This is a genomic window from Sphingobium sp. GW821-FHT02B05, assembly GCF_059421905.1.
Window position 1 is genome coordinate 1 of record NZ_JBWKVW010000009.1, and the last position, 55,624, is coordinate 55,624.

Annotated in this window: 58 protein-coding genes, 1 tRNA gene and 1 riboswitch (1 of these 60 cut by a window edge); of the genes, 27 read left to right on the forward strand and 32 right to left on the reverse strand. The window is 62.4% G+C overall.

What is annotated here, in order from left to right:
- The 5 genes from AC07UX_RS18100 to AC07UX_RS18120 all read left to right on the forward strand — a co-directional run.
- The coding region (locus AC07UX_RS18100) for a hypothetical protein (RefSeq protein ID WP_495193371.1) at window positions 1-486 on the forward strand (486 nt) is incomplete at its 5' end.
- On the forward strand, window positions 483-740 hold the full coding sequence (locus tag AC07UX_RS18105) for a hypothetical protein (RefSeq protein WP_495193372.1): 258 nt from the start codon (window positions 483-485) through the stop codon (window positions 738-740). The genes AC07UX_RS18100 and AC07UX_RS18105, both read left to right, overlap by 4 nt.
- 57 nt (window positions 741-797) lie before the next feature.
- Window positions 798-1,136: a hypothetical protein gene (locus tag AC07UX_RS18110; protein WP_495193373.1), complete on the forward strand. Its 339-nt coding sequence runs from the start codon at window positions 798-800 to the stop codon at window positions 1,134-1,136.
- Window positions 1,133-1,348, forward strand: a complete 216-nt coding sequence (locus tag AC07UX_RS18115; protein WP_495193374.1) for a hypothetical protein — start codon at window positions 1,133-1,135, stop codon at window positions 1,346-1,348. The genes AC07UX_RS18110 and AC07UX_RS18115 overlap by 4 nt, the downstream gene beginning before the upstream one ends.
- The gene (locus AC07UX_RS18120) at window positions 1,348-1,536 is read left to right on the forward strand and encodes a hypothetical protein (protein ID WP_495193375.1); all 189 of its coding nucleotides are present in this window, start codon (window positions 1,348-1,350) and stop codon (window positions 1,534-1,536) included. The genes AC07UX_RS18115 and AC07UX_RS18120 overlap by 1 nt, the downstream gene beginning before the upstream one ends.
- Before the next feature lie 9 nt (window positions 1,537-1,545).
- Here the strand turns inward: AC07UX_RS18120 and AC07UX_RS18125 are convergent, their stop codons facing one another.
- The 5 genes from AC07UX_RS18125 to proP form a co-directional block, all read right to left on the reverse strand.
- Complete coding sequence (locus AC07UX_RS18125) at window positions 1,546-2,385, reverse strand: hypothetical protein (RefSeq protein ID WP_495193376.1); 840 nt, start codon at window positions 2,383-2,385, stop codon at window positions 1,546-1,548.
- A 101-nt stretch (window positions 2,386-2,486) separates the two neighbouring features.
- The gene (locus tag AC07UX_RS18130; protein ID WP_495193377.1) at window positions 2,487-2,897 is read right to left on the reverse strand and encodes a hypothetical protein; all 411 of its coding nucleotides are present in this window, start codon (window positions 2,895-2,897) and stop codon (window positions 2,487-2,489) included.
- An 84-nt stretch (window positions 2,898-2,981) separates the two neighbouring features.
- The gene (locus AC07UX_RS18135; protein ID WP_495193378.1) at window positions 2,982-3,335 is read right to left on the reverse strand and encodes a hypothetical protein; all 354 of its coding nucleotides are present in this window, start codon (window positions 3,333-3,335) and stop codon (window positions 2,982-2,984) included.
- 707 nt (window positions 3,336-4,042) lie between these two features.
- Window positions 4,043-4,119: transfer RNA gene (locus tag AC07UX_RS18140), tRNA-Arg, on the reverse strand.
- Between the two features lie 68 nt (window positions 4,120-4,187).
- Complete coding sequence (proP, locus tag AC07UX_RS18145) at window positions 4,188-5,690, reverse strand: glycine betaine/L-proline transporter ProP (protein ID WP_495193379.1); 1,503 nt, start codon at window positions 5,688-5,690, stop codon at window positions 4,188-4,190.
- Between the two features lie 308 nt (window positions 5,691-5,998).
- Here proP and AC07UX_RS18150 point away from each other — a divergent pair, with 308 nt between their 5' ends.
- Window positions 5,999-6,718: a queuosine precursor transporter gene (locus tag AC07UX_RS18150; protein ID WP_495193461.1), complete on the forward strand. Its 720-nt coding sequence runs from the start codon at window positions 5,999-6,001 to the stop codon at window positions 6,716-6,718.
- A 63-nt stretch (window positions 6,719-6,781) separates the two neighbouring features.
- The gene (locus AC07UX_RS18155) at window positions 6,782-7,750 is read left to right on the forward strand and encodes a GGDEF domain-containing protein (protein WP_495193380.1); all 969 of its coding nucleotides are present in this window, start codon (window positions 6,782-6,784) and stop codon (window positions 7,748-7,750) included.
- Here the strand turns inward: AC07UX_RS18155 and truA are convergent.
- Both truA and fmt read right to left on the reverse strand, forming a co-directional pair.
- Complete coding sequence (gene truA, locus AC07UX_RS18160; protein ID WP_495193381.1) at window positions 7,743-8,498, reverse strand: tRNA pseudouridine(38-40) synthase TruA; 756 nt, start codon at window positions 8,496-8,498, stop codon at window positions 7,743-7,745. The two genes, AC07UX_RS18155 and truA, sit on opposite strands and share 8 nt — an antisense overlap.
- A 111-nt stretch (window positions 8,499-8,609) precedes the next feature.
- Entirely contained in the window at window positions 8,610-9,518 is a 909-nt protein-coding gene (gene fmt, locus AC07UX_RS18165) for a methionyl-tRNA formyltransferase (protein ID WP_495193382.1), read from the reverse strand.
- 53 nt (window positions 9,519-9,571) lie between these two features.
- Here fmt and recR point away from each other — a divergent pair, with 53 nt between their 5' ends.
- Together recR and def are read left to right on the forward strand one after the other, a co-directional pair.
- Entirely contained in the window at window positions 9,572-10,168 is a 597-nt protein-coding gene (recR, locus tag AC07UX_RS18170; protein ID WP_495193383.1) for a recombination mediator RecR, read from the forward strand.
- A 323-nt stretch (window positions 10,169-10,491) separates the two neighbouring features.
- The gene (gene def, locus AC07UX_RS18175) at window positions 10,492-11,022 is read left to right on the forward strand and encodes a peptide deformylase (RefSeq protein ID WP_495193384.1); all 531 of its coding nucleotides are present in this window, start codon (window positions 10,492-10,494) and stop codon (window positions 11,020-11,022) included.
- Window positions 11,023-11,106: 84 nt separating this feature from the next.
- On the opposite strand, the gene arr is transcribed toward def, so the two are convergent.
- The 8 genes from arr to AC07UX_RS18215 all read right to left on the reverse strand — a co-directional run bounded on the left by arr (window position 11,107) and on the right by AC07UX_RS18215 (window position 18,921).
- Window positions 11,107-11,523: an NAD(+)--rifampin ADP-ribosyltransferase gene (gene arr / locus AC07UX_RS18180; RefSeq protein ID WP_495193385.1), complete on the reverse strand. Its 417-nt coding sequence runs from the start codon at window positions 11,521-11,523 to the stop codon at window positions 11,107-11,109.
- 96 nt (window positions 11,524-11,619) lie between these two features.
- Complete coding sequence (gene phoB, locus AC07UX_RS18185) at window positions 11,620-12,321, reverse strand: phosphate regulon transcriptional regulator PhoB (protein WP_120249375.1); 702 nt, start codon at window positions 12,319-12,321, stop codon at window positions 11,620-11,622.
- A 3-nt stretch (window positions 12,322-12,324) separates the two neighbouring features.
- Window positions 12,325-13,020 carry a phosphate signaling complex protein PhoU gene (gene phoU / locus AC07UX_RS18190; protein WP_495193386.1) on the reverse strand — a complete coding sequence of 232 codons (696 nt, stop codon included), beginning with the start codon at window positions 13,018-13,020 and terminating at the stop codon, window positions 12,325-12,327.
- Between the two features lie 17 nt (window positions 13,021-13,037).
- Complete coding sequence (gene pstB / locus AC07UX_RS18195; protein WP_150424737.1) at window positions 13,038-13,826, reverse strand: phosphate ABC transporter ATP-binding protein PstB; 789 nt, start codon at window positions 13,824-13,826, stop codon at window positions 13,038-13,040.
- Between the two features lie 8 nt (window positions 13,827-13,834).
- On the reverse strand, window positions 13,835-15,076 hold the full coding sequence (pstA, locus tag AC07UX_RS18200) for a phosphate ABC transporter permease PstA (RefSeq protein ID WP_495193387.1): 1,242 nt from the start codon (window positions 15,074-15,076) through the stop codon (window positions 13,835-13,837).
- A complete protein-coding gene (pstC, locus tag AC07UX_RS18205) occupies window positions 15,076-16,470 on the reverse strand; it encodes a phosphate ABC transporter permease subunit PstC (RefSeq protein ID WP_495193388.1) in 1,395 nt (464 codons plus the stop codon). Before pstC ends, pstA begins: the two co-directional genes overlap by 1 nt.
- A gap of 7 nt (window positions 16,471-16,477) precedes the next feature.
- The gene (locus tag AC07UX_RS18210) at window positions 16,478-17,545 is read right to left on the reverse strand and encodes a substrate-binding domain-containing protein (protein ID WP_495193389.1); all 1,068 of its coding nucleotides are present in this window, start codon (window positions 17,543-17,545) and stop codon (window positions 16,478-16,480) included.
- Window positions 17,546-17,634: 89 nt separating this feature from the next.
- Window positions 17,635-18,921, reverse strand: a complete 1,287-nt coding sequence (locus AC07UX_RS18215; RefSeq protein WP_495193390.1) for an ATP-binding protein — start codon at window positions 18,919-18,921, stop codon at window positions 17,635-17,637.
- Window positions 18,922-19,020: 99 nt separating this feature from the next.
- Here AC07UX_RS18215 and AC07UX_RS18220 point away from each other — a divergent pair, with 99 nt between their 5' ends.
- From AC07UX_RS18220 to AC07UX_RS18255, 8 genes are all read left to right on the forward strand, one after another.
- Entirely contained in the window at window positions 19,021-19,473 is a 453-nt protein-coding gene (locus tag AC07UX_RS18220; protein ID WP_495193391.1) for a hypothetical protein, read from the forward strand.
- Between the two features lie 139 nt (window positions 19,474-19,612).
- Window positions 19,613-20,734: a glycosyltransferase gene (locus AC07UX_RS18225; RefSeq protein WP_495193392.1), complete on the forward strand. Its 1,122-nt coding sequence runs from the start codon at window positions 19,613-19,615 to the stop codon at window positions 20,732-20,734.
- A gap of 88 nt (window positions 20,735-20,822) precedes the next feature.
- Window positions 20,823-21,104: an HPr-rel-A system PqqD family peptide chaperone gene (locus tag AC07UX_RS18230; protein WP_495193393.1), complete on the forward strand. Its 282-nt coding sequence runs from the start codon at window positions 20,823-20,825 to the stop codon at window positions 21,102-21,104.
- Complete coding sequence (locus AC07UX_RS18235) at window positions 21,101-21,964, forward strand: HprK-related kinase A (protein ID WP_495193394.1); 864 nt, start codon at window positions 21,101-21,103, stop codon at window positions 21,962-21,964. Before AC07UX_RS18230 ends, AC07UX_RS18235 begins: the two co-directional genes overlap by 4 nt.
- Window positions 21,961-22,950, forward strand: coding sequence for a nucleotidyltransferase domain-containing protein (locus AC07UX_RS18240; RefSeq protein ID WP_495193395.1), 990 nt, complete (start codon window positions 21,961-21,963; stop codon window positions 22,948-22,950). Before AC07UX_RS18235 ends, AC07UX_RS18240 begins: the two co-directional genes overlap by 4 nt.
- A gap of 118 nt (window positions 22,951-23,068) precedes the next feature.
- Window positions 23,069-24,163 (forward strand): endonuclease/exonuclease/phosphatase family protein, encoded by a 1,095-nt coding sequence (locus tag AC07UX_RS18245; protein ID WP_495193396.1) that lies wholly within the window; start codon window positions 23,069-23,071, stop codon window positions 24,161-24,163.
- Window positions 24,163-25,299 carry a TonB-dependent receptor domain-containing protein gene (locus AC07UX_RS18250; RefSeq protein ID WP_495193397.1) on the forward strand — a complete coding sequence of 379 codons (1,137 nt, stop codon included), beginning with the start codon at window positions 24,163-24,165 and terminating at the stop codon, window positions 25,297-25,299. The genes AC07UX_RS18245 and AC07UX_RS18250 overlap by 1 nt, the downstream gene beginning before the upstream one ends.
- Before the next feature lie 78 nt (window positions 25,300-25,377).
- Window positions 25,378-26,181, forward strand: a complete 804-nt coding sequence (locus AC07UX_RS18255) for a YncE family protein (protein WP_495193398.1) — start codon at window positions 25,378-25,380, stop codon at window positions 26,179-26,181.
- On the opposite strand, the gene AC07UX_RS18260 is transcribed toward AC07UX_RS18255, so the two are convergent.
- Window positions 26,178-26,765: a TetR/AcrR family transcriptional regulator gene (locus AC07UX_RS18260; RefSeq protein WP_495193399.1), complete on the reverse strand. Its 588-nt coding sequence runs from the start codon at window positions 26,763-26,765 to the stop codon at window positions 26,178-26,180. The genes AC07UX_RS18255 and AC07UX_RS18260 overlap by 4 nt on opposite strands.
- A gap of 72 nt (window positions 26,766-26,837) precedes the next feature.
- Between AC07UX_RS18260 and bdcA the strand changes: the two genes are divergently transcribed.
- Complete coding sequence (gene bdcA, locus AC07UX_RS18265; RefSeq protein WP_495193400.1) at window positions 26,838-27,551, forward strand: SDR family oxidoreductase; 714 nt, start codon at window positions 26,838-26,840, stop codon at window positions 27,549-27,551.
- A 10-nt stretch (window positions 27,552-27,561) separates the two neighbouring features.
- On the opposite strand, the gene AC07UX_RS18270 is transcribed toward bdcA, so the two are convergent.
- From AC07UX_RS18270 to AC07UX_RS18285, 4 genes are all read right to left on the reverse strand, one after another.
- Window positions 27,562-27,951 (reverse strand): hypothetical protein, encoded by a 390-nt coding sequence (locus AC07UX_RS18270; protein WP_495193401.1) that lies wholly within the window; start codon window positions 27,949-27,951, stop codon window positions 27,562-27,564.
- A 170-nt stretch (window positions 27,952-28,121) separates the two neighbouring features.
- Complete coding sequence (locus tag AC07UX_RS18275) at window positions 28,122-29,483, reverse strand: amidohydrolase (RefSeq protein ID WP_495193402.1); 1,362 nt, start codon at window positions 29,481-29,483, stop codon at window positions 28,122-28,124.
- A 197-nt stretch (window positions 29,484-29,680) separates the two neighbouring features.
- Window positions 29,681-29,839, reverse strand: a complete 159-nt coding sequence (locus AC07UX_RS18280) for a type II toxin-antitoxin system RelE/ParE family toxin (RefSeq protein WP_495193403.1) — start codon at window positions 29,837-29,839, stop codon at window positions 29,681-29,683.
- 43 nt (window positions 29,840-29,882) lie between these two features.
- Window positions 29,883-31,388, reverse strand: coding sequence for a S10 family peptidase (locus AC07UX_RS18285; protein WP_495193404.1), 1,506 nt, complete (start codon window positions 31,386-31,388; stop codon window positions 29,883-29,885).
- Between the two features lie 186 nt (window positions 31,389-31,574).
- On the opposite strand from AC07UX_RS18285, the gene AC07UX_RS18290 reads away from it, so the two are divergent.
- Complete coding sequence (locus AC07UX_RS18290) at window positions 31,575-32,957, forward strand: amidohydrolase family protein (RefSeq protein WP_495193405.1); 1,383 nt, start codon at window positions 31,575-31,577, stop codon at window positions 32,955-32,957.
- A 116-nt stretch (window positions 32,958-33,073) separates the two neighbouring features.
- Entirely contained in the window at window positions 33,074-33,208 is a 135-nt protein-coding gene (locus tag AC07UX_RS18295) for a LacI family DNA-binding transcriptional regulator (RefSeq protein ID WP_495193406.1), read from the forward strand.
- 55 nt (window positions 33,209-33,263) lie between these two features.
- Here the strand turns inward: AC07UX_RS18295 and AC07UX_RS18300 are convergent, their stop codons facing one another.
- The 4 genes from AC07UX_RS18300 to AC07UX_RS18315 all read right to left on the reverse strand — a co-directional run bounded on the left by AC07UX_RS18300 (window position 33,264) and on the right by AC07UX_RS18315 (window position 38,024).
- Entirely contained in the window at window positions 33,264-33,479 is a 216-nt protein-coding gene (locus AC07UX_RS18300) for a hypothetical protein (protein WP_495193407.1), read from the reverse strand.
- 169 nt (window positions 33,480-33,648) lie between these two features.
- A complete protein-coding gene (locus tag AC07UX_RS18305; RefSeq protein WP_495193408.1) occupies window positions 33,649-34,869 on the reverse strand; it encodes an MFS transporter in 1,221 nt (406 codons plus the stop codon).
- 315 nt (window positions 34,870-35,184) lie between these two features.
- The gene (locus AC07UX_RS18310; RefSeq protein ID WP_495193409.1) at window positions 35,185-36,219 is read right to left on the reverse strand and encodes a LacI family DNA-binding transcriptional regulator; all 1,035 of its coding nucleotides are present in this window, start codon (window positions 36,217-36,219) and stop codon (window positions 35,185-35,187) included.
- Window positions 36,220-36,500: 281 nt separating this feature from the next.
- Window positions 36,501-38,024 (reverse strand): alkaline phosphatase D family protein, encoded by a 1,524-nt coding sequence (locus AC07UX_RS18315; RefSeq protein WP_495193410.1) that lies wholly within the window; start codon window positions 38,022-38,024, stop codon window positions 36,501-36,503.
- A 123-nt stretch (window positions 38,025-38,147) separates the two neighbouring features.
- On the opposite strand from AC07UX_RS18315, the gene AC07UX_RS18320 reads away from it, so the two are divergent.
- From AC07UX_RS18320 to AC07UX_RS18330, 3 genes are all read left to right on the forward strand, one after another.
- On the forward strand, window positions 38,148-38,723 hold the full coding sequence (locus AC07UX_RS18320) for an RNA polymerase sigma factor (protein WP_495193411.1): 576 nt from the start codon (window positions 38,148-38,150) through the stop codon (window positions 38,721-38,723).
- The gene (locus AC07UX_RS18325) at window positions 38,693-39,622 is read left to right on the forward strand and encodes a FecR family protein (protein WP_495193412.1); all 930 of its coding nucleotides are present in this window, start codon (window positions 38,693-38,695) and stop codon (window positions 39,620-39,622) included. The genes AC07UX_RS18320 and AC07UX_RS18325 overlap by 31 nt, the downstream gene beginning before the upstream one ends.
- Before the next feature lie 83 nt (window positions 39,623-39,705).
- Window positions 39,706-42,180: a TonB-dependent receptor gene (locus AC07UX_RS18330; protein ID WP_495193413.1), complete on the forward strand. Its 2,475-nt coding sequence runs from the start codon at window positions 39,706-39,708 to the stop codon at window positions 42,178-42,180.
- 225 nt (window positions 42,181-42,405) lie between these two features.
- Here the strand turns inward: AC07UX_RS18330 and AC07UX_RS18335 are convergent, their stop codons facing one another.
- The 7 genes from AC07UX_RS18335 to AC07UX_RS18365 all read right to left on the reverse strand — a co-directional run bounded on the left by AC07UX_RS18335 (window position 42,406) and on the right by AC07UX_RS18365 (window position 49,209).
- Window positions 42,406-43,035: an NrsF family protein gene (locus AC07UX_RS18335; RefSeq protein ID WP_495193414.1), complete on the reverse strand. Its 630-nt coding sequence runs from the start codon at window positions 43,033-43,035 to the stop codon at window positions 42,406-42,408.
- Complete coding sequence (locus AC07UX_RS18340) at window positions 43,028-43,594, reverse strand: sigma-70 family RNA polymerase sigma factor (RefSeq protein ID WP_495193415.1); 567 nt, start codon at window positions 43,592-43,594, stop codon at window positions 43,028-43,030. Before AC07UX_RS18340 ends, AC07UX_RS18335 begins: the two co-directional genes overlap by 8 nt.
- Before the next feature lie 45 nt (window positions 43,595-43,639).
- Window positions 43,640-44,896, reverse strand: a complete 1,257-nt coding sequence (locus tag AC07UX_RS18345; RefSeq protein ID WP_495193416.1) for a protein-disulfide reductase DsbD family protein — start codon at window positions 44,894-44,896, stop codon at window positions 43,640-43,642.
- Window positions 44,897-44,938: 42 nt separating this feature from the next.
- Window positions 44,939-45,496 carry a peroxiredoxin gene (locus tag AC07UX_RS18350; RefSeq protein ID WP_495193417.1) on the reverse strand — a complete coding sequence of 186 codons (558 nt, stop codon included), beginning with the start codon at window positions 45,494-45,496 and terminating at the stop codon, window positions 44,939-44,941.
- 170 nt (window positions 45,497-45,666) lie between these two features.
- Window positions 45,667-46,002 carry a hypothetical protein gene (locus tag AC07UX_RS18355; RefSeq protein WP_495193418.1) on the reverse strand — a complete coding sequence of 112 codons (336 nt, stop codon included), beginning with the start codon at window positions 46,000-46,002 and terminating at the stop codon, window positions 45,667-45,669.
- 170 nt (window positions 46,003-46,172) lie between these two features.
- A complete protein-coding gene (locus AC07UX_RS18360) occupies window positions 46,173-47,624 on the reverse strand; it encodes an NAD(P)(+) transhydrogenase (Re/Si-specific) subunit beta (protein ID WP_495193419.1) in 1,452 nt (483 codons plus the stop codon).
- A gap of 10 nt (window positions 47,625-47,634) precedes the next feature.
- Window positions 47,635-49,209 carry a Re/Si-specific NAD(P)(+) transhydrogenase subunit alpha gene (locus AC07UX_RS18365; RefSeq protein ID WP_495193420.1) on the reverse strand — a complete coding sequence of 525 codons (1,575 nt, stop codon included), beginning with the start codon at window positions 49,207-49,209 and terminating at the stop codon, window positions 47,635-47,637.
- Window positions 49,210-49,438: 229 nt separating this feature from the next.
- A riboswitch (TPP riboswitch) is annotated at window positions 49,439-49,549 on the forward strand.
- Window positions 49,550-49,582: 33 nt separating this feature from the next.
- Here AC07UX_RS18365 and AC07UX_RS18370 point away from each other — a divergent pair.
- From AC07UX_RS18370 to pyrC, 4 genes are all read left to right on the forward strand, one after another.
- Complete coding sequence (locus AC07UX_RS18370) at window positions 49,583-51,874, forward strand: TonB-dependent receptor (RefSeq protein ID WP_495193421.1); 2,292 nt, start codon at window positions 49,583-49,585, stop codon at window positions 51,872-51,874.
- Between the two features lie 2 nt (window positions 51,875-51,876).
- Window positions 51,877-52,992 (forward strand): phosphotransferase enzyme family protein, encoded by a 1,116-nt coding sequence (locus AC07UX_RS18375; RefSeq protein ID WP_495193422.1) that lies wholly within the window; start codon window positions 51,877-51,879, stop codon window positions 52,990-52,992.
- The gene (gene pnuC, locus AC07UX_RS18380; protein WP_495193423.1) at window positions 52,992-53,561 is read left to right on the forward strand and encodes a nicotinamide riboside transporter PnuC; all 570 of its coding nucleotides are present in this window, start codon (window positions 52,992-52,994) and stop codon (window positions 53,559-53,561) included. The genes AC07UX_RS18375 and pnuC overlap by 1 nt, the downstream gene beginning before the upstream one ends.
- Window positions 53,562-53,727: 166 nt before the next feature.
- Window positions 53,728-54,765 carry a dihydroorotase gene (pyrC, locus tag AC07UX_RS18385; protein ID WP_495193424.1) on the forward strand — a complete coding sequence of 346 codons (1,038 nt, stop codon included), beginning with the start codon at window positions 53,728-53,730 and terminating at the stop codon, window positions 54,763-54,765.
- A 69-nt stretch (window positions 54,766-54,834) separates the two neighbouring features.
- On the opposite strand, the gene AC07UX_RS18390 is transcribed toward pyrC, so the two are convergent.
- Window positions 54,835-55,624, reverse strand: the end of a protein-coding gene (locus AC07UX_RS18390) for a PepSY domain-containing protein (protein WP_495193425.1). 1,751 nt of this gene lie beyond the right edge of the window; 790 of the gene's 2,541 nt are visible here — the last part of the coding sequence; the start codon falls outside the window, past its right edge; the stop codon is at window positions 54,835-54,837.

The window sequence follows — 55,624 nt, forward strand, 5'->3', positions numbered from 1 at the left end:
CTACTCAATACAAGCATGAAGATCATTTTACACCAACATGACTCGAAGGCGCTGGTCATCAACCGCGATGCCATCCGTCTCGTCGAATCCCTGACCGATGCCGACAAAGAGCGCGACGAAACCGGCCAAATTCTGCCCGGCCCGTCCAAGAAAAAGACCGCTGTTTGGTTTAGATTGGGCGACAGCGAATTGGCCGTCGTCGCGATCGTGGCGGAAAGTTCGACCTACGTCCGGGCCAAGATGGAGGGCGATATCGTCGATTTGGTAGGCGCTCATGGCAAGCGTTTCGCACTGGATCGCGCGGCCATCGTTGACTGCATCGAAGTCGATGGCGGCACCGTGGTCAACACGTCGATCCGCAACGCCAACGGCCCGATCCGCCTAACCGTCAACGACTGCGCGCAGACCATCTATGATTTGGTCGAACCCGATCGCGAACCAGATTTTGAACAAGAAATTGAAGAAGAGGATGAACCCGCAGAATGAACCAGTACACAAACCCCGACCTGACCCAGCGCAAAATCGTGGAAGCCAGCCTTTTGCAGATCGACACGCTGATCGAAGCTATCGACGCACTGGCCGCTGACACAAAGGCTGACCGCGACGCAGATGCGATCGACAACAAGACCAGCCAGATTATCGATATGCAGCTTACCAATTTCGATGGCTGTCGGATCAACCTTACCGGCGAACGCGACCGGCTGGCCGTTATCATCGCGACGTGGGACGCTGCGGCCTGATCGACTTGCATCCTCCTTGCGCGATTGTTTCAATGACGGTCGGCAAGGAGGACAGCTATGGATTTTCGGCAGATGGTCGTTGATGCGGGTGTCAAGGAACTGCGGCACCAGCTTGGTGACGATGAGGTAGACCAGAACGGCACCTACGTTCAGGTGGAAAGCGGCTTCAAAATGGCCCGTGTCGCTGAGCATATTTTACGCACCGCCCTTGGCTCAGGCGATGAATATATCGTCCAACAAATTGCGAAGCTGCTTGCCGGGACAGGACAGGATTGGGAGCCGCACCGGGGCATGGCGGTAGATGTCCTGACGACCGTCTGGGGTGCGGTGACTGAACTTTGGACCCGCTTCCCTAGCGCCCGACCGATCGACCGGGCCAGCATAAATATGGGATGACGATCAAACCGAAAAATTGGGCCAAATCTGCCCTTAAAGCTATCGGGCGGGCCGCTGGGTTTGTCCTGCCGCTCATGAACCGGCGCAACATTTCGATCGGCCTTGGGATCGCCACGCTGTTCGGTGTGGTCGCGCCGCAGACCGCGACGGATGTGCGTAACGTGATCTTTGCGCCGGTCGGCGTTGAGCAGAGTGCGGGCGACCTGCTCTGATGTTTGATCATCCGAAATCATTGGTAGATGCCGGGGCAGGAGCCGGGACGGTTCTCACCACGCTGGCCTATTATGCGGACCATCTCGCGCCGATCCTAGCTTGCATATCGACCTTCATGGCTATTGGCTGGTTTGCGATCCGCTACTATCATTTCGTGCGATATGGGCGAGATATCCCGCGCGAATAAATATCGCTATCATCGGTATGAGCTAAATGCGTTTTGATCGTCCGCCCATTCAATTAACCGAGGCGTCACAACTATTGGACGCTGTTCTACAATAGGTACGAGCACTTTAAGGCGATCTATAAGGTCATCAGGGAAATGCACCTCGGTAGAGAAATTTGATCGAAGCTCCGCCACGGCACGCTCAGCAATGGATAGGACACTTTCAGCGATATTTTCGCTTTTGGAGCGTTCAAACCAATCATCTTGCGTGTCGACAATCGCACTTAACTTTTGATGAAATCCATTCCATCCTTCGAGGTCGGAAACTGGATTCCCGAAACGGGCTGTGCCCGCTTTTCGGGCCTCTTCTTTGGCATGGCTTACTGCGATCCGAATAGCATCGGATAAGGGGCTACATATGTCGAAGATGAAGACACTTTCAACTTCATGCTTCAATTCAGTAAAATCGATATTCTGGCCAAGTTCGTTGTGCTGGCCTTCGAGTTCGGCAATAAGGTCAAAGCGCTTTTGCCATCTATCCGAGCCGCCCCATCGGCCACGCATAACAGCGTTCATAACCGTTTCGCGCGTATAGACAGAGACGACATTCTTCAACCGATCTATCAAATCGGCGGCTTCTTTCTGCTTATCTTCCCAAAGTTCGGCTTCAAATCCTAGACCTTTGAACCGCTTGAACCGTGCCAAATTTGAATAGAAAAAGCTGAAAAACGCCATTGCGAAAAGTGCCGAAGCTGAAGCAATTTGTGCGATCAATAGAAAATAGAATGTAAATCCGAGGCAGGCCAGTCCGACCAATCCAAACAAAACACGTTCCCAACGTGTGTGCATGTAATGCCAGAGTTTCGACATTAAAGTCGCCATATCATTGCTAACGATCCTCGTGAGGTGAGTTTCTCAAAACTCATGGATCGTCTATATCAAAAACTAGCATTCGATACTTCCGAAAATAGTTACGGTTTAAGCAATTTGGCCGCTGCGCTTGCTGCTGCCGTTGATGAGCGCGTTATCAATGCTACTCCTACCACCATCACAGCCCCAATGGCGTATCGCCAAACACCAATATTCATTTTCGCGATATCGATTTTCTCTTTGTCTCGTGCTATGAAGTCCTGTCTTATCTTAGACCGTTCCTCAGCGCTTTCAGCTTTGTCCAAAGCCTTTAAAAGAAACTCTGTATCGCTATCGTGGCTGTCGTAAAACCGCGATTGGCTTTCCTTCATGCCGTCAAAGACTGCTTTCAACGGCTTGTCGCTAAATCCTGTTGAGCCCTGAGCAACAGGTCCTAAAAACTCTGCTTCCAAGTCTGCTGCCAAGTCGCCCGACCGAAGAGGGACATTTTCTTTTTTTTCTTTGTTTGCCACATTGCCCCGCCTGATTGAGCGCATACGGTCAGTTTCATAGTGGAGAATGCAGAAGCACTACAAGAAACGCAAGACTGTAGACGTTTAAGGCATGCGCAGCAGCGCAAGCACCGCGTCAGCCTCACTCACAAATTCCAGCGCCGCCTGCTCCATTTCGATCCGGCTGAAATCAGCCGTGTCATTGGCGATCATTGCCAGATCACGCTGTTGCCCCAGATTGGCGGCTATGAACCAGCGCAGGCGATCCCACGGTCCATCAAAGTCAGGCTGGTCGAGATGGTCGCTTTCCATACAGGTGGTCTGCCACCAGCCTTCCCGGCGACAATACTGGGGCGGGCGTGGGTACAGGGTTGAGCAGGCGTCTGGATAGTCAGGGGTGGTCCAGACAGCGCCGGGGCCGTCGAGCATGTCGTGTAGATCGTGGGTGTCCATGATCATACTTATGCAGATGCGCGGAACCGGGGCGGGGGACGGTGGTTATCCAGATATCGGACTTAGCTTCACGCCCCCCGCTTGACAGTCCGATACCCATTCGGACCCCGCCAGTGCTCCCCCGACGCTGGTGGGGTCTTTCGATTAAGGCCGCAGGCGTCTGGCGCTTCCCATGCCAAAGTTTCGGCGGATCAGTTCGTCCAAGATAGCTTGTTCTTCCCCGGTCGGATTGTCGGGGTCCAGTATCGCAGTCTGCGCTGCCGCCAGTTCGTCGTCTGTCATAGCGGCGGCCAGTGCTACATATCGCAGGTGATCTTGCATCCAGACTATATATCAAGCCGACATCGAAACGAAAATAATTGAGGTTATGATTTCACGGAGTACGTAAATTTCGCAAGGGTACCGTTGCAGCTTTGTCCACGTTCATCCCCTTCGCGATCCGTATGCTGAACGCAGCGAGGGAAATCCCATTCTCGCGGGCGACCACTAGCGCGCATCGTCCATCCGGCGTTTTCAGTTCGCGTATTTTCCTCACCATCAATCGGCCGAACCATCGCGGCGCGAAATGGGTCCGGTGATCACGGTAAAGCTTTGCCACGATTCTCAGGCGCAGGTGCTTGTCCTAGCCGTGTCCTAAACGTGTCCTAGAACAAATGGGCTAGGGCACGCTAGGTCACGGACCCATCACAAATTGCTGTAATTTAGGGAAAAAATGGTGACCCCGGCTGGATTCGAACCAGCGACCGTTCGCTTAGAAGGCGAATGCTCTATCCAACTGAGCTACGGGGCCGTGCGCGTGTCGCGATAGCGGGCGGGAAGGCCGGTTGCAATCGCCTGACTGCACCGGCCCTCACTTCGTCAGGCTCCCCCCGGCGCGAACTGCGTCGGTACGGCTGGGCGGTCGGACGGGGACGAGGCAGGCGGCGCAGGGTCGACCGTGACCGGCTGGTCGCTGCGCACCAGGGCGACGGCTTCCGCCCGACTTTCGACCGCCGGCGGCGATCCCCTCAGCGGCATGCCAGCGGTTTCGCGGACGGTCCACATCGTCAAAATGCCGATTGCGGCCGCGCCCATCAGATAATAGGCCGGGATCAGCGGGTCGCCGGTCTGGCTCACCAGCCAGGCGGTGACGAGCGGGGTCGTGCCGCCGAATAGCGAGACAGACACGTTGAACGCGATGGACAGCCCGCTGTAGCGTACTGGCGTGTAGAACAGCGCCGGCAGGGTCGAGGGCATCGAACTGGTAAAGCAGACCAGCGTCACGCCCAGCAGCATCAGCCCGGCAAAGATCAGCCAGTCGTTGCCCGTCCCGATCAGCCACATGCACGGTACCGACAGGGCGATCAGCGCCGTGCAGGCGCCGATGATCATCGGCCGGCGGCCAAGCCGGTCGCTGATCGCGCCGCCCAGGACATTGAGCGGCATCATCACCAGCATCACCAGGATGATGAGCAGCAGCCCCTTGCTCTCCGCATAGCCCATGGTGACGCTCAGATAATTGGGCATGTAGGTCAAAAGCATATAGTCGGTGACGTTGAAGACCAGCACCAGCCCCATGCACTTAACCAGCTGGCGCCAATGGGTGCGCAGCAGGGCGATGAGCGGCAGGCGCTGCTGCTCGCGCTTGTCGGCTTCTTCTGTATAGGCGCGAAATGCCGGCGTTTCCTCCAGCTTCAGCCGCATGTAGAGGCCGAGCAGCCCCAGCGGTCCTGCGATGAGGAAAGGGATGCGCCACCCCCATGCCAGCATATCGGCATCGCTCAGCGCCATTTGCAGCGCCGTGACCGTGCCCGCGCCCATAATATATCCGCCCAGCGTGCCGAACTCCAGCCAGCTGCCCATGAAGCCGCGCTTCTGGTCGGTCGAATATTCCGCGATGAAGGTCGCCGCCCCGCCATATTCGCCGCCGGTGGAAAAGCCCTGGATCAAACGGGCGACCAACAGCAATATGGGCGCGCCCATGCCGATCCGTTCATAGGAAGGGATGAGGCCGATGGCGAAGGTACCGATCGCCATCATGATCATGGTGAAGGCCAGCACCTTATGCCGGCCATAACGGTCGCCGAGCGGCCCGAACACCAGCCCGCCCAGCGGGCGGACGAGGAAGGCGGCGGTAAAGGTCGCGAACGTCGCGATCAATTGCGCGGTGGGATCGCCAGCGGGAAAGAAGACGCGGCCCAATGTGACGGCCAGATAGCCGTAAACGCCGAAATCGAACCATTCCATGGCATTGCCAAGCGCCGCTGCGCCCACGGCCCGGTTCAACTGGGACTTGTCGACGATGGTGATGTCGTCGATCTTCAGGTCGCGACGTCGTTTGAACCAGCCAAGATGCGCACGATGCGCGTTGGAAGTGGACATATATGTCTCCGGTTCCGCCAACGGAGACACGAAGGACGCGCCACGCACAATAGGCGGATAAGGGGTCGAACAAGCGACCGTGAAAGGTGCGACGCCAGTGCGGCATCAAGCGAAGAGAGGGCGACATAGGCAATCTATGCACAAAAGTGGGCAGTTAAGGGACGGGCCGTGGCTTCAGGGGGGTGAGCTGACCCAAGATGCTGCGTTGCGATGTCGCAATGCAGCAAAAAAGCGGAATTGATGAGTTAGGTTGGGTTCGAACCTGCATGCGCTTGCAATCGTTCGGCTGAGCGATAAGCATCATGGCTATGAGCGATGGGGCGGTTCACAAGATCGATGCGGATGCGCTGGGAAGCCGGCCGCTACGTTATTACGACTTCTTCATGGCGGCGTTCGTCGCGATATTGCTGCTGTCGAACCTGATCGGCGCAGCAAAATTATCGACCCTGGGCGGCGTCACCTTTGGCGCGGGCATCCTCTTCTTTCCGCTCGGCTACGTCATCGGCGACGTCCTGACCGAAATATATGGCTATTCGCGCGCGCGTCGCTGCGTCTGGGCGGGCTTTGGCGCGATGCTGTTTATGGCGCTGATGAGCTGGGTGGTCGTCGCCCTGCCGCCGGCGGCGGGATGGCCCGACCAGAAGGCCTATGAGGCTGTGTTCGGCAGCACATGGCGCATCGTCTTCGCCTCGCTGTGCGCCTTTTGGGCGGGGGAACTCGCCAACAGCTTCGTGATGGCCAAGATGAAGCTGCTAACGCAGGGGCGGCATTTGTGGATGCGTACCATCGGATCGACCGTCGTAGGGCAGGGGGTGGATAGTCTCCTCTTCTACCCGCTCGCCTTCCTCGGCAACTGGACGCACATGCAGGTGCTTACCGTCATGGTCACCAACTGGGCGATGAAGGTCTTCTGGGAATTTATGCTGACGCCCGTCACCTATCTGGTCGTCAATTTCCTCAAGCGCCAGGAAGGGCTGGACGTTTACGACGCGGGCACGAATTTCACCCCTTTCCGCACCCGGCTGTGAAAAACCTTACGTCGGCCCGATGCGGTAAATCCTCTATTTACCGATCTCTATCAATAAAGGCGCATGAGCCGCCACCTGCACGACGAATTCGTCCGACCTCTCGACCGTAAAGCATTTCCGATGATGAGGGAGGCCGATCTTGTCGGCCCCTGCACGAACATGGCGGCCGAACTGGGCCGTGCGCAGCGCCGGTTCGAGGCGACCTTCCATCATGCGCCGGTCGGCATCGCCCATGTGGGACTGGACGGCCATTTCCTGCTGGTCAATCCGCGCTTTTGCGAAATCAGCGGCTATGATGCCGATACGCTGATCCGCACCGGCTTCCAGCAGATTACCCATCCGGACGATCTCAACGCGGACGAAGCATTGCTGGCCCGCCTCAATGCCGGGGAGTTGCCGCGTTACTCGATGGAGAAGCGCTACATCCGGTCCGATGGAGCCGTCATCTGGATCAACCTGACCGTGGCAATGGTGCGCGACGATGATGATCGCCCCGAATTTTACGTCGCCGTGATCGAAGATCTGTCAGACCTGCGTCAGGCCAGTTTCGAAGCGATGCATGATCCGCTGACCAGCCTGTGCAACCGGCGCGGCTTTGGCTGCCGTGCCAAATATGTGCTGACCCATGCCGCGCAGACGGCGCGCCCCGCCAGCCTGCTGTTTCTGGACCTTGACGGGTTCAAGCAACTGAATGACAGCCATGGCCATGCCGCTGGCGATGCCTGCCTGGCCGATATCGGCGCTATTCTGCGCGCTCATACCCAGGCCGGCGATGTGGTCGCCCGCCTGGGCGGCGACGAATTTCTGGTGCTGCTGGCAAGCCGACAGGATTGCGATGTCGCCGCCATTGCAGAGAATGTGCGGATGGCGCTGGCCGCTTATGGCATGGGGATCAGCGGCAGTCTGGGCCTCGTCACTACCTACCGGCCCGACCCGGCCGAACTGGACCGGCTTATTGCCTGCGCCGACGATGCCATGCGTGACGCCAAGCGTGCCGGCAAGAATCAGGTCCGCGTGGCAGCCTTCACCTGACCGCTTCGTCAGGATAGGTGGCGCGCACGAAATACAGCCCGTCCGGCGGCGCATTGAGGCCAAGGGCCGCCCGATCCTTCACCTCCAGTGCGGCGCGCAGATCCTGCGCGCGCCATCGCCCCATGCCGACCATCGCCAGGCATCCGACCATCGACCGCACCTGATGATGCAGGAAGGATCGCGCCGCCGCATGGATGGCGATGCGGTCGCCGTCGCGTTCCACATCCAGCCGGTCCAGCGTCTTGACGGGGCTTAGCGCCTGGCAATGAGCCGAACGGAAGGTGGTGAAGTCGTGCAGCCCGACCAGGAACTGCGCGGCCTCGTGCATCGCCTGCGCATCCAGCGGCTGGATCACACGCCACATCAAACCGCGATCGACCGTCAGCGGCGCGCGGCGATTGACGATGCGATAGACATAGGATCTGCCGATGCAGGAAAAGCGTGCATGCCAATCGTCCGGCATGGGCTCGCACGCCAGGATCGCGACCGGATCGGGTCGCAGCCGCGCATTGACAGCCTCCATCAGCCGGAAGGGCGCGATATCCTTGTCGATGTCCGCATGGGCCCGCATCGCCAGCCCATGGACGCCCGCATCGGTCCGACCGGCCGCATGGATGATCGCCCGTTCGCCCGTGACCGCGAAGATCGCCTCCTCAAGTCGCTGCTGCACGCTTGGTCCATGTGCCTGCCGCTGCCAACCCATGAAGGGCCGGCCATCAAATTCGACGGTGAAGGCGAAACGGGTCATATTGGACCTCCGTTCGTGTCGAGCCCTTCGATTGCCTGCCAAGGCAGGCGCTCAGGACAGGCCAACGTCGAGAAACGGTTCTCGACAGGCTCGAACCGAACGGCATGTGGGCTATCCATCCACCCGGCTCCCGGCCGGCATCTCAAAACCGCGCAGCAATTCGCCCGGCGTCATCGCGCCCTTGCCCGCCCGCTGGATCAGGGTCGGGCGGATCGCGTCATGGCCGCAACCGATCAGCAGGCTGTCGTCCAGCAATTCGCCGACAGCCCCCTGTTGATGCTCGACATGTGCGGCCAGGATACGGAATCGCTCGCCGCGATATTCGAAAAAGGCGCCGGGGAACGGGTTGAAGGCGCGCACCTGCCGTTCGACCTGATGCGCGTCCTGGGCAAAGTCGATCCGCGATTCGGCCTTGTCGATCTTGGCGGCATAGGTGACGCCCTCTTGAGGCTGCGCCATGGGCGGATGCAGCGCGATATCGTCCAGAACCTCGATCATCAACGCAGCGCCGGCCTCGGCCAGTTCGGCGGTCAGCGCGCCGGCTGTCTTGTCCTCGATCGGCGTCACATGCTTGGCGCGCATCGGGCCCGTGTCCAGGCCCGCCTCCATGTCCATGATCGTCACGCCGGTCACATTGTCGCCCGACAGGATCGCCCTCTGGATCGGCGCCGCTCCGCGCCATCGCGGCAGCAAGGATGCGTGGATGTTCATGCAGCCATGGCGCGGCGCGTCCAGCACGGCGCGCGGCAGGATCAGCCCATAGGCGGCTACCACCGCCACATCGGCTTCCAGTGCGGCAAAGTTTGCCTGTACCGCAGCGTCCTTGAGCGACAGCGGCGTGCGCACCTCTATGCCCAGTGCCTCGGCGCGGCTATGAACCGGGGAGGGGCGCAAAGCCTTGCCGCGACCGGCGGGGCGGGGCGGCTGGCTGTAGATCGCAACGACGTCGTGACCTGCCCTGACCAGCGCGTCGAGCGGGGGAACGGCGAAATCGGGTGTGCCCATATAGATGATACGCATGGTGGGGCCTCAAAGCTCTTGTCGGGATGACATGCAACCCCTTATCTCATCATATGGCCTCACCAGAAATAGAAGCGCTCACGCAAGCCCTGTCCCGTCTGCCCGGCCTTGGCCCCCGTTCGGCGCGGCGCGCGGTGCTGCATCTGCTGAAACGGCGCGAGGGCGCCATGGAACCCTTGCTGCGCGCGCTGGAGGCGGTGAACGAACGGCTCGTGACCTGCCATCTTTGCGGCAATGTCGATACGGTCGATCCTTGCGGCATCTGCACCGACCACCGCCGCGATCCGCGCGCGCTGTGCGTGGTGGAAGATGTGTCGGACCTGTGGGCGCTGGACAAGTCGCGCCTTTTCCCCGGTCGCTTCCATGTGCTGGGCGGGCGCCTGTCGGCGTTGGAAGGGGTTCGGCCGGAGGACCTGACCATCGACGCGCTCATCGCGCGGCTGGAGCCGGGCGGCATCGATGAGGTGGTGCTGGCCATGAACGCCACGCTGGAGGGGCAGACCACCGCTCATTATCTCGTCGAGCGGTTGGAGCGTTTTCCGATCCGGCTGACCCAGTTGGCCCATGGTGTGCCTGTGGGTGGTGAACTGGACTATCTGGATGAAGGCACGCTGGCGCAGGCACTGCGCGCGCGGCGGCCGGTAGGGTAGGGCTGGCAAGCCGCGGTGGTTTTGGGGTCTCAGGCGAAGGTCGGGTGCCATTTCATCTCGATCGCCGTGATCGCGTCACCGTATAAGCTTCTGCGTCCTTGAACATCCTGTCCTACCGTTCTTGCCGGCGCTATGGTGGTAGGCCGTCGGCTGCTTCAGAATTATAGTTTAATTTCCTACTCTTGATCGTATATTTCAGGATATGCGGGAAATGTGCGAAGTTAAGCGCGCGACGCCCTGGTGAAGGCCATGGGATGAAAAGCTGGTAGCGCCTGCCCCGCCGGGCGCTTGATATTTGCCCCTGTTCCATCTATGTTCGGCCCATGGCCATCCGTCCCATCCTCGAAGCGCCCGATCCGCGGCTGCGCACCATCTCGACCCCTGTCGAGGCTATTGACGACGATCTACAGACGCTGATCGACGACATGTTCGACACCATGTACGACGCGCCGGGCATCGGCCTGGCCGCGATCCAGGTCGGCGTGCCGAAGCGGGTGCTGGTGATGGACCTTCAGGAACCCGAATCGGACGAAGAAGACGCCAAGCCGGTCAAGAACCCGATGGTCTTCATCAATCCCGAAATTCTTACAGGTTCGGACGAATTGTCGGTCTATCAGGAAGGTTGCCTGTCGGTCCCGGATCAATATGCCGAGGTCGAACGTCCCGCCACCGTCCGCGCCAGCTGGATGGACCGCGACGGCCGCATCCATGAAGAGCAGCTGGAAGGGCTGCTTGCCACTTGTCTCCAGCATGAGATGGATCATCTGGAGGGCGTTCTGTTCATCGATCATCTTTCGCGACTGAAACGCGACATGCTGCTCAAGAAACTGAACAAGGCGCGCAGGGCGGCCTGATCGGCACATGCCGTTGGACAGGAAAGGCGCCCCGCTGCTGCTTCCGGGGCGTTTTCCATTATGATCGGGGTCGCATGATGGCAATCAATCTATGATCATATCCAGGCCCTGGGCCTTCATCTGATCCAGATGCGCCATCATCTGACGGACCTGCTCGGGCGGATGCCCACGCCAACCCACGACTTCAGCCACGATCCGCAACGGCTCGCGGGATCGATAGGACAGGGTCGGATTGCCGGGAAGCTTTTTGTCCGTCACATTGGGATCGTCCAGAATCTCCCCGACCGGCTCGACGACGTAAATGCGTTGCGCGCCATCACCGCCGGCCAGTTCGGCGCCCCATATCGCCGCGTCCAGCGTCGCGCTCAGATAGGCCCAGGACAAGGGCCTGCCCGACCCGAAGTTGGATGCGTGGCCCACGGCGATCATGTCGCCCGGTTTCAAGTCTGCGCGCGTGCCGTGAAAATATTGGCGGACGAACATGGTGGGACAGGCGGACATGATGACGGCTCCTTGCCAATGTCCCTTGCATAGAAAAAAGCCTCCCCGAATGGAAATCCGGAGAGGCTGTGCATCATGTGTCAGCGGTTGCGCGTGTCAGCCGACCCCTTCGGTGTCCAGTGCGTAGCCGGCCGAGCGCACGGTGCGGATGATGTCCTGATATTGGCCGTCGCCGTTGATCGCCTTGCGCAGGCGGCGGATATGGACGTCCACGGTGCGCAGTTCGATATCGCTGTCCTGGCCCCAGACGCTGTCGAGCAGCCGCTCGCGCGAAAAGACCCAGCCGGGGTGCTCAAGAAAATGCTTAAGCAGGCGGAACTCGGTCGGACCCAGCGGGATCACCTGACCGCTGCGGCGGACCTTGTGCCCCACCGTGTCCATCTCGACATCGGCGAAGGTCAGCGTTTCGCCAGCCAGCGCCGGGCGTACGCGGCGCAGCACCGCGCCGACCCGCGCCACCAGCTCGCGGGGGCTGAACGGCTTGGTCACATAATCGTCCGCGCCGGTTTCCAGTCCGCGTACCCGATCCTCTTCCTCACCGCGCGCGGTCAGCATGATGATCGGGATATTGGCGGTGCCGTTCATGCGGCGCAGCCGGCGGCATACTTCGATGCCGGACAGGCTTTCGACCATCCAGTCGAGCAGCACGATGTCAGGCACATTTTCCTGCGCCATCAGCAGTGCTTCCTCGCCGTCCACCGTATGCGCGACGTCGAAATCTTCCCGCTTGAAATGCCAGATCAGCAGTTCGGCAAGGGCCGCGTCGTCTTCGACCAGCAGCATTTTGGCGCGTGCCATGGATCAATCCTCCGGTTGCAGGTCGGCGCCGCGTTCGCGCTCAGGCAGGGTCTGGCCGGTAGCGGCATAATAGACCATTTCCGCGACATTGGTCGCATGGTCGCCGATCCGTTCGATATTCTTCGCGACGAACAGCAGATGCGCGCATTCGCTGATCGTCTTGGGATTTTCGACCATGAAGGTCACCAGCGTGCGGAACACGCTGTTATAGAAATCGTCCACCACCGCATCACGCTCGATCACCGCCAGCGCCAGATCGGGGTCGCGCGCGGCAAAGGCATTGAGCGCATCATGCACCATTTCGCCCGCGACCTGCCCCATCGACGGCAGCAGCGAAATCGGCTCTAGCGTGCGGGTATTGGTCGCGATCAGCGGCACGCGCTTGGCGATATTCTTGGCATAATCGCCAATGCGCTCCACGACGCTCACGATCTTCAATGCCGCGATCACGTCGCGCAGGTCGTTGGCCATTGGCGCACGCAGGGCGATCACCTGGATCACCAGCTTTTCGACTTCCGCCTCGATCGCGTCGATACGCTTGTCGTCGGCGACCACTTCGGCGGCCAATTTCTTGTCCTGCCGCTGGAGCGCCAGCATCGCGTTTTCGATCGCCGCTTCCGCGCGACCGCCCATTTCGGCGATCAATCCGCGCAGCCGGTCGATTTCCTCGTCAAATGCCTTGATCGTATGTTCAGCCATGTCTGTCTCTCCCGCGATCAGCCGTACCGACCGGTGATATAGTCCTTGGTCCGCTCCTGGCGGGGATTGGTGAAGATATCCGATGTCACGCCATATTCGACCAGATCGCCCAGATGGAAGAAGGCGGTCCGCTGCGACACGCGGGCGGCCTGCTGCATGTTGTGCGTCACGATCACGATCGCGTAGCGGCCGCGCAGTTCATGGATCAGTTCCTCGATCTTGGCGGTCGCGATGGGATCGAGCGCCGAACAGGGCTCATCCATCAGGATGACTTCGGGTTCGACCGCGATGGCGCGGCCGATGCACAGCCGCTGCTGCTGGCCACCCGACAGGGCCGTGCCGCTGTCGTGCAGGCGATCCTTGACTTCATCCCACAAGCCGGCGCGACGCAGCGACTTTTCGACGATCACGTCCATGTCCGCTTTGCCCGCGGCCAGGCCATGAATGCGCGGCCCATAAGCGATATTCTCGTAGATCGACTTGGGGAAGGGATTGGGCTTCTGGAACACCATGCCCACCCGCGCGCGCAGCTGCACCACGTCCATCGACGGGGCGTAGATATTCTCGCCGTCCAGCGTGATTTCGCCCTCGACCCGCGCCGATGCGACCGTGTCGTTCATGCGATTGAGCGTTCGCAGGAAGGTCGACTTGCCGCAGCCCGACGGGCCGATGAAGGCGGTGACATGGTCCATGCCGACGTCGATCGACACGCCCTTGATCGCCTGCTTCTCGCCATAGAAAACCTTGACGTCGCGGGCCGACATCTTGGGATTGTCGATGGTCAGGTTGGTTTGTTCTTCTGTCATGGGTGTAGTTACCACCGTGTTTCAAACTTGTTGCGCAGGTAGATGGCGAGGCCGTTCATCGCGAGCAGGAAAACCAGCAGCACGATGATGGCGGCGGATGTCTTTTCGACGAAGCCCTTGGAGACTTCGTCCGACCACAGGAAGATCTGCACCGGCAGCACGGTCGCGGGGTCTGTGATGCCGCCGGGCGGCGTCGCGATGAAGGCGCGCATGCCGATCATCAGCAGCGGCGCGGTTTCGCCCAGCGCACGGGCCATGCCGATGATCGTGCCGGTCAGGATGCCGGGCAAAGCGAGCGGCAGCACATGCTGGAACACCACCTGTACCGGACTGGCCCCGATGCCGAGCGCCGCGTCGCGGATGCTGGGCGGCACCGACTTGATCGCGTTGCGCCCGGCGATGACGATGACCGGCATCGTCATCAGCGCCAGCGTCATGCCGCCGACCAGCGCTGCCGATCGCGGCAGATGCGCCAGATTGAGGAAGATGGACAAGCCCAGCAAGCCGAAGATGATGGAGGGCACCGCCGCCAGATTGTTGATCGACACCTCGATAATGTCGGTCCACCAATTTTTGCGGGCATATTCCTCCAGATAGAGCGCGGTCGCCACGCCCACGGGGAAGCTGAGGATCAGCGTCACGAGCATCGTCAGCAGCGATCCCTTGAACGCGCCCCAGATGCCCACCTGGGTCGGATCGGTACCGTCACTGGCAGTCAGGAAGCTGAAGTTGAAGCCGGTCGACAGGACGCCCTGCTGTTTCAGTCGTGCGACCTGCGCCTCCATTTCGGGCGATCCCTTGCTCTTGGCGGCCAGGTCCAGGCCGGTGGAGGCAGGAACGCTGATCGTCGCGGTACGGCTCAGGATCGTCGGGTCAGCCTTGATCGCATCGCGGATGCTGATCCAGGCAGTCGGCGACAGCAGGTCGTCCGCCTTCTCGCCCAGCGCCTTCTTGGCGACGGTGCCGGTCACCATCGGCAGGTTGGCGTTGGCCAGTGCCTCGTCGGTGATCGCCTGGGGATCGAGCAGCAGCGGCGAGGCCGGGAAATCGACCTTCAGTGCGATCTCGGTCCGGGTGAAGCCGCGCAGGCCATTGCCCATCATGGTGACGAGCAGGAAGGCGAGGAAGGCTGCGGACAGGATGACGGCGAACAGGCCGGCGAATTTGAAGCGGCGTTCGGCGGCATAGCGCCCCGCAATCCTCTTGCGCATGGCCTCCGACTTCCAGTCGGTGGGGTTGCGTGTGCTCATTAGTCGTAAGCCTCGCGATATTTCTTCACGACCCGCAGGGCCACGATGTTGAGCAGCAGGGTGACGACGAAGAGCACCAACCCCAGCGCGAAGGCGGCGAGAGTCTTGGCGCTGTCGAATTCCTGGTCGCCGGTCAGCAACTGGACGATCTGGGTCGTCACCGTGGTCACGCTGGCAAAGGGATTGGCGGTGAGGTTGGCCGCAAGCCCGGCGGCCATCACCACGATCATCGTCTCGCCGATGGCGCGGCTGACGGCTAGCAGCACGCCGCCCACGACGCCGGGGAGGGCGGCCGGGATCAGCACGCGGGTGATCGTCTCGCTGGTGGTGGCGCCCATCGCCAGGCTGCCGTCGCGCATGGACTGCGGCACGGCGGCGATGCTGTCATCGGCCATGGAGGAAACGAACGGGATGATCATCACGCCCATGACGAGGCCAGCGGCCAGCGCGCTTTCAGACGACGCGCCATGAATGCCGATCATGACGGCAAAGTCGCGCAGGGCAGGGGCGATGGTGAGCGCGGCGAAATAGCCATAGACGACGGTAGGCACGCCGGCGAGCATCTCCAGCGTCGGCTTCATCCATTTGCGCACCGTCGGGCTGGCATATTGCGTCAGGTAGATGGCGCTCATCAGGCCCAGCGGGATCGCCACGATCATGGCGATGATCGCACCGATGAAGATGGTCCCCCAAAAGAGCGGCACCGCGCCAAAGGCGTCGTCATTGCCATATCCCATGGCGGCCGATTGCGGCGACCATTTGGTGCCGAACAGGAAGTCGATGGGGTTGACCATCGAGAAGAAGCGGAAGCTTTCCCACAGCAGCGAGGCGACGATGCCCAGCGTGGTGACGATGGCGATCAGGGAGGCGATCAGCAGCGACGCCATGACCAGCCGCTCGACCCGCGTGCGCGCCCGGAAGTCGGGACGGACGCGCGTGAAGGCGAAGGCGCCGCCGGCAAAGGCCAGCACCAACGCCAGAACGGCGCCGGCGATGCCATATTTGTCGAGCGCTTGCGCATAGGGTTGGACCAGGCCCTGCGACAGGGGATTGAACGCCCCCGCCTGGCTACCGCTGGCGATCGCCCGTGCTTCGCCGAGGATGGCGGAGCGGGAGAAGGCGTCGGTGGGCAGGCTCTGTGCCGCCGGGTCCGCCAGTACGCTCTGCGTGACGAGGCCGGGCGCGACATTGGCCCAGATCGCCAGGAAGAGGGCGGCAGGGACAAGCGTCCACAGCGCGACATACCAGCCATGATAGCCGGGCAACGAATGAACGGCGTCTCGCCGCCCGGTTGCGCGCGCCGCCGTTTGCAGCCGCAGCGCGCGGGCGCGGGCGCTGACCCAGGCGATCGCGCCCAGGCCCGCCAGCAGCAGGAGGATTGCAGGACCGGTCATGTCGCCCTTACTTCAGCTGCGAACCGTCAAGGACGGTCAGCGCCTTGACCGTCTCGGCGCTCTTCTTGCGCACATCTTCGGGCGCCGCGACCATGCCGCGCTTCGTCAGCACGCCATCGGGGTTCCAGTTTGCGGCGAAGGTGTTGAGGAAGTTCTGAAGGCCGGGGATGGCCGTCATATGCGCTTTCTTCACATAGATGTAGAGCGGGCGGGCGCCAGGATACTGGCCGGTCGATACGGTTTCATAGGTCGCTTCGACGCCGTTGATCGGCACATCCTTCAGCGTGTCCTTGTTTTCTTCAAGGAAGCTGTAGCCGAACACGCCGACCGCATTGGGGTTCGCGCCCAGCTTCTGAACGATCAGATTGTCGTTTTCGCCGGAGTCGACATATTTGCCATCTTCGCGAACGCGGGTGCACGTCGCCTTATATTCGTCTTCGCTCTTTTCCTTGAGCGCCTTCATCGCCTCATCGCTCTGGCAACCCTTTTCCAGGATCAGTTCGGCGAGCGAGTCGCGCGTGCCGCTGGTGGACGGCGGACCGAAGACGGAAATGGCGATGGCGGGCAGGCTGGGGTCCACATCCTTCCAGGTCTGGGCCTTGTTAGGCCCCTTGCCATAAGGATTGGCTGCCAGCGCCTCATAGACGATCTTGGGGGTCAATTTCAGGCCCGGACCCTGCTTCGATTCGGCGAAGGCAAGGCCGTCGACGCCGACCTGAATCTCGATGATGTCCTTCACGCCATTGGCGGCGCACTGGTCGAACTCGGCCTTTTTCATCCGGCGCGATGCGTCGGCGATGTCGGGATGCTGGGCGCCAACGCCGGCGCAGAACAGCTTCATGCCGCCGCCGGTGCCAGTCGATTCGATGATCGGCGACTTCATGCCGGCATTGCCCTGCACGAACAGTTCGGCCACCGCCGTGGCGAAGGGATAGACCGTGGAAGAGCCGACCGCGCGAATCTGATCGCGCGTGGCGCCGGCACCGCCGCCTGACTGGTCGCCGCAAGCGGCAAGGCTGAGAACGCTGACGGTCGTTGCGGCGAGCAGTGCGAATTTCTTCACGGAAACCTCCATAATCAAGGCCGCGATTCGCTGTTCGCTGCCCCCTTGTGGAGCGCCCTAGCCGCGGACAATCGCGCCTTTGTGACAGTCAGGTTTCTTTTTTATGACATGGTGCCAGAAAGCGCAGATGGCCGTCTCTTTTCATCATTTTTTGCGGGTGCTTCCTCGACCGGTGGGGGTAGCAGCACGGTGATCGTCGTGCCCTTGCCCAGCGTGCTGGCAATGTCGAATCGCCCGCGATGCCGTTCGACGATGTGTTTGACGATGGCCAGGCCCAGGCCCGTACCGCCCATGGCCCGGCTGCGCCCGGAATCAACCCGGTAAAAACGCTCGGTCAGGCGGGGCAGATGATCGGGGCCGATGCCTTCGCCTTCGTCCGCGACGCTCAGTCGGGTCATGTTGCTTGGCCCTTCATTCAGGGTCACCCGGATCGGTGTGCCGGGACGGCCATATTTGACCGAGTTGCCGATCAGATTGTGCAGCAATTGGGACAATTGCGCCCGGTCGCCCTGCACACTAGGCAGTTGCGGCGCAATATCCATTTCCACTTCGCGCCCGCGATCGCCATGGCTGGATCGGAAGACGCCAACGACCTCGGCCGCCAATTCCGCCATATCCACTAATGAATCGGGCGCGCGATATTTTTCTGCCTCGATCCGGCTGAGCGAAATGAGATCATCGATCAGTCGCTGCATCCGCCGCGCTTCGCCATCCATGATCTTGAGGAAGCGTTGGCGCGTTTCGACGTCCTTACCCATTTCCGGGTCGGCCAACGTCTCGATAAAGCCCAATATGCCGGCGAGCGGCGTGCGCAGCTCATGGCTGGCATTGGCGACGAAATCGACGCGCATCCGCTCGGCCGCATGGGTGCCACTGTGATCGACCAGATGGACCAGCCGGCGCATGTCGGCCACCTGCCCGATCGGTGCGACGCGCATCTGCCATCGCTGGTCGCGGCTGCCCAGGCCCACCAGCTCGATCATGACCGGCTCAGCCATCGGCGCGCTGCTCGCCAGCCGTTCCGCGGCAGCGGGGTGGCGGATGGCGATGCGGGCATCCTCCCCCTCGATATGATTACCCAGCAATCGCTGGGCCGCACGATTGGCTTGCACGATCCGGCCGCGCTCCACCAGCATCAGTGGATCGGAAATCCCTTCGAGCAAGCTGGCGAAATCGCGATGGCCGATCAGGTCGGGCGCATCCAGCGCGGCACGTTCCGGTGCAGCGCGCGCGACAATCCCCTCGGCGCAGATGAGCAATACGATGATTCCCGCCAATATCGGCAGGGCTATGGTAATGGGCGAAGCACCCAGCAACAGCGCGCCTCCGGTGCCAAGCAACAGCATGGCGAGGGAGGCGGTAATCTGGGATATTGTCAGTCGATTCATGGTTACCGCGCTGGATTTGTCGCGCAATTGCTGCGATGGCTATAGCATTAGTCTGCAATCTTTACGCTTTGACAAGCGGGACGAACGGATCTTGACGCAATGAGCGACCCGAAGCCCGAACAGGATGAAACGCACGCGCCTGATGCAGCGGTTGCGTCCGATGCGCAATCCTTGCCGGAACCGTTGGCCGTGTCGACACGCCGTCAATTGCTGATGGGGGGGGCTGTGGCCGCGTCCGCCATCGTATCGATCCGCCCGGCCTTGGCGAATACCGCCGCTTCGGTACTCAACTGCACCATCCCGGTGCCCGATCAGAGTCGCGCGGGTAATTTTGTCGCGCCCAATGGCCAGCTGGTGCCGGCCGGCACCCCAGGCGCCTATCCGGGAACAGGCCGCAGCTTTACAGGTGAGCAGGTGAAGCAGGCGTTGCGTGGTGGGCGACTTCCCGGCACCGGCTACGAACAGAACCAGGCCTATCTTAATTATATTCGCCGGCTTCAGCGGGGGACGAGCGGCTTTACCTGCTACGCCTCGCTGCAGATGCCGCGCTGATCCGTTGCCCGATCGCCTCGAACTGAGCTGAACGAATACGGTTTGCCCGCGTTGACGACGTCGAACCTGCAACGGTTCGATCTTAGTCGAGGGCATATCGATGTTTCAGTCCCGCCGTCCTCCGGCGCGTAATTTTTCGGTGGCGGTTTATCTGTATCAGCCCGGTGATGGCGGTTTGGACCGCGTTGCCATCCTGCTGGCCAATCATTTGCTGCATAGGGGCATTCCAGTCGAATTGTGGTTGGCCCGCATGGATGGCGCCTGTGCGCATCTGATCGACCCGGCGCTGACCGTCCGGCATGTGCCCACCATGGGCGGGACGCGCCGTTTGTCGATGATCGCGCAATTCCCGGCTTTGACCGCCATGGTTCGGCGGCATCGCCCCGACATCCTCTATTCTGCCGGTAACCAGAGCAACATGCTGGTTGCACTCGCTGCTCTGGGCACCAGCACCCATGCCGTCAGCCGCATTTCCAATCCGATCGTGCGTCCCGGTCAGCAAGGGCCCGGTGCCTGGATGCGCCTGAAGCGCTTCCGCGCCATCGCGCGACTGAGTGATCTGACCATCGTGATGGGTGAGCATGATCGCGCGTTGCTGGCCGGCAGCGGTGATGCGCGGCTGCTGCCTCGCCCCACCATCACCCATGCGATGGAAGAGGTCCGCGCGAGCCGCCCCCCGCGCCAGGCCGGCGATCCCTGGCGGCTGCTGATGGTCGGGCGGCTGACCGGGCAGAAGGACCAAGCGATGGCGCTGAATGCTCTGGCGCAATTGCGCCACCATGACTGGCGCCTTACCATTGCGGGTCAGGGTCCGTTGCGTGCCGATCTGGAGCGTCAATGCACCGCACTGGGCATCGCGGATCGAGTCGAATTCACCGGCTTCGTGTGCGATCCCGATCGTCTTGCAGCACTGATGGGGCAAACGGACCTGCTGCTCCAGCCATCCCGCTGGGAGGGGTTGTGCGCCACGCTGATCGAGGCGATGGCCTGCGGTGCGGATGTCGTGGCAACCGACAGCACGCCCAACATCCGCCCGCTGCTCGCTGCCGGTGGCCAGCATCCGGTGACGCCAGTGGGCGATGTCGGTGCCTTTGCGCGCGCCATACAACGTAGCATGACCCGGCCGGCACCGGCCACGATGCGGGCCAGCGCGATCCGCGATCATGGCGTCGATCTTGCGCTCGACCGCTATTTGCGCGCCTTCGAAGGGCTGGCTGGCAGCCATGTTCGCCGACCGATCCCGTCACCAGCCCTTTCTTGATGCATTAGGGGCCTGATGCGTTAGGCTCTTGGCTACGTCTTTCGCGCTACAGCGAGTTGGACAGTGGTTCGAGGGGCCGGATTTGGACGTGACGACAGCCTATCGCCGGGATGCAGCGGATGCGGTGGCGACCTGCATCCTCGACGATCTGACCCTTTTATATCATCACCGCTCCGGCCAGACCCACATGGTCATCAGCCCCGTGCCCGAGATCATGGAGTGCATGGATGATGGCGCGCCGGTAACGGCGCAGGCGATGCATGACCGTCTGGCGCGCGATTTCGACTTGGGTCCGCAGGAAGACGCGATAGCGGAAATCGCAGCGCATCTGGATGCGCTGGTCGCACTTGGACTGGTGCGCCTGGCATGAGGCATCATATCACCCTGCGCATCGGCCCGGCGACCTTCCGTATCGGTTCCGCATGGCGACAGCCGGTCGCACAACTGGCGCGCCTCTACGCCGCCTATCCCGATGTGCAGGGTGCGATCGCCGACTTCACCGTCCGTCTCCAACCGACCAGTCTGCTGCGTCGCTTTGTGCGCCCGTCCGTCTTCATCACTGGCGACCATGGCCTGGCCGATGCTGCGCCCATGAGTCTGGCCCATGGCCTGCTGGCGGCCGAAATGGGGATGAACTTGCAAATGGCGCTGGGCTGGCGACGGCATCTTCTGCTCCACGCCTCCAGTGTGGAGAAGGACGGGCGCGTGCTGGTCATGACCGGTGAATCCGGGTCGGGCAAATCGACCCTGTCGGCGCTGCTGGGTGAACGGGGCTGGCGCTTCATGGGCGATGAGTTCGCGCTGCTCGATTGCGATACCGGCGCGATCCTGCCCTTTCCGCGTCTCGTCAGCCTGAAGAATCGCGCGATCGACGTCGTGACGGGCGCGGTGGGAGAAGCGCGGATGGGGCCGCTGCTTACCGCCACGGCCAAGGGCGATATCCGCCATATGGTGCCGCGCGCCGACGCCGTTGCGCGCATGGATGAAGGTGGGATGCCGGCCTTGCTGCTCTTCCCGCGCTTCGGCCATGCCGCGGGTGTGCGGACTTTGGGGCAGGGCGAGATATTCATGCGCCTGACCCAAGCCTCCACCAATTATGTCGCGATGGGCGAATCCGCCTTCGCAGGCCTCACCCGTTTCGTGCGGCAGGTGCCAGCACGGGCGATCGACTTTGCGTCGAGCGAAGAGGCCTTCGCCATGGTCGATCGACTTTGGGAGGAGCTGGCATGAGCGCGACCTTGCTGGTTCAGATGCTGCGCGATCCCGTGCAGGTCGGGCGGCTGGACGCGGACGGGTGGAACCGTCTGCTTGCGGCAGCCCGCGCCGAGCGGCTGATCGGGACGCTCGCGCATCGGCTGGATGGGATGGACGTGCCGGCCCCGGTACGGTCGATTCTGGAGGATGCGAAGCGCGACACGGCACGGGAATCGCAGCAGGCGCTATGGGAAGCGGACCGCGCAGCACACGCCATGCGCGGGCTGAACGTCAGGTCGGTGCTGCTGAAGGGTACGGCCTATGTCGCGGCGGATATTCGCGCCGGACAAGGGCGCTTCATCGGCGATCTCGACATATTGGTGCAGCGCGACGCGATGCCGGCAGTGGAGCGGGCGCTGATTGCGGCGGGGTGGGAATGGGTCAAGGAAGACCCCTATGACGACGCCTATTACCGGCAGTGGATGCACGAGCTGCCACCGATGATCCATGTCGAGCGGGATCGGATGATCGACGTGCATCACACCGTCCTGCCCCTGACCGCGCGCCAGACGCCCGATGCCGCCGCGATGATCGCCGACGCCATACCGATAGCCAATGGATTATATATCCTGTCGGCCGAGGACCGGATCGTTCATTCCGTTGCCCATATGCTGGCCGACGGCGACATGCAGGGTGGCTTGCGCAATTTGTGGGATATCCATTGCCTGCTGCCCGACGCCGATCCAGCCGCTTTGGACGCGCGGGCCACACGCCACGGCCTGGCCGCCCATGTGCGGCAGGCGCGGCGCCTGGCGGGCGCGCTCTATGGTGACGGCGCGCAGCTGACGTCGTGGGACCGGTTGGTTAGGGCGCGGCTGCTGGCGCGGGACGGCTGGGGCCAGGAAAGCCGCAAGCTGCTGGTTTTCGCCTTCTATGTCCGATCGCATTGGTTGCGGATGCCACCAGCGATGCTGGTGCGCCACTTGTGGACCAAATGGCGCAAGGGGCATCGCCCCCAATGATGACAGCCGTGCGTCGGCGCAATGACGAGCGCTGACTTGCAACTTTAACCGCGCTGCCATCGCGCGGACATGGGCATGACCCACAGGCGCGCTAAGGCCCCCATCAGGGGTCTGTATCATGTTCAAGCCAGCGCGCGCCTTATTGTTTGCGAGCCTGACGGCCTTGCTGGCCGCCAGCTCGCCCAGCGTCAGTTCGCCCAATGAGGGCTATATAGGCGATCTGCCTATGTCTCCGCCGTCATCGATGGTGAGGGACCTGCCGCTCTCTATTCTGACCTATAATGTCATGGGTCTGCCCTGGCCGGTCGCCTTCGGCCGGGACGAGGCGCTTGGACGGATTGCGGACCGGCTGGCGGGGCTTCGGGCGCAGCGGCGCCAACCCCATATCGTTCTGATCCAGGAAGGGTTCGTCGCCGACCCGATCGCGTTCGCCCGCCGCGCGGGCTATGCCCATGTCGCGGGCGGGCCGGATATGGACATGCGCAGCACCATCGTCGCGTCCGCCGCCGATCTTGGCTATCTGCGCGCCGCGCGCTGGGACCGTGGAGAGACGCTGGGCAAGCGGTTGAACAGTGGCCTCATCATCCTGTCCGACTATCCGATCGTGGCCGTGCATCGCATGGCCTATCCCGCCTTCGCCTGTGCCGGTTTCGATTGTCTGGCCAACAAGGGCGCGATGATTGCCCATCTGCGCGTGCCGGGCATCGACCGACCGGTCGCGGTGGTGAATACGCACCTCAACGCGCGCAAGGCAGCCGGGGTGTCGATCGCCCGTTCGCTTCGGGCCTTCGATCGGCAGGCGGGGCTCCTTGCCGGCTTCGTGGCACATCATGTGCCGCGTGATCGAAATCTGCTGCTGGGCGGTGACCTCAATATCGGCGGCGACAGGCAACGCATCCGTGCGTTCTTCGCTCATTGGCGACGCACCGGTCTGGATTTCGTGGCGGCCTCATTAGGGGGCAGCCGTCAGGCCAAGGTCCAGGCGTTGCTGACCGATCCGGCCGATCGGCACGATCTGAACGAAGCGGTTCTGCGATCCAAGGATTGGATCTTTGCCCGCAACGCCGATGGCGCACCGATGAAGGTGGCGGCGGCACAGATAGCCTTTGGCGGCCCGGCCGACCGGCGCCTGTCTGACCATGTCGGCTATGCGATCGGCTATGACCTGCGCCGGCCGCGGCCTTTGCGTTTTGCCGACGCGGGGGCACGCTGATGCGTCGCATCCTGCCCCTTCTTCTCGCCGCCAACATGGTGTCCGGTCCGGCCATGGCGGAACCCTTCTGGCCCGACAATAGCGGCTTTGCCCTGCGTCCCCGCGTCAATTTCTCGATCCGGCCTGCGCCTTCGCTGCCCGTCGCGCAGCGGCCCGCCCGTATCTACGCAATCGAACTGATGCCGTTGCCGGCTCAGCAGGCCGATCTGCATCTGACTCTACAACGCCGGCGCCAGCGCGTCGCCGCGCTCATGGCCCCGCGCGCCGATTATCAACCGCGCAGCAGCGTCCGGCTGGTCGATGTGCGGATGGACCTGCCGCACATCGACGATCGCCTGTCGGCAACCGTGGGTTGGCAGGCCGCAAAGTTCAGTAACAAGGCGGCCAATGCGACATCGCCCTACAGCCGCGACGACCTGCGCGTGCGCGACGACTTCGTGCCGTCCGCGTACCTGGCCTTCGCCGCAACGCCGCGCCTGAAGCTGACCGCAGATTATCGCGAAACGGTGCAGGGCTTTGCCGATATTGGTACGATCGGCGCCATGGGGTTGGACCAGCCATCCTATCGCGCGCTGCGTAACGCGCTGCGACCTGAACGGGACAGCCGCACCCGCATTGGCCTGCACTGGACGCCCGCAGCGGCGCTGCGGCTGGATGTCGCCGCCTATCAGGGGCTGGTGCGGGACAGGTTGGCCTTCGTGGAACGGGGCTATCTCCCGCATAATCTTGGTTCTGCACGACTTTACGGCCTGGCGCTGGAAGCACGGCATAGCCTGTCGCCGGGGCTGGGGGTCATGGTGCGCTATGATCGGGCGCGGATCGACCCGGATCAAGGCGGAGCGCTGACGGAAGAGCGGCTGGCGGTCCAGGGTGAATGGCGCCGTGGCGCGTGGCGCTGCGCCATGCGGGCCGCGCGCACCAGCGGGTCTGCCTGGGGGCAAGGTGCGGGCCGGCTGAGGGTGGAAGGGGGGATAGACTATCAGCCCGCCGATCCCCGCGCGCCGCGTATTGGCCTGCAACTCACCGATCCTGATCGGCTGATGAGCGGCAGGCTGGCGGACGAGCCTCTATCCGCACCCATACGTGCTGTCGATCAGGCGCGCGCCTTGATGCTCAGCGCGGCGCTTCGCTGGTAAACAAGATCGTCCTATTTCTGTAGCATTGCCTGCCTATCGGCGGGACTTCTCTGATGGGAGCGGGCGATGCGGCACGGAATGAAGGCGGTGGTTCTGGCCGCATTGGCGATCGCCGGTGTGGCGCACGCGCAGGATGCCGAGGCGCCGTCCCCAATGCCGTCGCCGGTTATCCTGCGCCTGCCCGCGCCTGAAGCGCATCAGGGCGTCGCGTCGGACGGCGTCCATGTCTATGCGATCGATAACGATCGGATCGGTAAATATGTCATCGCCACGGGCCGGCGCATTGCGCAATGGCAGGGCGAACGGCGCCTCTTTCCGCATATGAACAGTTGCACCGTGGCTGGCCGCGAACTGGTCTGCGCTGCCTCCAATTATCCCGCCGTGCCGCAGACCAGCGCGATCGAGATTTTCGATACGAGGACGCTCCGCCATTTGCGCACCATCAGCCTGGGTTTCGGCCCCGGTTCGCTGACCGTCCTGGATCGTCATGCCGGCAAATGGTGGGCGGTCTATGCCAATTATGCGGGCAAGGGCGGGGAGCCGAACCGCGACTATCGCTACACCCTGCTCGTGCGGATGGACGAGCTGTTTCGGCAGGAGGCGGCCTGGACCTTCCCCCAGCAGGTGCTGGCCCGCTTCGCGCCGTTCAGCTGTTCGGGCGCCAGCTGGAGCAGGGATGGCCGGCTTTATGTGACTGGCCATGACCGGCCCGAAATGTACGAACTGGCGCTGCCGACCGCCGGATCTGTGATGGAATGGAAACGCACTATCGGCATAGCATCGCCGGGGCAGGCGATCGACTGGGACCCGGAAGTGCCAGGCCGCATCTGGTCGGTCGATCGCAAACAGACGACGCTGGTCGCCAGCGATATCGCTGGCTAGGCCAGCATCGCCGCGATCGCCAGCCCCGCCATGTCGGCGACGGCGGCCAGCCGTTCGGTCGAATGGCCTGCGCGCGCATCGGCGGACAGGCCGGACATCACCGCCGCCACATAGTCCGCCACGACGTCCGCCTTGTCGGGGTGGGTGTGGGCGATGAAGGCGCGCAGATGTTCGACACTGGTTTCCTTGAAACCGCGCGCGCGGCAGGCCGCGTCGGGGTCTGTACTGCGCTCCCCCTCCAGCACCAAGCATCCTGGCGCTGCCGGATCGGTCGAATAGAGGCAAGCCGCCTTGTGAAGCATGTTGAGCAAGGCTTTGGCTGGCGCGACGTCGGGATCGGAGAGCGGGTCGGTCAGGGGAGAGGCGCGGGAGTAGCGATCCAATACTTCCTCATATAGCGCCGCCTTGCTGCCGAACGCGGCGTAGAGGCTGGGCGGGTTGATGCCCATGGCGTCAGCCAGCGCGGCGACGCCGACGCCTTCATAACCATGGGCGTGGAACAGCGTTTGCGCCCGGTCCAATGCCGTGTCCCGATCGAAGGCACGCGGGCGCCCGCGTCCTCTGGTTTTTATTTTATCACTCACTACAAAAATCCTTGAAGCGACCTTTTGTCTATTTATATAGCGATCACTAATCATTTCTCAAGGAACGGGATCATGACCGACTTCACTGGAAAGAAAACCCTCGTCATCGGCGGGAGCCGTGGCATCGGTGCCGCCATCGTCCGCCGCTTCGCCAAGGATGGCGCCGCCGTCACCTTCACCTATGCCGGATCACATGATGCGGCACAGGCGCTTGCGACGGAAACCGGCGCGACCGCGGTGCGATCAGACGCATCGGACCGCGATGCCACTATCGCAACGGTCGCCCGGCAGGGCGCGCTCGACATCCTCGTCATCAATGCCGGTGTCGGCATATTGGGCGATGCACTGGAGCAGGATGCGGACGCGATCGACCGGATGATCGACATCAATGTCCGTGCACCCTATCACGCGGCTGTGGAAGCCGCGCGCCAGATGCCGGAAGGCGGCCGCATCATCGTCATCGGATCGGTCAATGGCGATCGCATGCCCTTCGCCGGCGGCGCGGCCTATGCGCTTACCAAGTCGGCGTTGCAGGGGCTGGCCCGCGGCCTGGCCCGTGACTTCGGTCCGCGCGGCATCACCGTCAATATCGTGCAGCCAGGCCCGACCGATACAGACATGAACCCGTCGGATGGCCCGATGGCCGGAATGATGCACGATTTCATGGCGATCCGTCGTCATGCCACCGGCGAAGAGATTGCCGGTCTGACCGCTTATTTGGCCGGGCCGGAAGCCGGCATCATCACCGGGGCGATGCACACGATCGACGGTGGCTTCGGCGCCTGAACCCTCGACGTCAGGCGGCGGCGATGCCCGGCGGCTGTAGGTCGTCGGACATCAACCACATTTCAGCCGGCAGTTGCGATGAAAAGACGCCGACGATAGCCTTGCCCAAGCGCGCGCGAACATACATTTTGTCCGCGATGTCGGCGACCAGTATGGCGACGCGGTCGGTCGGCTGATAGGTCGTTTCCATATGCTCCAGGATGCGGGCTTCGGTATCGCGTGCCTGGCGTTGAGCCTCCGTCACGTCCGACAGGATGCGGATTGGCAGGCCGTTGCGTCGCCTGTCTGCGATAATCAACCCAAGATGGGTGTAATGGCGATCGACATCGGCGATCGACCAGAGGCCGGTCGCGTGGACGAAAATGATTCCGTCAGGATCGTCCAGTTCGCATGCGATCATAAGGCACCTTGTGGAAGCACAGCGAACCTAACCTAAATCAAGCCATTACGACAAATGGCTTTGTTGAATCATGGCATAAAAATGCGCATCTCGCTCATGACAAATGCTGTTCTAGCTTCCGGGACGATGCGGAGCGATGCACAAGGAATGGCACCGCTCCATTACCATTTTCAGTCCTTCTTCAATATGTTGAGCGCCAGAACGGTCATCGCCTCGCTGGCGGTTGCAATCACCTTGTCCGCTTGCGGTGCCCAGAAAGGACTGTGGAGCGAGGGCAGGCTGGTCTGACCCGATGCGGCAGCCGCCATCTTGTCCGCCGGCACCCCGCCGACCCAGAAGATGAAGCTGTTGATGCTCTTGTCCGCGCGATAGAAGCGGCTGAAATCCTCGCCACCCATCACCGCCGCCGTCTTGATGACGCGACCGTCGGGGAAATGTCCTTTCAGCACGCCCGCCATTTGCTCGGCAAATTCAGGCGGATTGTAAGTGGAGGGGGTGAATTCGTCTTTCACGCTCACCACGGGCATCCGGTCGTCCGGCACGCCTGCTGCGATCGCTTCGCCCCGGCTGATCCGCTTGATCCCCTCGATCAGCTTGGCGCGCGTCTCGTCCGAATAGCTGCGGACGGTCAGCAGCAGCTTCGCCTCGTCAGGGATGATATTGTGCTTGGCGCCAGCCTGGAAACTGCCGACGGTGACGACGGCGGGGTCCTGCGGGTCCTGTTCCCGGCTGATAAGCGTCTGGAGCGAAGTGACGATGCGCGAGGCCAGCACGATCGGGTCGCGTGTCGTCTGCGGATAGGCGCCATGGCCGCCCAGGCCCTTGACCAATATGTCGACGCTGTCCACATTGGCCAGGGCATAGCCCGGCGTATAGCCAATCTGACCGGCGGCGATATTGGCCGCGTCGTGGAAGGCGATGGCATGGGTCGGCTTGGGAAAGCGGGTATAAAGCCCGTCCTCCAGCATGTTGCGCGCGCCCTTGCCCACTTCCTCGGCGGGTTGCAGGATCATGACCAGCGTGCCCTTCCACTTGTCCTTCGCACCGGCGAGCAGCTTGGCCGTTTCGATGAAAGCGGTCATGTGCGTGTCATGGCCGCAGGCGTGCATCACGCCCGTCTCCACGCCTTCGGGCGTCTTGGTCCGCACCTTGGACGCGAATTCCAGGCCGGTCTGCTCGACAACGGGCAGGCCGTCCATGTCCGCGCGGATCAGCAGTACAGGGCCGGACCCGTTCTTCATCACCGCCACGACGCCGGTGCCGCCGACCTTTTCGGTCACATCATATTTCAGCGCCTTCAACCGCTTGGCGAGTTTCGCGGCGGTATTCACTTCCTGCAACGACAATTCGGGATTGGCGTGCAGGTCGCGATAAAGCGTCATCAGCCCGTCCATATCCTTCGCCACGGCCGCGCCGATCTCGCTCTGAGCGGGCAAGGTGGGCGTCGCGGGCACCGGAGCGGTTGGCGTCTGGGCGATGGCGATGGACGAAAAGCTGGTGGCGGCCAGAACGGCCGTGAGCGCGTGGCGCATGTTCAAAATCTCCCTTGCTGGGCAGGAGCATAAGGGGATTTTTTGAGCGGGGAAGGGGGATTGTTGCGGCTATGGCGTTGCGCAATCGAGGCAGAGGCGGTTCAGATAGTCGCTGGCGCCGTGCAGGATATGCAGCACGACAATTCGACGCGCTTCGACCCGGTAGAAAAGCAGATATTGGACATAGACTCGCCGTCTTATGTCCAGATGGGGGTAACGCTCGACGACGGGGAAGCCCTTGGATAGTCAGCCAGGTCCAGGCATTTGGTACGCAGTTCGACGATGAAGCCCAGCGCGCGGACGGAATTATCCATCGCGATATGATCGGCAATCGCTTTCGGATCGGCGCTGATCATATGCTATCCTCCAGCGCCGATCACAGGGCGGTTATCAACTATTCTAACGCGCAGTTATGAACGCCCGGATATCCGCGCTCAGCTTGCGCAGGTCGTCGGGGCGGACATACATCATATGGCCGGCGTCATAATAATGATATTGGATGCGGGAGGCATCGAAGCCGGTCCGGCTCATCGCATATTCCGCGCCGAAGAAGGGCGTGGCGAAATCATACCAGCCCTGGCCGACGAAGACTTTGAGCCCGCTATTTTCCCGCAGCGCTTTGCCCAGATAGGGCGCGACGCTGCCATAGACTTCGCTCGCCCGGCCGCTTTTGCCGTCGAGTTTCCAGTCCCATCCGCTGACCCCGCCGATCGTCACATAGGAGCGATCCGTCCTGTAGCCCAGATCGTCGCGGGCATAGCTGTTCATCGCGGCGGTATAGGCGCCGTCGATGGCGTAGAAGCTGGGATCATTGTCCGGCTCCTCGCCCGCCGCGTCATAATCCTTGCCGGTATAGCGGGTGTCGAGACGGCCGATGCTCATGCCCCTGTCGCGCAGCAATTCCTTGTAGAAACGGCCAGGCGAAATGCGCAGTTCGGCATGGTCGACAAAGGCTTCCGACAGGCCGGTCAACCGTGCCAGTTCGGCGCGCACGCTGGCGCGTTCCTCGGCGGGCAGGCCATTGCCCTTGAGCAGTGCCGCGGCATAGGGGCCGATGGCGAAGGCGCGGGCCTGCTGTGCAGCTTCCGCCACGGTCGCGGGCGGATTGCCCATGCGCTTGTGATACCAGGCGGTCGTCGCCATCGACGGCAGGTTGAGGATATAGGGCATTTCATTGCCCTGAACCTCTGCCGTCGCACCGAAATCCAGGATGGTAGAGATCAAGATGATGCCGTTGACCCCGACATCATTATAGCTGCCTTCCAGTTCGTTGATCAGCGCCACCGACCGGGTCGTGCCATAGCTTTCGCCGCCTATATATTTGGGCGACGACCAACGACCATTGTCGTTCAGCCAAAGGCGAATAAATTCGGCGATCGATTTTGCGTCCGCTGATACGCCCCAATAATCCTTGGGGTCTTTCTTGCCGAGGGCATGGGAAAAGCCGGTGCCGACCGGATCGATGAACACCAGGTCGGTGACGTCGAGCAGCGATTCAGGGTTGTCCACCACCGGATAGGGTGGCGCGCCATCATCTTGGGCGTCGGGTAGCACTACTCGCTTGGGACCGAAGGCGCCCATGTGCAGCCAGAGCGATCCTGATCCCGGACCCCCATTATAGAGGAAGGTGATCGGGCGCTTCTTGTCGCCGCTATCCTTGACATAAGAGGTGGCATAGATGGCCGCGAGCGGCTTGCCATCCTTGTCCTTGAGATAGGTTTCGCCAGTGGTTGCGGTGTAGCTGATCGCCTTGCCGCCGAAGACGCCCTTATGCCGGGTGATCGAGACATTGGGCGCGGGAACGGGGATTTCTGCGGCATCGTCCCTCTTGCCGTCGTCCATTGCGATGGCAGCGGTTGAAGACAGGGCCAGTGCCAGGGCGGCGAGGCTGGAGGTGAAGCGCATGATTGTCCCCTTGTTTTACGCTCGTCTGGCTAGCGGACGGACGGAGCCGTGGGAAGAGGGAACGCGGCTACCAAAGTCACGGCGCGTTCACACCATGGCCAACCTTGTCCCGCCCAATGTGGAGGGTCGAACCTTCGCCGCTCTGCTGCGTTGCAACATGATCGCCATACTGATTGAGAGAAACCCATGACCAGTCGCCGGACATTCCTTGCAGGCGCTACGGGCGCCGGCCTTGCTGCGGCGATGGCCGTTCCGAACCGCGTTTTTGCGCTGCCGCGCGCGCCTGCCGCCACCGTCATCCGCAATGCCACCATCCTGACGATGGAACCGGGGGCTTCGGCGAAACCGTCGAGCGACCTGCTGATCGAGGATGGCATGATCCGGCAGATAGGCCGGGCAATCGCGGTTCCATCCGGCGCCGCCACTATCGACGGTAGTGGTCATATCCTGCTTCCCGGCTTTGTGGATACGCATTTCCATATGTGGAACAGCATGTTGCGCGGGTTGTCGCACAGTGACAAAGGTGGGTTTGCGCCGACCATGAAGGCTGTGTCCGGCCTGTTCACGCCACAGGATAATGCGCTGGGGGTCAGTCTGGCCGCCGCGCAGGCGATCGACAGCGGCATCACGAGCATCCACAACTGGGCGCATAATATCATCAGCCCCAGCCATGCAGAGGCCGAATGGGCGGCACAGATGGATAGCGGCATGCGGGGACGCTTTGCCTATGGCTATCCACAGGCGCTGCCGCCGGGCAAGACGATGGACCTTGACCATCTGGCGGCCATGGCACGGCGCGGCGATCGGGGTCTTGTAGGGATCGGCACATGCCTGCGCGGGCCGGATCGATCCGAAGACGCGGTCTGGCAACAGGAATGGACCGCATGCCGCCGGCTCGGCTTGCCGCTGAGTACGCATATCGCGTCGGATCGCAAGGCGGCGGCAACGGGTGGCATCGACAGACTGGCGGCGCAGGGCATGCTCGGCCCGGACACGATGATGGTCCACGCCACCCATGCAACGGTTGCACAGATGGCGCTGCTGGCACGCGCAGGCGCACCCCTGTCGATCAGCCCATGGACCGAACTGGCGGTCGGCTATGGCATCCCGCCTATTGCGGCGATGGCGCAGGCTGGCCTGTCCATGGGGCTGTCGGCCGACAATGTCGTGCTGGCGGGACAGGTCGACATGTTCGCTATTTTGCGCATGACGGCAGATCTTGCTGCCGGGGCTACGGAAAAGCAGCAGGCCATTGACGACCGAACCATCCTGCAATGGGCGACGCGCGATGGAGCGCGGGCGTTGGGCTTGGACAAGTATGTGGGGACGCTCGCCGTCGGGAAGCGTGCTGACCTCATCATGGTGGACAGCCGGTCGATCAATATGCGCGGCGCCAGCGATCCCGTCACCGCCATCGTCCGGGCTGCGCGGCCCGCCGACGTGCAATTGGTGATGATCGACGGCGAAGTGCGGAAAGCCGATGGACAGGTGCGCGGGTTCGACCGCGCGACACTGGATGATCGTGCCACCGAACGTCTGGCGCAATTGCGCGCGGCGGCGCAGATATAACGTCCCTGCGCCGGAAGGCGTCCGCTTATGTCGTCTGGCTTGGAACAAGGTTGCTTTGTGCCCTGGCGGCGCGCACCACGGGCCAGATGAAATCTGTCGAGGCCGATGGCTGAGCCATGACGACGATTTTGGACGTTGCACGGCTGGCGCAGGTATCGACCGCAACCGTATCGCGTACGCTCTCCCGCCCACATAATGTGAACGAGGCCATGCGCTTGCGCGTTCAGGCTGCGGTCGCCCAACTGAGCTAAGAACCCAATCCTGCGGCAAGATTGCTTCGGACGCGACGATCATTCAAAATTCTCATCACGGTCCTGGACATTTCCAATCCATGATCGCAATCCCGCCCTGAAGGTGCCGAGCGTGCATATCGACAATGTCGCGACCGGCGCCGATGGCATGGATCATCAGCAGACCATTGGACAGTCCGGTCTGTCGCGATCGCCTGACCGGCGTGCAGCGTATCGCGGGCGCCGCCTGATTTCCCGAACCGGTCGTGCGCGGCGGGTCGTTCTCGGTCAAGACCGGCTTCCGGGAAGCCACGCAACTGCTCGCTAAAGCCTCTGCCAGCGCCATATTCTGGTTTAGCGATGAACTGGTGATCGGCGTTGTACATGCCATTTATTCGGCAAGGCTGACATACCCGGACGATATATCGGAGGTGGGGTTGCGACGACATCGATCTGGCCCCCTATCTCGATCCTATCCTTTCGCGGAATGCCAGAATGATGAGTATGGCAGCCACCAGGCTGACGATGGCGGGCATCAGCCATATGGCGCGCCAGTCATGATCGGTCGGTGATGCCGTATGGGCGAGATACACAGCGCCGGCGATATTGGAGCCGACCACCGTTCCGATACCTTGTGTGACCAGGGCCAGAAATGCCTGCGCGCGTGATCGTTGTTCGGGCGCGAACTTGCGATCGATATAAATCTGGCTCGAAACGAAGACGAAGTCATAGCAAATGCCGTGGATGATGATCCCGAACAGAAGGAGCGGCATGATGGCCTGGGCGCCTTCATAACCCCATCCGAAAGCGATGAAACGTACCGCCCAGGCCGACATGCCCAGGACCAGCACCCACTTGATGCCCATGCGCACCAACAGGAAGGGCAGGGAGATCAGGAACAGGGTTTCGAACATCTGCCCGGCAGTCTGGATCGCCGTCGCCTCCAGTCGTGTGCCGAAAAGGGTTATGGCCAGATCTTTTTCGACAAAGAAGCTGTTGGCATAGGCATCGTAAAAGGATTTTGGCAGCATCATAACGAACATCGCGACGATGAAGACCCAGAAAGCGCGATCGCGATGATTGGGCACGATATCCAGCCCGAAAAGGCCAGCGACATTGAGCGACACCCGGCGTGCGCGGGGCGGCACATCGGGCAGGGTAAAGGCGTAAAGGCCAAGCAGGATATAGACGATTGCAGATATCTGCATCGGCATGGCGGTTTCAGCCGCCCCGGGGATAAGACCGATCAGAAGCCCGCCCACGATCCAGCCGACAGTGCCCCACACCCTGATCGCCGGAAATTCGCGCGTGCCGTCCTTCACGCCATGCAGCGCGATGGATGTCGCCAGGGGGATGGTCGAGCTGTAGAAGAGGAAATGAAGCATGCAGCCGAAAAGGAAGGTCGTCTGCGATTGGGTTATGGTCGACACCCACAGCAATGCGGCGCCAGCGCCCAGGCAAAGGAGGGCCATCACCTTTTGCGCCGCGAAATATCGATCCGCGATCATCCCCACAAAGAGGGTGGAAAGGATGGTCGCGATGCCGATCAGTCCGAAGGTCGTGCCGATGATGTCATCGAACCGCAGGCCCTTGCTCATATAGCTGCCCAATGGGACCAGCCAGACGCCCCACGCGAAATATTGGGCGAACATCATTATCGACAGTCGGGATTTGATCATCATCCGCCCCTTACTTCATCCTCTGGTCCCGGTCGGCATCCGGTCATGCGGCGCGTGTGGCGCCTGCTCCTTCTTGACCGCCTCTGGGTAGCCAGTCTCCGGTTCGCAAACAAGAGAAATCGTTTTCTTGAAATTCGGTATTCGGTATCGGATCAGGACGGGAAATCATCATATTTCAGCGACATTGTGCAGGAACCGCCCCTCACGATGGATCGGCTTGCAGCACTCAGGATCAGCCACGAATATATCGCGCGATTGGAGAGATAATCGCCATGACGACGGGTCGGCCCGACCTTCGACGGCCTGCCTGTCGCCGCCTCAAGCGTGAGCGGCCTTGGCTGCGCCGGGCCGCCTGAAGGAGGGGGCAGCACTGCTCTGCCGCACGACCAGGCGATGGGACAAGGTGACGGATTCCAGACCGTCCTGATGTCCGTCAAGTATTTCGAGCAGCATCTCCACCGCCCGCCTGCCAATTTGCGCGCTTGGCTGGGCGATGGTGGTGAGGGGCGGGTTGAGGAAACGGGCAAAGCGAATATCGTCGCAGCCCACCAGCGAAACGTCGCCCGGACAGGTCAGGCCCAGATGGCGTATGGCGCGCAGTGCGCCGATGGCAAGTTCATCGCTGAAGCAGAATATCGCCGACACGTCATGCTCCGACAGGAGTTGCTCGGCTTGGGCAAAGCCGGATTCTGCGGTGAAATCTCCGCTGCGGACGAGCAGATCGGCAAGACCGGCATCCTGCGCGATCCGGCATGCGCCCTCCAGCCGATCGCGGCTCAGGGGGCTGTCGAGCGGCCCGGTGATGACGCCGATATTGCGGTGCCCAAGGCCGACGAGATGGACCAGCGCATCGGCGCCAGCGGCGACATTGTCGATATGGACGCTGGAAACCTGTAGCTCCGGACTATATTCGCATCCATGGACAATGGGCATGGGCACCGCGCTCGCCGCAACCGATGCCACCAATATTTCCGGCAGACGATGCCCCAGGAAGATGAAACCATCCACCTCACGCCGCTTGAACATCATCGCATAGCTGTTCTCGATGATCGGGTCTGACCGCGTGTCGCCCAGCACGACCGAATAATCAGCTTCGCGCGCCGCTTCCTCCGCGCCCCGGATCACATCGGAGAAAAAGGGATTGGAAATGTCCGGTACGGTGACGAGGATCTTGGACGATTTGAGCGTTCGCAGGGAACGCGCTGTGCGATTGGGCTCATACCCAAGTCTGGAGACAGCCGCCTGGACCCGCTTACGCATGATTTCATTGACTTTATCCGGTTGGCTTAGCGTCCGTGAGACTGTTGCCACGGACACTTTTGCCATTTTCGCTACGTCACGGATCGTCGTCATGGCTGCACCATGCGGATGATGGCTGGGACTGTCGAGCGATCATCCGTCTTTAACGGGTTTTGGGCAATGCGAACGCGACATAGGCGGCCCCCTGCGGCCCGGAGGGATTGCGTGCGCCGCTGGTCGCGATCACGATAAACTGGCGGACGTTGGCGATGTGGATGACCGGCGTGGCCGTGACGGCATGGGCGCATCACACAGTCATGGTGCCAAGTGACGTTTATATGTGAAGGCAAGACGCCTGCCGCTTTCGCCTGACGTCTTGGACGGGGCGATGGACGCTATTTCCCAAATCGAACGGAACTTGCCGCTTCATGTTCCATATAGGTTAGAATATTAGCCTTGGCCTCGGCCTGTCGCGGGTCGATGGCGCGCATCTGGGTGTGCAGCCTTGCGCGATTAATGTCGATCCGCACATAGCCGGCTTGCGTCACATTGCTGAAGCGGATGTGCGGATTATGGACCAGGGCGTCGCCAAAGCGTCCGGCCGGTGGTGATTGCGCGGCAAGGGCCGAGGTCACGATCTCCGTCGCAACAGGCCGGCCGGCGTCGGCGTTTTCGCGGTGCAGATCGTTTAGCCAGAAACTATGTACGTCGCCGCTCAGCACGAACCCATTGCGAATATTGGGCCGGGCCAGTTGGTCGAGCAGCATTGACCGGCTGGCGGCATAGCCATCCCATTGGTCACTGAACACCGTGTCGCCAGTGCCGTCCAGCGACAACGGGGCGAAGAACACGCCCTGCGCCAGCAGCGTCCAGGGACGGCGCTCGTCCGCCATTCTGCGCGCAAGCCAATGTTCCTGCGCATCGCCCAACATGGTTCGATCAGGCCGGAAGCGATCGGCACAATGGTCCAGCTTCACATTACGGGCCATTGACGGCGCGGCGCAGGGCGGAGGCGACCGATATTGACGGGTATCAAGCATCGACAGCGACGCCAGGTCGCCCCAATCGATCCCGCGATACAGGCGAGGGCTGGCCATGGACCGCCACAGGCTGGGTCGGATCGGCATATGTTCGAAATAGGCCTGATAGGCTGCCGCCCGCCTCTTCGCGAAGATTTCGGGCGGCAGGCCTTCGCGATTGGCGAGGCCGGCATAGTCGTTCCACACCTCATGATCGTCCCAGGTCACCAGCCAGGGCACTTGCCTGTGCGCTTCCTGCAAGTCGGGATCGGTGCGGTAAAGGGCATAGCGGGCGCGATAGCCCGCCAGATCGCGCGGTTCGGGCGCGTCGAAATCCCGCACCCTGGGCTGGTCGGGATAGGATTGTTCGTAGATATAATCGCCCACCTGCACGATCAGGTCGGGATCGCCCGCCAGCATGTCACGATAGGCGCCGAACCAGCCCAATTCCCAATGTTGGCAGGATGTCAGTGCCAGCCGCAACCGATCCGCCTGATGCGGCGTGGTGGCGGTGCGGCCGACCGGACTGACCGTGCCCAGCGTATGAAAGCGATACCAATAGGGACGTCCGGGCCGCAAACCATAGAGTTCGACGTGGAGGCTGTGCGCCGCTTCGGGATGGGCGATCTGCTCCCCGGCGCGAACGATATGGCGGAAATGAGGATCGTCGGCGACTTCGAACCCGACGGGCACTGCGCCGCCCTGCATGGGGGTCGCGCCAGCGCCAACCAGCCGCGTCCAAAGAACGAAGCCGTCGCAAGACGGGTCGCCGCTCGCCACGCCCAGGGCGAATGGATCGTCGACAGCTTTGCCCGCTGTGGCAAACGCGATGCCAGGGCATGTAGCGAGCGCTGTCATGGCGGCGACAACGGCGCGGCGGCGCCATAGAAAATCCTGCATCGCGCGCCTCTATCGGCGCGGTTTGACAGAAATGCGACACGCCGCAGCATTGCCATGGGCCATTGTCCCCATTTTGTCATCGCGAGTGTTTAACCGCCCGGCCAAGCCTGAAAGGACGAAGCCGTGACCTGGTTAAGGGACGTTGACCGCTGGTTCATTGATGAGGTGCTGCCGCATCGCGCCGCCTATCGCCGGCAGGCTGGACGGCTGGTTGCGGTGACCGAGGCTGAAGATCTGGTGCAGGAAGCCTATGCCCGTGCGATCGATGCGTCCCGGCATCGTGATATTGTCAATCCGCGCAGTTTCGTCCTCACCATCATCCGCAATCTTGCGCATGAACGGCATCGCCGCGCGACGGTCGTACGATTCGAGCATCTGGCGGACCTGGATGCGGACGACATCGCTGACAGCGCCCCCGACCAGTTCGCCGTGGTGTCCGGCAATCTGGAACTGGCCCGATTGATCGAATTGATGGATCAACTCCCTGCGCAGGCTCGCGCGGTGGTAAAAATGCGACGGATCGAAGGATTATTGCCAGGCGACATAGCGGCGCGGATGGGTTTATCGGTCTCTACTGTAGAGAAGCATCTTGCCAAGGGGCTGGCAATTCTGGCCTTTGCGTTGCAGGAAGCCCCCAAACAGGCAGAAGGGCCGACGATCGCGCGCTTATGGCAACGCCACCGACAAACCGGGAATTGATGGAAGAAGCCGCCGAATGGCTGGCGGCACTGGACGCGGGCACGACGCCGCCGCAGGCCTTCGACGAATGGCGCGCGGCCGATCCCAGACGGGCAGTGGCGTTTGCGCAAGTGGCGGACGCCTTCGACCAGGTCGCGCGATTGCGGGTCGTTCATGATCGCGCGCCGGTCTCGCAACCCACCTTCAATCGGCGCAGGATGCTCCGTGCAGGGGTGCTGGCCGGCGGCGCATCCGTTGCGGCGGCTTTCGTCGCGGTCAGGGCGGCCGCGCGCGACCATGCCGAAACGGCGGTGGGGGAACGCCGCCTGATCCTGTTGGAGGATGGCACCCGCGTGCGCCTGAACACGGCGACGCGCATCAGCTGGCGGGTTGAAGGCAAAAACCATGCGATCTGGCTGGAACAGGGTGAAATCGGTTTGGACGTAGCGCGGCCTGCCGGCGCTTCCGTAACGCTCAAGGCCGGCGGGACCACCTTCCGGTTGACGGAAGGCCGCTATAATGTGCGGCGCGACCCTGAATCGCTGGGGCTACTCGTCCTGTCGGGTCGCGCAGAGGCTGACGGGGATGCGAAGGGCAGGGTCGAGGCCGGTGGATTTGCGCGGGTGATCGACCGTCAGATGTCCGTTCGCCCGGCAGAGCCGGTGGCGCTGGATCGGGCGCGTAGCTGGAAAGACGGGCAACTGGTGTTCGAGGGCGAGAGCCTCGACTTCGTGGTCGCGGAATTCAACCGTTATCGCGATCAGAAGATGGTGATCGCCGACCCCAGCCTGTCCCGCATCCGCCTGGGCGGGCGCTTTACAACCACCGACCCCAAGGATCTGCTGACGGCGCTCCACGCCTCTTTCGGCATTCGCGCGGTGCATACGCAAAGTGGCGCCATCACCCTTACGGCGGGCTGAGCAAATTTTTTGTGCGCTGCGATAGCGGTCGCCTCATCCTCACCCATCCCATCCTTCGAGAGAGCAATTCTCGGAGGGCAAAAATGAGTTTCCATACGGTCGCAATACCCCTGATACTGGCTGCCGCGCCGGCAAGCGCCGCCAGCGAGCACGCCATCAGCTTCAATATCCCTGCACAGAATATGGCGACGTCGCTGAACGAATTTGGCCGTCAGGCCGGCGTGCAGATGGTCTTTCCCTATGACGCCATCGCCGGCCGCCAGTCGATCGCCCTGCGGGGCCGTTTCACCCGCGCGCAGGCCCTTCGTCGCCTGATTGCCGGTCGCGGCATGAGCATTTCCTACGAAGGCGCGGCCATGATCTCGCTCGCCGTCGCGAAGGCACCGGTGGACCTGTCTGCCGCAGAGCCGGGCGAAGGCGGCGGCGATATCATCGTGACGGCGCAGAAGCGCGCCGAAGACCTGTCGAAAGTGCCGCAGGCGATCACCGTCGTATCGGGCGAAGACGCGGCCGCACGCAAGATCACCGATTTCGCCAGCCTGGTCGATGAAGTGCCCGGCCTGTCGATCAACTACAGCACCGGCGGTGAAAGCTATGGCTTGCTGACCATTCGCGGCATCGGCGGCGCGGACGATTACAAGCCCAATGGCAGCCCTTCGGTGGCGCTGCATATCGATGGCGTCTATCAGAGTTCGAACGCCTATATGGCCATGCCGCTGTTCGATCTGGAGCGGATCGAGGTGCTGCGCGGGCCGCAGGGTACGCTGTACGGTCGCAACACGACCGCCGGTGTCGTCAACGCGATCACGCGCGGCGGCACCGACCGGTTCGAAGGCTATGCCGATGTTCGCTATGGCAGTTATGACAGCCTGCGCGCGGAAGCCGCGATCGGCGGCCCGGTCAGCGACAATGTGCGGGTTCGCCTGGCGGTGATGACGGATCAGGGCGGGGGCTTCATGGACGGCAAAGGCGCGGGCGACCTGGCCGGCGTCGGCCTTAGCGTGGGCGGCGTGGTGCAGAGCCAAGTGCCCGCGATCAACGATCCGGGCGCGCGCAAGGGCTTTGGCGACAAGGATGTTTTCGCTGCGCGCGGCACGGTCGATATCGATTTTGGTCCCGACACCAGCCTGACGCTGAAGGCCTTTGCCAGCCGCGACCGGGGCGATGCGCGTCAATATGACCGGATCAGTGCGGCGGACGACAGCAGCGTGTTGAACGCGGGCGAGAATGACGATCCCTACAGCTTTTATTCGCGCCAATATTATCAGCAAAAGATTGATATCAAAGGGGGATCGGCCCAGTTTTCGCACCTGCTGAACGACGCCACCCGGTTCGACATGGTGGTCGGTGCCCAGTCGAGCCAACGTAATATCGGCGGCAATGGTGATGGCACGCCCTATCCCCAATATGAATATGCGTTCGATGAGGATCTGAGCCAGGCGTCGATAGAAATGCGCCTGCGCAACGAGCAGCAGGGCCGTTTCAACTGGCTGGTCGGTGGCTTCTACATGAGCGACAAGATCGACTATTCGAGCCAGTGGACCAGTTGGGCCGCGCGCACCATCTATGACAATATCCACAATCAACGCCGCCGCAGCGCTGCCATTTTCGGTCAGGGCGATTACGAAATCCTGCCGAAACTGCGCCTGACGCTCGGCCTGCGCTACACGCGCGACCAGATCGATTCGCAGGGGCGCAATGTCGATCATAATCCCTGGGGCATTTCCAATTATGCCGCCTTTTTCGCGACGACGCCCAATTTCAGCTGGGACAAGCAGTTCAAGGACGGCGACGTGTCGGGCCGCGCGGCGGCGCAATGGTTCATCAGCGATGATTTGAACATCTTCGCGTCGGTCGCGCGCGGCTATCGGTCGGGTGGTTTCGACGGCACATCGATCATGACGCTGGCGGAGACCGAGCCCTTCGCGTCCGAAACCGTCTGGGCCTATGAGGCGGGCGTACGCTATTACAAAGGGCCGGTGCGCCTGTCACTTGACGCCTTTGCGAATGATTTCAGCAATCTTCAGGCGACGACGCGGCTGGCCAACGACACCAATGGCCGTACCAATGTCGGCAAGGCCAGGACGCGCGGGATAGAGGCGGCGCTCGACCTCAATGTGCTGAACAGCGGGGGACACAGGCTCGATTTCGATGCGTCGGGTACCTATCTCTACTCGGAAATTACCGAGTTTAATTCCAATCGCATCGCCGACGTGACCGCCACGGTCGGCGATCCCTTGCCCGGCGCGCCCAAATGGACCGGTCGCGTCGGTCTTGTGCACAGCTACAACTTCGGCGATGGCTGGGTTTTGACCAGCCGCGCCAACATCTTCCATCATGGCAAGGAATCGAACCGCCTGAACGCGGTTGTCGGCAATATCTCGCCCGCCTACACGTTGCTCAACGCCCGGATAGAGCTGGCATCGCCGCATGGCTGGTCGATCTATGCGATGGGTCGCAACATCACCGATGAAGTCTATTTCCCGGAAATGAACGGGGCATCGCGCATGGTCGGCGCGCCGGCCACCTATGCGGTGGGCGTTCGCCTGCGTTTCTGACACACCGGCCGGATGGCACGCCGTCCAAAATGGGACGGCATGAGCTTTCGGGTCGCCCGGTGGGCGCCACCTTAGCGATCGAGCTAGGGTGGCGCCATCATATCGGCTCAGGTGAGATTGGGCGCTGCTATCTTTTGGGCAGCGCCTACTTGCAGCCTGATTTAGACCAGTTGCCGCCACCATTGATCGGCAAAGGATGGTCTGCTGATACGGATCGCAATGACGTTACCTCGCGATGATCTTCCTGCCGAGTAGGATGGTGACACCGCACAAGATGAGCGCGGCCGCCAAATGCCCCACAAAATCGACCATCGACATCGCGATCGGGTGGCAAAAGGCCAATAGGCCAAAAGCCATGAACCCGATGCCTGCGCCGGCAAGCGCCAGCGACCGGTCGGGGCGCAGCGAACCTGTGCGTCGCAGCGCCATGATGGCTATGGCGACCATGGGGAGGCCGGCTGTCATGACGAAGGTGAAGCAATAGCTGCCCTGACCGATCTCTCCTATCGGATGGCGCGACGCGCCGATGCCGACGGTCGCAAGCACCAGCCAGACGACCAGCCCGATGATCGCCCATGGCGGAGTCCGCACCGTCCGACCCGCAACGCCCGATGAAAGGGACGCACCGAACGCCACCAGACCGAGGGACAGGGACAGAATGATATTCGCGGCGCCAACCCACGCCAGTGGCCCGGACCAGTCGGTCGCTTCCCGCTGCGTCAGGCTGGTGGCGACATAGCCAGCACCCAGGGCGATCGGGGTCCAGCCCAGCGCGCGCGTCCAGGCGGGCGCCACCCGCCGCACCGGCTGCGCATTGCCGGCAAGCTTTTGGATCAGCGTTTCATGATCAACCATCTGTCTGCCTTCCAACATCTTTCAGCTTCGCATAGGCGCGATGGAGCAGGGATTTTATCGCCGGCACGGATAGCCGGCTTTCGTCCGCGGCATCGTCCAGCGACATTTCGCGTAGCTTCACCATTTCCACCACCATCCGCTGTCGTTCCGGCAACAGGCCCAATAGACGGCCCAATTCCTGGCTGGTCCCGGCAGCCTCCATGGCGGCTATCGCGCCGCCGTCCGCCATCTCCGCGAGAAGCATGTCGCCGTTCACTTCTCTGGCACGCGATCGCCCCTGTTTGCGAAGTGCGTCGATCGCCCGTGCCGACGCGATCGCGACCACCCATGGCAGGAGAGGGCGGGCCGGGTCGTAGGTGTGCCGCAATCGGTGGATCGACAGCAATGTGTCCTGCACCACATCCTCGGCTATCGCCTCGTCGAACAATCGCCGTCGCGCGCAGGCCCGGATGGCGGGTACCAGCGCGCGCAGGACAAGGGCATAGGCACGCTGGTCGCCATCTTGCGCCCGGCGCATCAGGTCGGGCCATGCCTTGGGGGAGGACAGATCGTTGTGCATCTGGTCGCTAGGCGAGGCAAAAACGTGGCAATCGGTGTCGCACTGTCAGCCCTTATTACCTGCGGCCTGCTCCAGCGCCGCGACCGCCGTCTTCACGTCCAGAACCTGCGGCAGGATGACCGGATCGCCGCCCTTGGCAGGATAGACAAGATAGAGCGGCAGTCCCGAACGGCCGAGCTTCATCATAGCCTCTTCGATGCGTGCGTCATAGTTGGTGGAGTCCGCTATCATATAGCTGGTCCCTGTGCGGGCGACGGCGTTTTTGAAGGCATCGGTGGAAAGAACCGCCTTCTCGTTCACCTTGCAGGTCAGGCACCAGGCGGCGGAAAAGTCCACGAAGACCGGGTGGCCGGCCGCACGGTCGTGCGCAACCCGCTCCTGCGACCAGGCGACGGGCTTTGCGTCCGCTGGCGCAAGTGCCACAGCCGCCTGCGCCATATCGCCCCTATGCGCTTGAAAGAGGACGCTGCCCGGCAGCGCGCCGAGCAAACCGATGGCGCCCAGGCCCATGGCCGCCGCGACATAAAGGCCCCGCGAAGACCGGCCCGCCATGCCACGCCGCTGGGCGATCCCGAACAGCCAGCCCGTCACGGCCAAAAGCAGTGCGCAACCAATTAGCAGAGCAAGGCCTGCCGACCCGGTCTGGAGGGAGAAGACCCACAGCAGCCACGCCGCCGCACCCAGCATCGGGAAAGCCAGCGCCTGTTTGAGTACCGTCATCCACGGGCCGGGGCGGGGAAGGCGACGGGCAAGAGCAGGGCTGAAGGACAAGACGGTGAAGGGCGCCGCCACCCCGACCGCCAGCGCCGCGAAGATCGAGAGGGCGGCCAGCGGTGGCTGAACCAGGGCGAAGCCGATCGCGCCCGCCATAAATGGTCCGGCGCAAGGGGTCGCGACCACCACCGCCAATGCCCCGGTCAGTGCCGCCCCCAGCAGCCCATCCCGCCCGTCAAGGCTCTGGCCGACCCGCTGCAAGCCGATACCGATTTCGAACAGGCCAGCCAGATTGAGCGCGGCGCCCAGCACAACCAGCGCCAGCAAGCCGACGATCAGAGGAGATTGCAGTTGAAAGCCCCATCCCACGGCCTGGCCACCGGCCCGAAGCGCGATGAGGATGCCGGCCAGCGTGAGCATGGCCAGAAGAGTGCCGATAAAGAAGGCGACGCCCTCCCGGCGCATATGATGCGGGTCGCCACCCTGACGCACAAGGCCGAACGCCTTGAGTGAAATGATCGGGAAAACGCAGGGCATCAGGTTCAGGATCAGCCCGCCAAGAAAGGCGGACAGGATGGCGACGAGCATGGCTGGCCTCGTGGAGTAAGGGAATGGACCGAACGGAATGGATCAGCCGCGCTTGGCCTTCCAGGCGCGGACAGCTGCCATCGTCTTTTCGATATGGGCCTGCGGATTGCGGTCGGTATAGCTCATCAGGATCGTGCCGTTGGGGGCGATGACGAACGAGGTGCGGTCCGACATCATGGGCTTGCCGGGTATCTGCATGGTCGTGTCATATTTTGCGGCGATCTTCGCGCCCGGATCGGCGGCGACGGCGAATTTGTCGCGGCATTCCGATTTGGAAAATTCGGCCACGCGCTCGACATTGCCGGCGGTCACGCCGACGACGCGGGCGCCCAGCTTGTTGAAATCATCGCTGGCCTCTGCGAACAGATGGGCTTCTACGGTGCAGCCAGAGGTGAAGGCGGCCGGAAAGAAATAGAGGACGACCGGGCCTTTCTTGAGCGATTGGTGCAGGGACAGGTTGAAAGGCTTGCCTCCCAGTGCGGCGCCGAGCGTGAAGTCGGGCGCCTTGGCCCCCTGCGCGAGGGCGGCGATGCCCTGTGTCGGTGCGGCGGCCATCAGGCCCAGGCCCAGCATCAGGGCGAACGTCTTGCGAATAGTCATCTGCGGTGCTCCGGATCGAAATAAGGTGGAGGATGACCTGTCGGCCACCCTCCACCTCCATGTTCGTTGGCGCACGGCGGAAAGTTGCGGTTTGAAATATCTGCGCTGCGATTTATTTTTCGCGCGCCGGCCACCGCCCAGGCCAGGCGCGTTGCCAGCATGCGGGCATGTCAGGCTTTCGATGTCGATGGTGCGCTGGTCGACACATGTAATTTATGGGTGTCGTCATAGCTGATCCAGCAGGCAAATCCGTGGCCGCATTGGGCATGGAGGTTCAGAATTTCGCTATGGTCGAAACGGTATAGATGGCCATCGTCCTTCACCTCTATGGTTTCGACCGACTTGAAATCGACGGGCGCGAGCGGCACCGCTTCCCGGCCGCGCTTGATCCGGACGTCATAGCGGGACGCGCCTTTGAGATAGGCGATGACGATGTCGTGAGAGCTGGCATTCTGCCATCTGGGGTGGATGGGCGCGCATCCCTGTATCAAAGCCAGGGCCGCCATGGCAAAGGCGATTCTGCCGATATTCTGCACCAGATGGTCTCCGCGTTCCGTTGGTCCGCCTCTCCCGATATGGCTTTCAAAGTCTTGATTGCGGCCCCTACCTGCCTGCGCATGAGTGCTGCATTAACGATCGGCGGACGCGAGGAGCGTCCGCCGACTATCAGCCCGATTTAACCAATCTTGCCGAGCAGGCTGTCCACCGCGACCTTGGCGTCGCCGTAGAACATGCGCGTATTATCCTTGTAGAAAAGCGGGTTTTCGATGCCGGAATAACCGGTACCCTGTCCGCGCTTCGATACGAAGACCTGCTTGGCCTTCCACACTTCCAGCACCGGCATGCCGGCGATCGGCGAGTTGGGATCGTCCTGCGCCGCCGGATTGACGATATCGTTGGAGCCGATGACGATCACCACGTCGGTCGAGGGGAAATCCTCGTTGATCTCGTCCATTTCCAGCACGATGTCGTAGGGCACTTTGGCCTCTGCCAGCAGTACGTTCATGTGGCCGGGCAGGCGGCCTGCGACCGGATGGATGGCGAAACGGACAGTCTTGCCGGCGGCACGCAGCTTGCGGGTGAGTTCGCTCACGCTCTGCTGTGCCTGCGCCACCGCCATGCCATAGCCCGGCACGATGATGATGCTGTCCGCCTCATTGAGCGCGGCGGCCACGCCATCGGCGTCGATCGCGACCTGTTCGCCCTCAATCTCCGCCGCCGGACCGGTGGTGCCGCCAAAGCCGCCCAGGATCACCGACACGAACGACCGGTTCATCGCCTTGCACATGATGTAGCTGAGGATCGCGCCCGAAGAACCGACCAGCGCGCCGGTCACGATCAACAGGTCGTTGCCCAGCGTGAAGCCGATCGCCGCCGCCGCCCAGCCGGAATAGCTGTTCAGCATCGAAACGACGACGGGCATGTCTGCGCCGCCGATCCCCATGACCAGATGGAAACCGATGAACAGCGCCAGCACCGCCATGGCGATCAGCACGGTCAGTTCGCGGCCCTCGACCCCGATATTGCCGACATACATCACCAGCAGCGCCAGCGATGCGATAGCGGCCGTGGCATTCAACAGATGGCCGCCCGGCAGCTTCTTCGCCTTGCCGTCCAGCTTCCCCGCCAGCTTGCCGAAGGCGACGATCGACCCGGTGAAGGTCACCGCGCCGATGAAGATGCCCAGAAATTCCTCGACCTTCAGGATGTTGATCTCGACCGGCGTCTTGTGCGCCAGCACGCCGGCAAAGCCGGTCAGCGCATCGCGCGCGGCGGGATCGAGCGCGTTTACCGTTTCCAGTTCGAAATGCGCGTTGAAGCCAATGAACACCGCGGCAAGCCCCACGAAGCTGTGCAGGGCGGCGACCAGTTGCGGCATCTCCGTCATCTGCACCCGCACCGCGACGATCCAGCCGATGACGGCGGCCACGGCGAAACTGCCGATCACGATCGGCAGGTTGGCCGCGCCAGGGCCAAACAACGTCGCCAGCACGGCCAGCGCCATGCCGGATATGCCATACCATACGGCGCGCTTGGCGCTTTCCTGGTTGGACAGGCCGCCGAGCGACAGAATGAACAGGACCGCAGCCGAGATATAGGCTGCGGACACTATGCCAGTATCGAACATGCAGGCCCCCTTATGACCGCTGGAACATGGCCAGCATCCGGCGCGTGACCAGGAAGCCGCCAACGATGTTGATCGAAGCGATCAGGATGGAAATGGTCGCCAGAACCAGCACGATCGTGCTGGATGACCCGACCTGAAGCATGGCCCCCACCACGACGATGCCCGAAATCGCGTTGGTCACCGCCATCAGCGGCGTGTGCAGCGCGTGGCTGACATTCCAGATCACCTGGAAACCCACGAAGCAGGCCAGCACGAAGACGATGAAATGTGCCATGAAGCTGGCCGGGGCGACCGCGCCGACACCCATCAGCACCAGCGCGGCGACGACCAGCAGCGTGACCTGCGACCGGGTCTGTGCCCTGAACGCGGCGATGTCCTTGGCCCGCTTCTGTTCGGGCGTCAGTTCCTCGGCCTTGGGTTTGGGCTTCTGCGCCGCGATCGCCTTGATCTTGGGCGGTGGTGGTGGGAAGGCCACGGCGCCCTCAAAGGCGATGGTCGCGCCCCGGATCACGTCATCCCCCATGTCATGGACGATCACGCCATCCTTGCCCGGTGTCAGGTCGGCCAGCATATGGCGGACATTGCTGGCATAGAGCGCGCTGGACTGTGCCGCCATGCGACTGGGAAAATCGGTATAGCCGATGATCGTCACGCCATTGGCAGACACGATCTTCTGGTCGGCGACGGTCAGTTCGCAATTGCCGCCGCGTTCGGCCGCCAGATCGACGATGACCGATCCGGGCCGCATCGCCTCGACCATGTCCCCGGTCCACAGGACGGGCGCATCGCGACCTGGGATGAGCGCGGTGGAAATGACGATGTCCACGGTCGGCGCCAGTTCGCGAAATTTCTTGAGCTGTGCCTCGCGAAATTCGGGACTGGATGGGGCGGCATAGCCACCGGTCGCTGCGCCATCCTGCTGTTCTTCCGAAAAATCGAGATAGACGAACTGCGCGCCCATCGATTCGATTTGCTCGGCCACTTCGGGCCGCACGTCGAAGGCCAGGGTGATGGCGCCGAGCGAGGTCGCCGCGCCGATCGCTGCCAGACCCGCGACCCCCGCGCCGATCACCAGCACCCTGGCCGGCGGCACCTTGCCCGCTGCCGTCACTTGCCCCGTAAAGAAGCGCCCGAAATTGGCTCCCGCCTCGATCACGGCGCGATAGCCGGCGATGTTCGCCATGGACGACAGTGCGTCCATCTTCTGCGCGCGCGAAATGCGGGGCACCATGTCCATCGCCAACACGTTGGCGCCCGTCGCGTTGATCGCTTCCAGTTCTGCGCCGCGCTGGCCGGGATAGAAGAAGGAGATCAGCGTCTTGCCTTGTTTCAGGCGCGCCGTCTCTTCAGTTTCGGGTGGGCGGACCTTCACGATCACGTCCGCTTGCGCCCATAATGCGTCTGCACTCGGCACGACGGTCACGCCGGCCGCGCGATAGATGTCATCGGCAAAGCCGGCCTGCTCGCCTGCGCCACTTTCGACCAGACATTCATGGCCCAGCTTCTGAAGTTGCCCGGCACTTTCCGGCGTCAACGCGACACGCGCCTCGCCCTGTGACACTTCTCTGGGTGCACCAATCTTCACTCTGCGCTCCTCCCCTGTCCCGGCCACGATCCGATCGCCCGGTCCGTGGACTTGCCCCTATTGACGGCTGGAAAGCGCTTGGTCCATCGCAAAAGCCTTGCCGCCCCAGAAGCTGAACTTCTTGGCCGTGATCATGTTCGTTCATGTCAGGTCCAAGCTGACCGGCGATATAAGCCCGATCGTCCCTGTGCGATAATGCTTTCCACAGCGCGTGCAAAAGCCTAGAGGCGCTTCATCCCCGGGGGGCCGCTCATGCGCGGCTGAGAGGTGGTCAGCAGACCACGACCCGCTGAACCTGATCCGGCTGATTACCGGCGTAGGGAGGGCAAGGCGGCATGTCCGTCCGTCCCTCCGCGTGGAGTGGGCGAGAGATATGACGATATATAAGACTTTTGTTGGCCGGGCTGCTCTTGCGTCGGCGCTGATGGTGTCGGCCCCCGTCGCGATGGCGGCGGACGACGAACAGGATCGCACGACCATAGAGGTTACGGGTTATCCCGACCCGCAGGGCCTGCTGCCCGACCAGAGCGCACCCAAGGCTGTAAGCTCGATCGCCGAAGCTTTCATCGGCAAGCAGGCGCCGACGCTCAACGCCTTCCAGCTGGTCAATCTGCTGCCTGGCGCGAATGTGTCGTCCAGCGATCCCTATGGTCTGTCAGCAACCTCCAGCCTGACGCTGCGCGGCCTTGGGCAGGACCAGATCGGCGTGCTGCTGGAAGGCGCGCCGCAGAATGACATCGGCTATTATTATGCCTATCCCTCGCAATTTGCCGACGCGGAAAATGTGCGGCAGATCGCCTTGGCGCAGGGCGCGGCCGACATCGACGCGCCGGTCGTCGCGGCGGCGGGCGGCACATTGTCGCTGACACTGAATGATCCCAAGGCGACGATGGGTGGCCTTATCAACCTGTCGGCTGGCTCCTACGACCAGCGCCGCGTCTTCGCGCGGTTCGATACCGGAGAGATTGGCGGCAGCGAGCTAAAGGCGTTCATTTCCTACTCCAACAACCGCGCGGATAATTGGCGTGGCGCGGGTTATGATAAACGCCAGCATATCGACGCGAAACTGCTGCACGAATGGGGGGCGGGCAATCGCGCCAGCCTGGCCGTTTCCTATAATGATGCCATCACTTCCACTTATCCCAGCCCCACCATGGCAGACTGGGAAGCGAGTGGACGCGGCTTCAACTATACGAAGAGCTATGTTGAGGGCGATACCAGCTATTGGCGGCTTTATCGCGCGCCGTTCCGCAACCTCTATTTCGCGGCACCGGTGCATGTCCAGCTGAGCGATAGGCTGACCTTCGACAGCAGCGCCTATCTCCAGACGGGGCATGGCAATTCGCCCTATGGTACGCAGCTGACGACCACCGGCAATTATCTGGGTACGGAGGAACTGACGCAGCCAATCACGCTGCCTGGCGCCGTCGATGGCGTGGCGACCGTGCTCGGCAACTGGACCGGTAAACAAAGGCGCGCCGGCGATGTCAGCAAGCTGACCTTGCAGGCGGGCGCCCACAAGATCACCGCCGGTCTGTGGTTCGACCATGGCACCGACCGCGTGACGCAAAGCTATACGTCGATCGATGCGAACGGGCGGCCGGTCGATGCTTGGGGTTATCAGGACAAGGCGATCCGCACAGCCGACGGTCGCCTGCTCGCCTATGAAAATCAGCGCACCGTCACCGTGACCAAGGGCTTCTTCCTGGCGGACAGCATCGCGCTCACGCCGCGCCTCACCGTTGATCTGGGGTTCAAGGGCGTTAGCCTGCTGCGCAATGGCCGCAATTATCTGCCGGGGCCGCAATCGAAAGTGCATGTCGACAGCTTCGCGGCGCTCCCCCGCGCGGCGCTCCATTACCAACTGGATGACCGGCAGCAATTGTTCGCCAACCTCACCACCAATTTTCGCACGCCCAACGAATTTGCGCTCTACAACAGCTATTATGGTGGCGACCTGGTCAGCCAGGGCACGGATGCGCTCAAGAATGAATATAGCGTCGCGCAGGAACTGGGCTATCGTTATATCGGCCCTAGCCTGTCCTTATCCCTGACCGCCTTCCACTATCATTTCCGCAATCGTCAGGTGGCGACGGTGGTGAACAGCGGCGGCGCGCTGGTCAATTCGACCATCAATGGCGGCAGCCAGACCAGCTATGGCCTGGATGGCGAGATCGACTATCGCCCGTTCAAGGGGTTCAGCCTCTACGCATCGGGCGAATATCTGCACACGCGGCTGGACGACGATCTGCCGGTGGGCGGCGACCTGTTGCCCACCAGGGGCAAGCGGGCGGTGTCCGCCCCGCGCTTTCAGTTCGCCCTTGGCAGCACCTATGACGATGGGCGCCTGTTTGGCAGCACGGCCCTTAAATATGTCGGCCGCCAATATGCGACCTTCATGAATGACGAGAGTATCAAGGGCTATGCCACGCTGGATCTGGCGATCGGTGTGCATCTGGCCGGGCTGATCGACGCGCAGCCTATGGATCTGCGCCTGAACGCGATCAACGTCACCAATCCGCGCGTCCTGTCCGGCGTGGCGGCGATCAGCGCCAATGCGCAGGATGTGACTGGCCGCAACGGCACCCTGATCGCGGGGTCTGCGCCCAGCTATTATATCGGCAGCGGGCGCGCCTTCGTGGCGACACTGTCGCGGGCCTTCTGACCATGAGCGGCGGGCATCTCGTGCATGGCATGGGCACCGCGCTGGAGGCGCCGACCTGGCCCGCCATCACGCGGGCGGAGGCGGCAGCGGTGCTGGATCGATTTCCGGCGGCGGGACGGCTGATCGATCTTAGCTGGCATTCGCCGCGCCCCTTTTCGGCGGCGGCGTTGGTACAGACCGACCGGGGCGTTCATTTCCTGAAACGCCATCACCAGCGGCTCCGCACCCCCGCCGCGCTGGCGGCGGAACATGGCTTCATGGCGCATTTGCGCGACGGTGGCCTGCCAGTGCCGGATATCGTGATGGCGGCGGACGGCGCCAGTGCGATTGCGCTTGGGACATGGACCTACGAACTACATCGCGACGCACCGGGCGCCGACCTGTACCGGGATCGTCAGTCATGGACGCCGTTCCTGACGCCGGGCCATGCCCATGAAGCCGGCGCGGCGCTGGGGCGGCTGCATCGGGCTGCGCAGGGTTATGCGGCACCTGCCCGCGACGATCATCCCCTGATCGCCAGCTTCACTATCCTGTCCGCGCTCGATCCGTTGATGGCGGCGCAGGCTTATGTCGCTGCGCGTCCTGCGCTTGCCGGCTGGCTGACGGACAAGCCATGGCGGGAGGAACTGGCGCGGTTGTTCGCGGCGCTTGGCGAAGCCGTGCCCGATCAACCGCCGCTCTGGACGCATGGGGACTGGCATCCATCCAACCTCCTCTGGACGAGCGAAGGCGAGGTCAGCGCGATCATCGACTTCGGTCTGGCGACGCGCACCTGCGCGCTCCATGATCTGGCCATCGCGATCGAGCGGACCGCCTTCCACTGGCTGGACCTTGGGCGGGAACAGGCGCTGGGCGATGTCGATACGGCGCTCGCAATCCTGGCCGGCTATCGCACGCAGATGCCGCTGCCTGCCGACATGACCACGCTGCTACGCCTCCTGCCGCTCGTCCATGTGGAGTTCGCCCTGTCGGAAATCGATTATTTTGCCGGCATCGTCGGCGATCCCGATCAGGCGGCCGTCGCCTGGCAGGATTATCTGATCGGCCATGCCGACTGGTTCCTGTCCACCGCCGGCCAGGATTTTCTGCGTCGCCTGGCGAAGGCGGGAGCGGCCTGATGTCGATGCTGGAAATCGTCGCCGTTTTCGTCAGCATCCTGGGAATATGGCTCACGGCGAAACGGCGCATGCTATGCTGGCCGGTCAACCTGCTGGCCTGCGCGCTCTATTTCAAGATTTTCCTCGATGTGCGCCTTTATGCCGACATGCTGCTGCAAGCGCTGTTCGGCCTTGCGATTCTCTATGGCTGGATCGTCTGGGCGCGCGGCAGAGAGGATGCAGGCGAAGTGCGCATCGAACCTTTGCCGTACGCGCGGGCGATGGCCGGGCTGGCGATCGGCGGGGTCGGCGCACTCGCCATCGGTTGGGCCATGCACCGCTTCACCGACGCTTCGCTGCCCTGGATGGATGCCGCGCTCAGCAGTTTCAGCCTGGTCGCGCAATATTGGACCGCGCGTCGCCATGCGGCCAGCTGGCTGCTGTGGATAGCGGTCGATATCGTCTATGTCGGCATGTTCGTCTTCAAGGGCCTGTGGCTGACGGGCGGCCTCTACACAGCGATGATCATTCTGGCTGTGTCGGGTTACAGGCGCTGGCGAAGCGCATCCGTCGCAACGCCAATGGGCTGAGGGCTCTCAGGTGCGGGCATCGGCCGGAAGTTGCGCGTCATGGGCGAGCGCGACCAATGCGCAACGCTGGCCGGTCATGACCTGCGATCACAACAAGCCAAGTCAGGGCACGAACCGGTCAAATCTGGGTCTCGACTGACAACATGCAGGCGGCTAGAGCGGGCGCATGACAGCACAGATAACGATCCGCCGCCCGGATGATTGGCATGTACATCTTCGCGATGGCGCGATGCTTGAAGCCATTGCAGGCTATACGGCGCGCCAGTTCGCCCGTGCCATCGTCATGCCCAACCTGACCCCGCCCGTCGTCAGCGTGGCGGCGGCAGAGGCCTATCGCGATCGCATATTGGCCGCCTTGCCTCAGGGTGCCGGCTTCACGCCGCTCATGACCTGCTATCTGACCGACGGTGCCGACCCGGCCGAGATAGAAAAAGGGTTCGAACAAGGGGTATTCGCCGCCTGCAAACTCTATCCCGCCCATGCCACGACCAATTCGGCCCATGGCGTCACCGATATTCGCAAGCTGACCGCTGTCCTGGAGACCATGCAGCGCATCGGCATGCCGCTGTTGATCCATGGCGAAGTGACGGATCGCGACATCGATATTTTCGATCGGGAAGCGGTGTTCATCGAACGCCTCCTCACGCCGCTCGTCCGGGATTTCTCCGCACTCAAGATCGTGCTCGAACATATCACCACGGCGGAATCGGCGGAATTTGTCGCCGATAGCGGGCCTCAGATCGCCGCGACGATCACGCCGCAGCATCTGATTATCAATCGGAACGCGATCTTCGACGGGGGCATCCGGCCTCATGCCTATTGTCTGCCCGTCGCGAAACGGGAACGGCATCGCCTGGCGGTGCGCAAGGCGGCGGTATCCGGCTCTCCGAAATTTTTCCTGGGCACCGACAGCGCGCCGCATGGTGTGGATCGCAAGGAAGCGGCCTGCGGATGCGCGGGCATATTCAATGCGCCCTTCGCCCTGGAAAGCTATGCGCAGGTCTTCGAAGAAGAAGGGGTATTGGACCGTTTGGAGGGCTTTGCGTCCGAACATGGTCCCAACTTCTATGGTCTGCCGCTCAATGAAGGCACGGTGACACTGAAGCGGGATGATGTGATCGTGCCGGATGTGATCGGGCAGGGTGATATCCGTGTCGTACCCTTCCATGCGGGCGAAACACTGCGGTGGCGCTTCGTCGACTGATATTCATGGAGCCCACCGGGTGCAGGTTGTCATTCTGAGGCGAACGAACCTGCGCCCGTTGTTGTCCGATCAATAGACGTCGCGGCGATAGCGGCCATCTTCGGCCAGACGTTCCAGCCGATCTTCGCCCAATATACGCGCCAACCCATCATGGACGCCCTGCGCCATGCCGTCCAGGCTGCCGCAGACTAGGATGGTGGCGCCGCGATCGATCCAGTCGTTCAGGTCCAGCGCGGCACCAGGCAGAATATCCTGGACATAGCGCCCGCAATCATCGTCCCTGGAAAAGCTGCGGTCCAGGCGGGAGAGCGTTCCGTCCTTGACCCAGGCGGCCAATTCTTCGTCGAAAAAGCTTTCATGTCGGCGCGTCCGCTCCCCGAACAACAGCCAATGCCCCTTGTGCCCGTCATGCGCCTGCGCCCGCAAATGTGCCCGCAGCCCGGCTATGCCGGTGCCATTGCCGATCAGGATCAGCGGTTGCCCGTCCCGCGCCGGGTCGGTGCGGGAACCGGGATTGGGACGCACGCGCATCAAGCTGGTCGATCCGATCGGCATATGCGCCGTCAGCCAGCCGGACCCTATGCCCAGCCGTCCATTATCGGCACGCACTTGCCGGACGATCAGGTCCAACGTGCCATCGGCCGCGATCGATGCCGCCGAATATTCGCGTACGGGTAGAGGACGCAGCGCGCGTGCGGCTTCCGCTGTAATGGGTCGGCTTGGATCGGGCAGCATGGCCGTCATCAGATGGTCGCGCAGCGACGCCGGCACGTCGATCAGTTCTGCATCCTGTGCCTGAGCGCCCAGCAGGGCATCCACCGCATCGGGCGGGTTGCAGGGCTGAACTTCGACTATGTCG

Bases quoted from the DNA above. Each gene is read 5' to 3' on its own strand.
- AC07UX_RS18105 (WP_495193372.1), top strand. From the start codon at position 483: ATGAACCAGTACACAAACCCCGACCTGACCCAGCGCAAAATCGTGGAA.
- AC07UX_RS18110 (WP_495193373.1), top strand. From the start codon at position 798: ATGGATTTTCGGCAGATGGTCGTTGATGCGGGTGTCAAGGAACTGCGG.
- AC07UX_RS18115 (WP_495193374.1), top strand. From the start codon at position 1,133: ATGACGATCAAACCGAAAAATTGGGCCAAATCTGCCCTTAAAGCTATC.
- AC07UX_RS18120 (WP_495193375.1), top strand. From the start codon at position 1,348: ATGTTTGATCATCCGAAATCATTGGTAGATGCCGGGGCAGGAGCCGGG.
- AC07UX_RS18125 (WP_495193376.1), bottom strand. From the start codon at position 2,385: ATGTCGAAACTCTGGCATTACATGCACACACGTTGGGAACGTGTTTTG.
- AC07UX_RS18135 (WP_495193378.1), bottom strand. From the start codon at position 3,335: ATGATCATGGACACCCACGATCTACACGACATGCTCGACGGCCCCGGC.
- proP (WP_495193379.1), bottom strand. From the start codon at position 5,690: ATGTCCACTTCCAACGCGCATCGTGCGCATCTTGGCTGGTTCAAACGA.
- AC07UX_RS18150 (WP_495193461.1), top strand. From the start codon at position 5,999: ATGAGCGATGGGGCGGTTCACAAGATCGATGCGGATGCGCTGGGAAGC.
- AC07UX_RS18155 (WP_495193380.1), top strand. From the start codon at position 6,782: ATGAGCCGCCACCTGCACGACGAATTCGTCCGACCTCTCGACCGTAAA.
- truA (WP_495193381.1), bottom strand. From the start codon at position 8,498: ATGACCCGTTTCGCCTTCACCGTCGAATTTGATGGCCGGCCCTTCATG.
- fmt (WP_495193382.1), bottom strand. From the start codon at position 9,518: ATGCGTATCATCTATATGGGCACACCCGATTTCGCCGTTCCCCCGCTC.
- recR (WP_495193383.1), top strand. From the start codon at position 9,572: ATGGCCTCACCAGAAATAGAAGCGCTCACGCAAGCCCTGTCCCGTCTG.
- def (WP_495193384.1), top strand. From the start codon at position 10,492: ATGGCCATCCGTCCCATCCTCGAAGCGCCCGATCCGCGGCTGCGCACC.
- arr (WP_495193385.1), bottom strand. From the start codon at position 11,523: ATGTCCGCCTGTCCCACCATGTTCGTCCGCCAATATTTTCACGGCACG.
- phoB (WP_120249375.1), bottom strand. From the start codon at position 12,321: ATGGCACGCGCCAAAATGCTGCTGGTCGAAGACGACGCGGCCCTTGCC.
- phoU (WP_495193386.1), bottom strand. From the start codon at position 13,020: ATGGCTGAACATACGATCAAGGCATTTGACGAGGAAATCGACCGGCTG.
- pstB (WP_150424737.1), bottom strand. From the start codon at position 13,826: ATGACAGAAGAACAAACCAACCTGACCATCGACAATCCCAAGATGTCG.
- pstA (WP_495193387.1), bottom strand. From the start codon at position 15,076: ATGAGCACACGCAACCCCACCGACTGGAAGTCGGAGGCCATGCGCAAG.
- pstC (WP_495193388.1), bottom strand. From the start codon at position 16,470: ATGACCGGTCCTGCAATCCTCCTGCTGCTGGCGGGCCTGGGCGCGATC.
- AC07UX_RS18210 (WP_495193389.1), bottom strand. From the start codon at position 17,545: ATGGAGGTTTCCGTGAAGAAATTCGCACTGCTCGCCGCAACGACCGTC.
- AC07UX_RS18215 (WP_495193390.1), bottom strand. From the start codon at position 18,921: ATGAATCGACTGACAATATCCCAGATTACCGCCTCCCTCGCCATGCTG.
- AC07UX_RS18220 (WP_495193391.1), top strand. From the start codon at position 19,021: ATGAGCGACCCGAAGCCCGAACAGGATGAAACGCACGCGCCTGATGCA.
- AC07UX_RS18235 (WP_495193394.1), top strand. From the start codon at position 21,101: ATGAGGCATCATATCACCCTGCGCATCGGCCCGGCGACCTTCCGTATC.
- AC07UX_RS18240 (WP_495193395.1), top strand. From the start codon at position 21,961: ATGAGCGCGACCTTGCTGGTTCAGATGCTGCGCGATCCCGTGCAGGTC.
- AC07UX_RS18245 (WP_495193396.1), top strand. From the start codon at position 23,069: ATGTTCAAGCCAGCGCGCGCCTTATTGTTTGCGAGCCTGACGGCCTTG.
- AC07UX_RS18250 (WP_495193397.1), top strand. From the start codon at position 24,163: ATGCGTCGCATCCTGCCCCTTCTTCTCGCCGCCAACATGGTGTCCGGT.
- AC07UX_RS18255 (WP_495193398.1), top strand. From the start codon at position 25,378: ATGAAGGCGGTGGTTCTGGCCGCATTGGCGATCGCCGGTGTGGCGCAC.
- bdcA (WP_495193400.1), top strand. From the start codon at position 26,838: ATGACCGACTTCACTGGAAAGAAAACCCTCGTCATCGGCGGGAGCCGT.
- AC07UX_RS18270 (WP_495193401.1), bottom strand. From the start codon at position 27,951: ATGATCGCATGCGAACTGGACGATCCTGACGGAATCATTTTCGTCCAC.
- AC07UX_RS18275 (WP_495193402.1), bottom strand. From the start codon at position 29,483: ATGCGCCACGCGCTCACGGCCGTTCTGGCCGCCACCAGCTTTTCGTCC.
- AC07UX_RS18280 (WP_495193403.1), bottom strand. From the start codon at position 29,839: ATGATCAGCGCCGATCCGAAAGCGATTGCCGATCATATCGCGATGGAT.
- AC07UX_RS18285 (WP_495193404.1), bottom strand. From the start codon at position 31,388: ATGCGCTTCACCTCCAGCCTCGCCGCCCTGGCACTGGCCCTGTCTTCA.
- AC07UX_RS18290 (WP_495193405.1), top strand. From the start codon at position 31,575: ATGACCAGTCGCCGGACATTCCTTGCAGGCGCTACGGGCGCCGGCCTT.
- AC07UX_RS18295 (WP_495193406.1), top strand. From the start codon at position 33,074: ATGACGACGATTTTGGACGTTGCACGGCTGGCGCAGGTATCGACCGCA.
- AC07UX_RS18305 (WP_495193408.1), bottom strand. From the start codon at position 34,869: ATGATGATCAAATCCCGACTGTCGATAATGATGTTCGCCCAATATTTC.
- AC07UX_RS18310 (WP_495193409.1), bottom strand. From the start codon at position 36,219: ATGACGACGATCCGTGACGTAGCGAAAATGGCAAAAGTGTCCGTGGCA.
- AC07UX_RS18315 (WP_495193410.1), bottom strand. From the start codon at position 38,024: ATGCAGGATTTTCTATGGCGCCGCCGCGCCGTTGTCGCCGCCATGACA.
- AC07UX_RS18325 (WP_495193412.1), top strand. From the start codon at position 38,693: ATGGCAACGCCACCGACAAACCGGGAATTGATGGAAGAAGCCGCCGAA.
- AC07UX_RS18330 (WP_495193413.1), top strand. From the start codon at position 39,706: ATGAGTTTCCATACGGTCGCAATACCCCTGATACTGGCTGCCGCGCCG.
- AC07UX_RS18335 (WP_495193414.1), bottom strand. From the start codon at position 43,035: ATGGTTGATCATGAAACGCTGATCCAAAAGCTTGCCGGCAATGCGCAG.
- AC07UX_RS18340 (WP_495193415.1), bottom strand. From the start codon at position 43,594: ATGCACAACGATCTGTCCTCCCCCAAGGCATGGCCCGACCTGATGCGC.
- AC07UX_RS18345 (WP_495193416.1), bottom strand. From the start codon at position 44,896: ATGCTCGTCGCCATCCTGTCCGCCTTTCTTGGCGGGCTGATCCTGAAC.
- AC07UX_RS18350 (WP_495193417.1), bottom strand. From the start codon at position 45,496: ATGACTATTCGCAAGACGTTCGCCCTGATGCTGGGCCTGGGCCTGATG.
- AC07UX_RS18355 (WP_495193418.1), bottom strand. From the start codon at position 46,002: ATGGCGGCCCTGGCTTTGATACAGGGATGCGCGCCCATCCACCCCAGA.
- AC07UX_RS18360 (WP_495193419.1), bottom strand. From the start codon at position 47,624: ATGTTCGATACTGGCATAGTGTCCGCAGCCTATATCTCGGCTGCGGTC.
- AC07UX_RS18370 (WP_495193421.1), top strand. From the start codon at position 49,583: ATGACGATATATAAGACTTTTGTTGGCCGGGCTGCTCTTGCGTCGGCG.
- AC07UX_RS18375 (WP_495193422.1), top strand. From the start codon at position 51,877: ATGAGCGGCGGGCATCTCGTGCATGGCATGGGCACCGCGCTGGAGGCG.
- pnuC (WP_495193423.1), top strand. From the start codon at position 52,992: ATGTCGATGCTGGAAATCGTCGCCGTTTTCGTCAGCATCCTGGGAATA.
- pyrC (WP_495193424.1), top strand. From the start codon at position 53,728: ATGACAGCACAGATAACGATCCGCCGCCCGGATGATTGGCATGTACAT.